The following is a 57,182-nucleotide window of genomic DNA, read 5'->3' as shown; positions in this document are numbered from 1 at the left end:
CAGGGCGGCCAACAAGTTCGGCCTGCTCACCGGGCAGATTGTCTCAGTTGACCAGGTGCAGCTTGCGCTCCTGGCCGGCTGCGCCGTCGTCGTCATGGTTGCGCTGGGGGCCATCTGGCGCCCGCTGACCTTTGCCAGCGTGGATCCTGACCTCGCCGAGGCGCGCGGCGTCCCCGTACGCGGGCTGTCGCTGGCATTCATGTTCCTGCTGGGCGTCTCCGTGGCGCTGTCCATTCAGGTGGTCGGCGCACTGCTGGTGCTCGCGCTACTCATTACGCCCGCTGCGGCAGCGCTCAAGGTCACCTCGTCACCCCGGCTCGTGGTGCTGCTCAGTGTTGCGTTTGCCTGCACCTCGGTGGTCGGCGGGATCCTCCTGGCGCTGGGCGGGCGGATTCCCATCAGCCCGTACGTGACCACCATCTCATTCGTGATCTATCTGGTGTGCAGGATCATCAGCTGGCGCCGCTCGAAGAGGGCGACGGCGTCGGAGTCCCGCGCGGTGCAGCCGGCCTAGCCTTTCGCGGCGCTGCACTCCGGGCACAGCCCGTAAATCTCCACGGTGTGCGCAACCTCGGTATACCCGTGCTCCTCCGCCATCCGGGCAGCCCACTGCTCAACTGCCGGCGCTTCGATTTCCACTGCCCGTCCGCACCGGCGGCACAGCAGGTGGTGGTGGTGGTGTTCGACGGCGCACCGGCGGTAGACAGCCTCTCCCTCGCCGTTCCGCAGCACATCCACCAGGCCGTCATCGGCCATTGATTGAAGGATGCGGTAGGCGGTCGCCAGGGAGACCGATTCGCCTCGTTCGTGCAGTTTGCGGTAGAGCTCCTGCGTGCTGACGAAGTCGTCCAGCTCATCGAGGGTGGCGCTGACCGCCCGGCGCTGCCGCGTAACACGCTGCTCCGATCCTTTGCGGACCGGCTGTCCTGCTTCAGCAGACATGCGTAGCGGTCACCTCCCTCTCGAAATAAGCTGCATTCCCGGAAGGCTTCTCCGGATTGAACTCGCGTCAAGGGTAGCACCGGCGCCTGCGGAGCTCCGCTGTGCGGGTACCGAAGAGAAAGTGAACAGACCGAAGACACGAGCGGAGCGACGGCGATAGTGTGGGCGCATGTTGCTGACGAAGTTCACCCACGCGTGCGTCCGCCTCGAGAAGGACGGGACTGTGATCGTCCTGGATCCCGGAAGTTTCTCCGAGGTTGAGGAGGCAGTCTCAGGTGCGGCCGCCATCCTGATCACCCATGAACATGCCGACCACTTCGACAAGGAACGAATCACGGCCGCTGTCCGCGCAGATCCGGCGCTCGAGGTATTTGCCCCGGAGGGCGTCGCTGCACAGTTGAGCTCGGAAGTGGGGGAGCATGACGGCGGCGCGGACCGTGTGCATGCCGTCGAACCTGAGCAGAGCTACACCATTGCCGGATTTGACGTGCGGACCTTCGGAGGGCAGCACGCCCTGATTCATCCGCATATTCCCGTCGTGAAGAACATTGGATTTCTGATCGAGGGAGCCCTCTACCACCCGGGCGATTCGTTCATTGTCCCGCATGGAGTACACGTACAGACGCTGCTTGTGCCGGTCCACGCGCCGTGGTCGAAGACGGCCGAGGTGATCGATTTCGTGACCTCCGTCAGGGCGCCGCGGGCCCACCAGATCCATGACGCCCTACTGAACGAGACCGGACTCGCCATGGTTGAGGGTCACGTCACCCGGCTGGGGAAGCACTACGGAACGGAATTCAGGCACCTGGATCCCGGACAAAGCGTGGAGATCTAGCGCTTCGCTCGCCTTGGTTCGCTGGTCCTGGTTCATTCGCGCGTGCGGGGAGGAACGGTGTACGTAGCGACTTCTTTCAACCGCGGGGAACGTGCGTCGCCGGCTGTCACACCGGTTGCCCATTGCAGCTTCATCCCGTCCTCGGTGTCTTCGAGGACAGCCAGGTTGTTGTCGAACCAGGGCCCCTTGACGGTCGTCCAGGAGAAGGGCGGCTTGGGCACTTTCACCGAGCGGGCTACCAGTGCGCCGATCGGGCTGGCGACGCCATAGGACATCACCACAGTGGCAAACCGCAGCGCGCGGGGCAGCGGATTGCGAACCGGGGAGCAGACTGCCTGAAGGATGCGGCTGCCGGAGGAACGCTCAACCTCTGCGATGTAGGAAAAGTGCACGTCACCGGAGAGGAACGTCACCGTCTGTGGCGCAGGTCCCCGCTTCCCGTCCGCCACCTCAAGTGCACGGTCGGCAATTGCGCGGAAGCTGCGCTGAAAAGCAGCCCAGTGCTCGAGATCGAGGGCCTGCCGCAGTGTTTCGCCGATCCGTGCTCCCAGCTTCCCCCAGGCTCCCTCCGAGAGGGCTTCGTCCCAGGACTCAATGTGATGGAGCCCGCGCGGGAGGAGGAAAGGGAGTGAGGTCGCGACGAGCAGGTGCCGTACTCCGCCTTGGAAGTGCTCGTCCAGCCACGTAAGTTCTGCGTCATCGAGAAGGGACCGTCGCCCCGGGTCGAGTACGCGTGCGGCTCGTGAGTCGACCGTGATAATCCGTACGCCGCCGATATCCCGGCAGTAGCTCCAGCGGTAGCTGAGCGGGTGGGAATCGGCGCGTTCAGCGAACGCCTCAAGATCGGCAGTGAGGTCCAGTTCCCCGGCACCAGTGTGAGCGGAAACCTGTCGCCACAAGGTGTCTTCGGCGCGGGCTGCCGGGGAGAGGTTCCCGAGGTGCTGGTAAACCCAGTAGGACGCCAGTCCGGCGACAATGCGGCCGTGCCACCACGTGGTCGCGTTCATTTTTTCCCGCCAGGTGAGGGACGCGTTCCAGTCATCGCGGATGTCATGGTCATCGAAGATCATCGCGCTGGGAACGGTGGAAAGCAGCCAGCGGTTCGCTTCGTCAGACCAGGCGAGCTTGTACAGGTGGGCGTACTCCTCGTAGTCCTTCAATTCCTCCCCGGGCGGTTCATCAAGCGATCGGCGGGATGCGATGAAATCCTGCATTTCACTGCTCGTCGAGTCCGCATAAACCTGGTCACCGAGGAGGGCAAGCAGATCGGGCCTGACGGCGTCGTCGTCGTCGTTCCCTGCCTGATCGAGCGCGTAGGCGCGGAGAGCATCCACCCCATGGGTCGCATTACCCATGGCATCGTGCGGGACGCTGGTCCGGCACGATCCGAAGGCAAGTCGAAGCCGCCGGTCCGGGTGCAGTGTTCGGATCGACGGATCGGGGAACGGCGAATCTCGCTCCGGCCAGACGCGCTCGCCGTCTATGCCGAGGGTGTACCTGAGGGTGGCGCCGGCGGGTAGACCCTCCGCTTCCACCAACGCGTAGTGATGATCATGGACGGCGAACGTAGCGGCAGTCCACGAGTGCACCCCCACGCGCAGTTCGACCGTGCAGGCTGCGCTGGTTTCAACCCACAGCGACGCCGAAGTTTCATCGACATACCGGAGCATCGGACCGAGCACCAGTGAAGCTGTCATTGTCCTGTTTTACCCCCTCGTGCAGTGGAGGGCCAGAGGGATGGAAGTCTGCCGCCGCAGGGCTGCCGATCGCCGGCTTGGATGGGAGAGCGGAGCTGTGGTGAACTTGGCTCACACCCGTGACCGGTGTGCCACCGGTCACACTTTCTAAGGAGATCCTCATGGAGACTCTGATGGACGTGCAGGCGCTGCGGAACCGGATGACCTCCGGTCAGCAGACCGTCCTGCTGGATGTTCGCTGGGCGCTGGGCAACCCCCACGGCCACGAGCAGTACCGATCAGCTCATATTCCAGGTGCCGTCTACGTTGACCTTGAAACGCAGTTGTGCTCGCATCCATCCGCAGTGGAGGGACGGCACCCGCTGCCGGAACCGGCGGCGCTCGAGGAGGCGGCCCGACAATGGGGCATCAACGACGGCGATGTAGTCGTTGCCTATGACGACACGGGCAATCTGTCGGCAGCACGCCTCTGGTGGCTGCTTCGCGACGCAGGACTCACCAGCGTCCACCTGCTCGACGGCGGACTGAGTGCGTGGCAGGCAGCCGGCTACGAGACGGAGCGCGGCGAGGAGCAGCACTGCCTGGGCGAAGTAAACCTCAGCTCCGGACACATGCCTGTCCTGACGACGGTCGACGGCGTTCTCACCCTGGCGCGAAACGGCGTCCTGCTCGATGCCCGGGCGGCGGAGCGCTACCGCGGTGACACCGAGCCGATCGACCCGAAGGCCGGACACATACCAGGCGCGGCGAGCGCACCCACCTCGGACAACCTCACACCGGAGGAGACGTTCCTGCCGCCGGCGGAACTGCGCCGGCGCTTCGCTGCACTCGGTATTACAGATACTGCAGACGTCGCCGTGTACTGCGGATCCGGTATCACGGCTGCTCACGAGATTGCTGCTCTTGAGGTTGCCGGCTTTTCGGCGGCCCTGTATCCGGGATCGTGGTCACAGTGGTCCCAGCGTGCGGATCTGCCGGTGGCGACGGGTCCCTGACCTACGCCGGGCGGTGTGGGTTGGCTCAGTTCCGTCATGAGAGAGTAACGGTTATGACCACTGCATTTGCCTATGCCGCCACCTCGGCGTCCAGCGGGTTGGGGCGCGCAACCGTTGAACGTAGGGAACCGGAGCACGACGACGTCGAGATCGCCATCGAATACTGCGGACTGTGCCACTCGGACGTCCATGCGACCCGGAGCGAATGGGGTACTACCCGCTATCCGCTGGTGCCCGGCCATGAGATTGTCGGCCGGGTTACCCGGGTGGGGGAGTCCGTGAACTCCTTCGCTGTCGGAGACAGGGTGGGAGTCGGCTGCATGGTGGACTCCTGCCGGGCGTGCGAAAGCTGCGCGAACGGCCTGGAACAGTACTGCGAGAACGGGATGACCGGCACCTACGGCACACCCGACCGCAGGCACGACGGCGAAGTCACCCAGGGCGGCTACTCAACCTCGATTGTTGTGAATGAAGGATACATTCTCCGGATACCGGAGAGTCTGGATCCGGCGGCGGCCGCGCCGCTGCTGTGCGCCGGCATCACAACGTTCTCCCCGCTCAATCACTTCGGAGTGGAGAAAGGGGACGCGGTCGGGGTCGTCGGACTGGGCGGCCTGGGCCATATGGCTGTGAAGATCGCCAAAGCTATGGGAGCCGAGGTGACGGTGTTCACCACTTCCGCCGGCAAGGTGGACGCCGCGCGCCAGCTGGGCGCAGACCACGTGGTGATTTCCAGGGATGCTGACGCCATGGAAGCCGCCGCGAACACGCTGGACATCGTCATCGACACGGTGGCAGCGCCGCATGACCTCAATCAGCTGATTCGCACCCTCCGGCTCGACGGAGCGTTGTTTCAGCTCGGCTTGCCTGCAGACCCGATGCCGGCCGTTGACCCCGGCCTGCTGATCCGCAAACGGCGCACGTACGCCGGCTCGCTCATCGGTGGCATCGCGGAAACGCAGGAGATGCTCGATTTCTGTGCAGAGCATTCAGTGGTGTCGGATATCGAGTTGGTCACCGCCGACCAGCTCAACTCGGCCTACGACCGCATGGTTGCAGGCGATGTGAAGTACCGGTTCGTTCTCGACGTCAGCTCACTTAAGGAGTACCTATGAGCACGATCTTCACCAGGATCATCGCCGGCGAGATACCCGGCCGCTTCGTCTGGAAGGACGAGGACGTGGTGGCCTTCTTGACCATCGAACCGATTACCGACGGGCACCTGATGGTCGTTCCCCGCCGTGAGGTAGCCCACTGGATTGATCTCGAGCCGGACCTCCTCGGCAAGGTCATGCGGGTGGCACAACAAATTGCCAGGGTTCAGGAGAAGGAGTTCGATGCGAGGCGCATCGGAGTTCTGATGGAGGGCTACGAAGTTCCCCACGTACACGTCCACATCTGGCCGACGCAAAGCCCTGCTGACTTCGATGTCCACAACATCGATTCGAACCCGGATCCGGAGAAGCTCGACGAGAACGCAGAACGGCTTCGGGCTGCCCTGCGCAGTGCAGGGTTCGGCGAGAACGTTCCTGACTGACTCAGGCGGCCAGTGCTTCTCCCAGAGCTGTCCTGATCCGTTTCTCGGAAACCGAGTAGGCGGTTCCGAGCTCCTGTGCAAACAGGCTGATCCGTAGTTCTTCAAGCATCCAGCGGACACGCCGTAACGCTGGCGGCACCGGCCGTCCCTGCGGGGCGACGGCGGCTACGGCGTCGTCGTACTCGTCTTCAAGGCGCTGCACCACTGCAGTGTTCACGCCGTCGCGCTGGACGTTGGTCTCCAGTTTCTCGAGCCGCCTTTCCATGCCGGCAAGGTACCGGGGGAGATGGGCCAGTTGCGCGTATCCGGTCGTTGCAACAAAACCTGGGAAGACGAGCTGCTCAAGCTGGCTCTTTATGTCGTTGAGCGCGGTGATGAGCGCCAGGCTCGTAGCGCCTTTCAGCCGTTTTTCAATCCTGCGGGCGCTGGCCAGGATTTTCTCAACCGTTGCCGTGACGGTGAACACCGTATCGATGAGTTCGGCGCGGACGGTCTCGTACAGCCCGTCGAACTCTTCCGCCGTCCATGGAAGCTGCTCGGGCGTGAGCTTGTCGATCGCCGCGATGGAGCAGTCCTCGATCAACGCAGCGACGCTGCCGTGGGGGTTCTGGCTGAAGGTCAGTTTCTCCGAATTGCTCAGATGCTCAAGGACATACCGCGCCGGGCTGGGTACCCGCAACGCAAGCAGCCGGATGACGCCTGTACGCATGGCGGCGACCTGTTCGGCCGGGTTGGGAAAGACCCGGAGCCCCACGGCGTTCTGTTCGTCCACGAGCGCGGGATAGCCGGTTACCCGGTGACCCCCCACGATCCGGGAAACTTCATGCGGGATAGCGCCGAAGGTCCACGCGGTTGCGCCGCTGACTTCCTTGATGCCGGGAGCGGACTCCGACGACAACGGCGGCGGAGCCGGTTGCTTCCGACCGGCCGCCTTGCTGATCTGCTGTACGGAGCCCGGCGTGGCGCCCAGGGATTCGGCAATCGCGCGCCTGGTCAGCGGGGCGAGCCGATCCTGCAGAGCGGGAAGGTCCTTGTCCTCATCCAGGATCCGACCGTTCGCGTCCACCACCTGATAGGTCATCTGCAGGTGCGGCGGAAGGTTATCCCGGTTCCAGGAACCGGGCGGAATGATATGTCCCTTCAGTCTTCGCAAGGCCAGTTCCAGGGAAGGCTCAAGTTCGTCATGGGCAGGGTCAAAATCCGCGTTCAGGGCATGAACGGCGCTCCGGGCGACGTCCGGTGCGGGAATGAAGTTTTTGCGGATCTGCTTGGGCAGGGACTTGATCAGCGCCGTGACCAACTCCACGCGCAGCCCCGGAATCTGCCATTGGAAGGGCGCCGCTTCCAGCTGATTCAGGAACAGTATCGGGACCTGTACAGTCACGCCGTCCGAGGCGCCGGGGACGTTGGGTGAGAACTCATAGCTCAGGGGCAGTTCGAATCCCTGCTGGCGCCAGATTCTGGGAAACGCGTTTTCGTCCAGCTCGGCGTCCCGGCTGAGCAGTTCCTCCGGCTTGAAGTCAAGCAGTTCGGGGGAGTCCTGCCGGGTCAGCTTCCACCACCTGTCGAAATGGCGTTCAGACACTACGTCCTGGCCCACCCGGGCGTCATAAAAGGAGAACAGCGTCTCGTCGTCGACCATGAGATCCCGGCGGCGCAGCCGGTTTTCCATCTCTTCGATTTCCGCGATCCGCGCCTTGTTGCGATGGAAGAACTTGTGATGGGTGCGCCAGTCGCCCTCCACCAACGCATGCCGGATGAAGATTTCCCGAGCCAGTTCCCTGTCGATGCGGCCATAGTTGATGCGGCGCTGGGGAACAATCGGTACACCGTAGAGGGTGACTTTCTCGTACGCCATCACTGAACCCATCTTGCGGGACCAGTGCGGCTCGCTGTAGCTGCGCTTCACCAGATCCGGAGCTACTTCCTCGGCCCAGAGCGGATCAAATGCGGCGACCACGCGGGCCCACAGCCGGGAGGTTTCCACGAGCTCCGCCGCCATCACCCAGTCAGGGTTCCTTTTGAACAGGGCGCTGCCCGGGAAGATGGCGAACCGGGTGCCGCGCGCACCGGAATATTCACGCTTGCGCTGGTCATACAGGCCAATGTGGCTGAGCAGGCCGGACAGCATGCTGATGTGCACCGCATCGTGCTGGGCCACCGGATCCACTTCGCTGGGAGAAAGAGTGATTCCCAGCGGCTTGGCGAGCTGCCGCAGCTGGGCGAAGAGATCCTGCCATTCGCGCACGCGCAGGTAATTGATGAATTCGTTCCGGCACAGTTTGCGGAACTGGGTGGAGGACAGCTCCTTCTGCTGTTCCTGGAGGTACCGCCACAGATTCAGGTAACCGGTGAAATCCGATTTCTCGTCCGCAAACCTGCGGTGCTTCTCAGTGGCGGTCTGGAGCTTCGCCGCCTGGTCAGGCTGCGGCCGTTCCCTCGGATCCTGAATGGTGAGGGCCGCAGCAAGGACCATGACCTCCTTGGCGCAGCCGCGGCGCCCGGCTTCAACGATCATGCGTCCGAGGCGCGGATCGACGGGCAGTTGGGCCAGCTGGCGGCCTACCGGGGAAATTCCGCCGTCCGCGGTAAGAGCGCCGAGCTCGCGAAGCAGCGTGACGCCGTCGTTGATGGCTTTTGAATCCGGCGGCTCCACGAATGGGAAAGCCGCGACGTCCTTTGGGCCGCGGGTCACCCCCATCGCTGTCATCTGGAGAATGACTGCCGCCAGGTTGGTCCGCAGGATCTCCGGATCAGTGAAGGGTGGTCGGGATTCGAAGTCCTCCTCCGAGTAGAGGCGGATGGCGATGCCGTCAGACACACGGCCGCACCGGCCCGATCGCTGGTTCGCGGATGCCTGCGATACCCGTTCGATCGGAAGACGCTGCACCTTGGTGCGGTGTGAGTAGCGGGAGATGCGTGCCGTTCCGGTGTCGATGACGTACTTGATCCCGGGGACGGTCAACGACGTTTCGGCTACGTTGGTCGCAAGGACTATGCGCTGCCCCGATCCACCCGGTCTGAAGACCCGGTGCTGCTCCTGCAGGGACAAGCGCGCAAAGAGCGGCAGGATCTCCGTTCCGCGCAAGCGCGGATTTCCCTGCACCCGGGCACGAAGTGCATCCGCTGCATCGCGGATCTCGCGCTCGCCGGAGAAAAAGACCAGAATGTCACCGGGAGCTTCCCGAGAAAGCTCATCGACGGCGTCGCACACGGCGTCGACTGGATCGCGGTCCTCCTCGAGTTCGTCGTCTGAATCCGTCGCTGTGTCATCGGCAGGCTGACTGAGCGGCCGGTACCGGATCTCGACAGGGAAGGTGCGCCCGGAAACCTCGATGATGGGCGCCGGCTGCTTCTGGGCAGCAGCCTCATCCGCAGCGAAGTGGTTCGCGAAGCGTTCCGGATCAATGGTGGCCGAGGTGATGATGAGTTTGAGGTCAGGGCGTTTGGGCAGGATGCGCTTGAGGTAGCCCAGGATGAAATCGATGTTGAGGCTGCGCTCGTGTGCCTCGTCGATGATGATCGTGCTGTACTTCTTCAGAAGCTTGTCATGCTGGATCTCGGCGAGCAGGATGCCGTCCGTCATCAGCTTGATGCGCGTGCTCCGGCCTACCTCGCCGGTGAACCGGACCTGATAGCCCACCTCCTCGCCAAGTGTCACCTGCAGCTCCTCGGCGATGCGTTCGGCGACGGTGCGGGCTGCGAGGCGGCGCGGCTGGGTATGGCCGATCATCCCGGACCGGCCGAGGCCGAGCTCCAGGCACATCTTGGGAATCTGCGTGGTTTTTCCCGAGCCCGTTTCGCCGGCGATGATGGTGACCTGGTTAGCCGCGATGGCGGCCATGATGTCCGCCCGCCGTTCCGAGACAGGGAGTTGGGCAGGGTAAGTGATTGTCAGCGACATGATTACTTCAAAGTTTACTCGGCGTTGCCCCGCTCACACGCAGCGCTGATGGTCAACGCGGTGGGGCGAGCCGCTGCACGCTCCGCCGGCCGCCGAGGCTAATGCCCTGCTGCTGCGCGGAATAACCGCTCCGCAGCCCTGACCGCATGTTCCCGGAGTTCCCGGGGCTCGATGATGTCGAATTCGAACCCGAGCGCCACGACGTGCATCAGCGGCCAATCGAACGAGTCGGCACCGAATCGCATGAGGGTGGACCCAGAGTCGTCTTCCAGCTCGGCGATATTCGGTGGGACCATCGGGCTGACCTCGGCAACGGGGGCGTCGATGCGCACAACGATGTCGTGGCGGTACGGCGAGCGCGTGATTGACTTCTGCACGTAGGCGGCGAGGTCTTTGGCGGGAAGCGGACGTGCGGCGAATCTGTCCCGCGGTGAGGGAACGCTCTGGCAGCGATCCACGCGGAACGTCCGCCAGTCTTGCCGGGCGGTGTCCCACGCAACGAGATACCATCGGCGCCCGGTGTCAACCAGCCGCACGGGTTCGACTACCCTGCGGGAGGATTCGCCATCCTGCCGCGCATACCTGAAGACCACCACCCGCCGCTCCGTGATGGCGGACGAAAGCGCTGTGAGTACTTCGGGGTTTACCGGTGTGCTTGCGACGGCCATGCGGGTGACGGCGGTCCGCAGCCCGGCAAATTTTGGTCGCAGCCTGCCCGGAAGGACCTGTTCAAGCTTTGTGAGCGCACGCACCGACGCTTCACCGAGGCCTGAAACCGGGCTCGCGGTGACGGCGCTCAAGCCGATCGCGACGGCGAGGGCTTCATCGTCATCGAGGAGCAGCGGAGGCAGTTGGGCACCTGCGCCCAGCTGGTAACCGCCGGCGATGCCGGGGGAGGCGGAAATTGGATATCCGAGCGTACGCAGCTTGCCGATGTCCCTGCGCACTGTGCGCTCGGTAACGGACATCCGTTCGGCGAGCGCCGATCCGGTCCATTCGCGCCGAAGCTGAAGCAGCGAGAGAAGCTGCAGCAGCCGTGCCGAGGTTTCCAACATGGAACAACGGTACCCATCAACGCGGACAGATGCTGTCCGCAATGGCTCCTACACTTTCCTCATCCTCAGGAGGGAAGGAAGCAAGAATGGACATTGGCAAGGAACTGACGGACCAGTTGCAATGGCACTGGGGTAACCAGGCCCGGCCGCGGCTTGATGGTCTCAGCGATGACGAATACTTCTGGGAGCCCGTCCCCGGTTGCTGGAATATTCGTCCACGCGGCACGGGTACAGCACCGCTGCAGGTCGGGAGCGGGGACTTCACCATCGATTTCGCCATTCCCGAACCGGAGCCTGCTCCGATGACCACCATCGCCTGGCGGCTCGGCCACATCCTGGTCGGCGTCCTGGGCGAGCGGTTGGCATCACATTTCGGGGGCGCGCCGGTCAGTTATGAGACCTACGAATATCCGGGAAATGCACGGGGTGCGCTCGAAGAGCTGGACCACATGCATGCACACTGGTCCAGGTCGGTGTCCGCACTGTCGATGGAGGAGCTGGACCGGCCCGTTGGACCGGCGGAGGGCCCGTTCGCGGACGCTCCGATGGCTGCGCTGATTCAGCACATCAACCGCGAGATGATTCATCATCTTGCCGAAGTGGCGCTGCTGCGGGATCTGTGGGCGCACCGCTATGTTTCCGGCGGAATGCCGTCATGATCGGAGAGCCCGCAGATGACGTTCACGGAAAGAAAAGTGCCCTCGATAGGATTCGAACCTACGACCTTCTGCTCCGGAGGCAGACGCTCTATCCCCTGAGCTACGAGGGCACGGTCCACTGCAGTAAAACCAGTGGCCGAAAGGGACTTATGAAGCTTAGCAGGGAAAAGATGGCACAACGAAACACTGCAGTCGGTGCCCGAGAGATGCGCTAATAGCCAAGGAAGGCGTCGGTCCGCAAGGACCTTACGCCGGCGCCGCGGATAATCGGCTTCGCTCGCGCGAGGGTTGCAGGAGAACCTGACAGGTACACGCGCCGCTTGTCCAGATCCGGAATAAGGGAGCGCAGTTCCTCCACGCGGGGGAATCCGGTTCCGCCGCGCGTCCACGTCCCGGGAAGCGGCCCGGGGTCACCGGGACAGAACAGAATCACCCGCGATTGGGCGAGTTCCTCAACATAGCCGAGTTCGGCCGGCGCGCTCACAAGATAGATAAGGACGACGTCGCGTTCCGTTCCGGCCGGAGACCGCAGCTGGCTGAGGAACGGCGTCACGCCGATTCCGCCGGCGAACAACAGCAGCGGAACGGAAGGATCGGAAGGCAACACGAAGTCGCCGGCAACTGTCGTCGCATCCACTGAGGCACCGGGGCGTAGGTTCAGCAGGGCCGCTTTGAACGTGCTGGACGGATTTGAGAGGCGCAGACCAAAGCGGACCGTGCCGTCGTCGGGCGCTGAACTGATGCTGAAGATGCGGCGGAGCCCCCGCCGGTCCGGCCTTGCATGCGGAAGGGTCAGTTCCATGTACTGGCCGGGCTTGAAGCGCACCGGCGATTCGGGGGTGAAGGAAACCTCTGCGCTGGTTGGGGTCAGCTGCCGCGACCCCGTATAGCGCAGGCGGATGCGTCGCCGCTGGCCCATTCCGAAAGCCACGGCGTTCCCGATCAGCAGCGCGAACTCCGGGCCGAGGAACACCGGCGGGATGCTGATCTGCAACGCAAGAACGACGGCGACGACGGCGGCTACCAGCAGCTGCTGCCAGCGCCGGGGCGGAAGGGTCAGCGGTTCAGTCAGCATGAAGCCGAGCAGGAAGAGTACGGGGTAGGACACGAAGACAAGCTGCAGCGCAGCCGCCGGATCGGTGCCGCCCGCTGCAAGACGCACCACCAGGATGCCCACCGCCAGAAGCACGAACACCGCTCCCATGAGCAACTTCCGGGTCCGGTACAGAATCAGGATGGTGCAGAGCAGCACGACCGGCAGCATGGCCGGATTGGCAGCCCACCAGGCTGCGGCGCCAAGTCCCAGCAGCGTCACCGCAGCGGCGCCGAAGGCAGCCGGATTGAAGATGTGCCGGCCCCGGAACACAAGCAGGTACTTGGAAGCGGCCGCCAGAAGGCCCGCCAGCGCAACTCCGCCTACGCCGGGCGCTTCGGCAGAGGGAAACATCACGAAGAAGAGCAGCAGCCCCGTGATGAGCGATGACTCGGTGTGCGGACGCGTGCGGAACAGCATCGCCATCACCCGTGTGCCGCTCCAGGCGGTGACGACTGCGGTGGCCAGCGTGGCACCAAGCTCTGCCGGCGTGAAAGCCAGGAGGCCGGCGGCGGACAGGACAAACGCGTACGCGGCCAGCACCAGCAGAAGAACAAGAACCAGCCGGTACATGGTGGCGCGGCCCAGGACAGTGTCGAGCCTGGAAAGCCAGCTCCGCAGTGCGACCATCTAGAACAACGCTCCTGCCAGGGATGTAGAGAATTGCGCGCGCCCGTCGGACTGTACTCGGACGTAGTCGAAGTCGAACTCAGCCAGCAGCACTTCGGGTGGGACAAGGAAGAGTGCAGTGGCCAGCGCATCCGCGACCATCGCGTCGGCAGCCAGCACCCAGGTAGCCACCACTGTATCGACGCATTGTCCGGTTGTTGCATCCAGGACGTGGTGGAGGCCATCAGCCCAGCGGCGCCGGTTGGACCCCGACGCGCATAGCGCGCGGTTATCGAGTGTCACAACGCCGATGGCAGACTCCGGGGTGTACGGGTGCTCAAGGGCAATTCGAAGGGGGGAAGAACCCCGATGCGCCATGTCCCCGCCGGCATCGACGGTGTGTTCGGGATAACCGGCCTCGAGCAGCGCCGCGGAGACGAGGTCAACGAGCTGGCCCTTGCCTGCCGCACCGACATCCAGCGTTACCGGCTGCTCCGAGCGGATAGTGGTCCGGATCCACTCGAAAGTGTCGTCCCAGCCTGCCGCCGGCACAGCGGTGCCGAGCGGCACGAAGGAGTAGCCGGCGTCGTACCCCAGCTGTTCCAGGGATCGTCCCACCAGGGGAGACATCGCACCGCCGGTAAGACGGTGGAGAGTCCGGTAAAGGCCCCCGAGGGCCTCTCCGGACGCCGGGAGATCGACGCTGCCGCCGCCGGCGAGCACCGCAATGCGCGAGTCGGGGCGAAAACGGGAGTAGACGGCGTCGTACTCGTCGATCAGATTCAGGACGACGGCGCGAACCTCCGTGGGCAGCTCTGCAGGAGTATCGATGTGCCAGCCCGTGCCGATGGCTTCGAAGCTGAACCTTCCGGCGCCACCCGCCGGGTTCACTGCGCGGCTTCTGACTTGATCTGCTCGATTGCGTTGCTGAACCCTCCGCTGGTGAGGGAGGAGCCGGACACCTTGTCGACGCTCAGCTCGTCGAGGGGAGTGCCGACGATCTGCTCCTTGATTCCGCTGCTGAACTTGCCCTGGTACAGCTCCGTGGTGCCGTTGCTCGGCATCGGCTCAGTCTGCACATCGGCAACGGCGCCGGACTCGAGAGTGACCGTCACCCCGATCGATTCCTCGCCGCCCGGCGTTTGGTAGGAGCCGGTTGCCGAGTAGGTGCCGTTCGCATAGTCGCCGCTTCCGCCACCGGGCACGGCAGTGTCTGCGGCATCCCCGCCGGCGGCCCCTCCGTTGCCGGGTGCCGGCGTCGGGCTGGCGGCGCAACCGGCCGAGCCGAGGAGGGAAAGGGCAGCGATCCCTGTCAGGGCCCAACGCTGGTAAGGCATCTTCACGGTGTGGGTCACGAAATCTCCTGGGTGCGGCGGGGCTGGGTCACGTCCTGTGCTGATACAACGCTAGCTAATCCGGTTCGGTTCAAAACCGTTGGAGGACGGGTGGCGCTACGGATGAACCAAATAAGGGGTCCGTCACAGAACCGGGGGGATTAGACCCGCGCCGTTATGCTGGATAGGTGACTCCCAAAGAACTCTCCTCCGCAATCTCCTCATGCCTGAAAGACGCCGTCGCTGCCGGTGAAATCGACGTGGAGCTGCCCTCAGAGGTCCGGGTGGAGCGGCCGAAGAGCCGCGAGCACGGGGATTGGGCCACCAACATCGCCCTTCAGCTGTCGAAGAAAGCGGGCATGAACCCGCGCCAGTTCGCAGGCATCCTGAAGTCGCGGCTTGAGGCGATCGACGGCGTTGCATCGGTCGAGATCGCCGGTCCGGGCTTCCTCAACATCCGGCTCGATGCTGCCGCTGCCGGCGAACTCGCACGCAACATCGTCGAGGCAGGTAGTGCCTACGGCACCAACGCTGCGCTCGCCGGCCACGTGATCAACATGGAGTTCGTCTCCGCCAATCCCACCGGTCCCCTTCATCTGGCGCATACCCGCTGGGCGGCCCTCGGCGACTCCCTGGCACGCGTGCTGTCCGCAAGCGGTGCGGATGTCACCAAGGAGTACTACATCAACGATGCCGGTACCCAGATGAACAACTTCGCCGCATCGGTGCTGGCCTCCGTCAAGGGCAGGCCGACGCCGGAGGGCGGCTACCCGGGCGAGTACATTGCCGACCTCGGACGGACGGTGCTCGCAGACCGTCCCGAGGTAGCGGACCTGCCCGACGACGAAGCACTGCCGGTGGTGCGTGAAATCGCCTACCGCGCGCAGATGGCTGACATCAAGGAAACCCTGGCAGCCTTCGGCGTCCATTTCGATGTCTACTTCTCCGAAGCGGGCCTGCACGGCACCGGCGCTGTGGAGCAGGCCGTGGACCGGTTGCGCGGGCAGGGACACGTGTACGACGACGGCGGCGCAGTTTGGCTGCGCACCACCGACTTCGGTGATGACAAGGACAGGGTCCTGATCCGCGCCAACGGTGAACCGACCTACTTCGCTTCCGACGCGGCCTACTACCTGTCCAAGAAGGACCGCGGGTTCCGGGAGAAGATCTACCTCCTCGGCGCCGACCACCACGGTTACATCGGCCGCCTGAAGGCGATTGCAGCCTGCGCAGGTGACGACATGGACGCCAACATCGAGGTGCTCATCGGCCAGATGGTTTCCGTCAACGGCGCCCGGCTGTCCAAGCGCGCCGGAAACATCATCGAGCTCCGCGACCTGCTGGACTGGCTGGGAGCGGATGCGCTGCGGTACTCACTCGGCCGTTCTCCCGCCGATTCCGCCATGTCGCTGGACCCCGAGCTGCTGAAGAAGAACACCAACGAGAATCCGGTGTTCTACGTGCAGTACGCGCACGCCCGTACCTGCGCAGTGTCACGCAACGCTGCCGCTGCGGGCGTGGACCGCTCGGTTTTCGACGCCGGTGCACTGGACCAGCCCGCGGATGAAGAGCTGCTTGCCCACCTGGGGTCCTATCCGGCGGTTGTGGCGCAGGCGGCGAAGTTCCGTGAGCCCCACCGGGTCGCGCGCCACCTGGAGGTCATCGCCGGTGCCTATCACCGCTGGTATGACGCCTGCCGTGTCACCCCGCTGGGTGATGAACCGGTCACCGGTATCAACCGCACCAGATTGTGGTTGAACGACGCCGTCACCCAGGTGCTCGCCAACGGGCTGGATCTCCTGGGCGTCTCCGCTCCGGAACGGATGTAACGTGCCTTCTTCACCCCTTGCCCCCGAATGGCTGTCCTACCCTGAGGACGCCAATACGCTCAATCCAGCACTGTGGGCAGCCCCCGTCGCCAGGGGAAAGAACGGTGCGCTCTCCGTTGACGGCGTATCGGTCACCGAACTCGCCGAGCAGTACGGCACGCCGGTCTATGTGGTGTCCGAGAACGACTTCCGTACCCGCGCACGCACTTTCCGGGATGCGTTCAACGAAGCGTTCCGGGATCTGTGCGGGGGAGTGGACGTGTACTACGCGGGCAAGTCGTTCCTGTGCTCGGAGGTGGCCCACTGGGTTGCCGAGGAAGGCCTCCGACTGGACACCGCCTCCGGTGGGGAGCTTGCAGTGGCGATCCGGGCGGGCCTGCAGGGACGCCAGCTCGCCCTGCACGGCAACAACAAGTCCGACGGCGAACTGAACCGTGCGCTCGATCTGGAGGTCGGCCGCATCGTCGTCGACAGCCTCGATGAGCTGCAGCGCGTCGGCGCGCTTGCCCAGGAACGGGGGACGACGGCCAACGTGATGCTCCGGCTCACGCCCGGCGTGCACGCGCACACCCATGAATTCATTGCCACCGCGCATGAGGACCAGAAGTTCGGTCTGTCGCTGGCGCCGGCGTCGTCTGGCGAAGACTCTCCGGCCGCTCAGGCGGTAGCTGCTGCACTGGCACATCCCTGCATCCGGCTGCTGGGCGTGCACAGCCACATCGGATCCCAGATCTTCGAGTCCGCCGGATTCGAACTGGCGGCGCGTCGGCTGCTGGGATTCCTGGCGGAGGTTCGAGACCGCCATAACGTCGAACTGAAGGAACTCGATCTCGGCGGCGGCTACGGCATCGCCTACACCGAGGCCGACACTCCGCGCTCGCCCGCTGCCATCGCGCGGGCGATGGCCGCCGTCGTCGGTAAAGCGTGCGCTGAGCACGGCCTGCGGGCGCCGCGGATCTCGATCGAGCCCGGCCGCGCGATCGTCGGACCGAGTACCTTCACGCTGTATACGGCCGGAACCACCAAGACGGTTCAGGTGGATGCCGACGGCACAGCGCACCCCCGCCGCTACATTTCGGTCGACGGCGGCATGAGCGACAACGCGCGCCCGGTGCTGTACGACGCCGATTACTCCGCTGTGGTTGCATCGCGGACCTCAGCGCTCGAGCCGGTCCTGTCCCGGGTGGTCGGCAAGCACTGTGAAAGCGGTGACATCGTGGTGCGCAGCGTGTACCTGCCCGGAGACACCACAAACGGCGACCTCATCGCGGTGCCGGGAACGGGCGCCTACTGCTGGTCCCTGGCCAGTAACTACAATTACCTCACCCGCCCGCCCGTGGTTGCGGTGAAGGACGGCGAAGCGCGCCTGATCGTGCGCGGGGAAACCGAAGAAGACCTCCTCTCACGCGATGTGCTGCGCGAGGCTGGAAACGACCGAGCAACTCTGGAAGCAGGAGCCTGATCGATTTGATGAATGCCCCCCACACCACCGATTCCGGTGCCACGCTGCGTGTGGCACTGCTGGGCTGCGGAAACGTTGGTTCGCAGGTTGCGCGGATCCTCCTGACGGACGCCGACAACCTCGCCGCACGTATCGGTGCGCGGCTTGAGCTCACCGGTATCGCCGTGCGATCGATCGACGCGCCCCGCGAGGCCGAGTTGCCGCGGGAGCTGTTCACCACCGACGCGGAATCCCTGGTTGAAGGCGCCGACATCGTCATTGAACTCATGGGCGGCATCGAACCGGCCCGCAGTCTGATCCTGCGTGCCATTGACCACGGTGCAACCGTCGTCAGCGGCAACAAGGCTCTGCTTGCCCAGGACGGTCCGACGCTTTATGAGCGGGCCGATGCGGCACACGTCCAGTTGTCCTATGAAGCCGCTGTTGCCGGGGCCATTCCGATCCTCCGTCCGATCCGCGACAGTCTTTCCGGTGATCGCATCACACGCGTCCTCGGCATCGTGAACGGAACAACGAACTACATCCTCGACCAGATGGACTCCACCGGCGCGCAGTTCGCTGACGCGCTGGCCGACGCGCAGCGCCTTGGCTATGCAGAGGCAGACCCAACGGCGGACATCGAAGGGCACGACGCCGCGGCGAAGGCAGCCATTCTCGCTTCCCTGTCCTTCCACACCCGCTTCGCGCTGGAGAACGTTCACTGTCAGGGCATCACCTCGGTCTCGGCGGAAGACATCGCCGCGGCCAGTGACGCCGGTTACGTCATCAAACTCCTCGCGATCGCTGAGCTGCTGGAGGATGCAGCGGGCGACGACGGCGTCAGCGTCCGCGTGCACCCCACCCTCCTGCCGCGGGAGCATCCCCTCGCCGCTGTGCGCGGCGCGTTCAACGCGGTCTTCATCGAAGCGGAAAACGCGGGCGAGCTCATGTTCTACGGACAGGGAGCCGGTGGAACGCCGACTGCCTCCGCGGTGCTGGGTGACGTGGTCAGCGCCGCCCGGCGGATGGTGCTCGGCGGCCCCGGACGCACCGAAACCACCACCGGTCACGTCCCCGCGCTGAGCATCGACATGGTGAACACGAGCTACTACATCGGCCTCGATGTGGCGGACCAGCCCGGCGTGCTTGCCAGGATTGCACACCTCTTCGCTGAGCACGGCGTATCGATCGAAACAATGCGGCAAACCATCCACCCGGCGAAAGACGGCGGAGAGGCCAGCGCTGAGCTTCGCATCGTCACGCACCGGGCCACTGAATCGGCACTGGCCGCAACTGTGAAACATATCCAGGACCTGGACGTCATCAACGCGGTGACCTCTGTCCTCCGAGTAGAGGGACTCTGATGGCCCACCAATGGCGCGGCGTTATCCGCGAATACGCCGACCGGTTGCCGATCACCGAATCCACGCGCGTGATTACGCTCGGCGAGGGCGGGACGCCGCTGGTGCACGCCCCGGCCCTGTCGGACCTCACCGGCTGCAGCGTCTACCTGAAGGTCGAGGGGATGAACCCCACCGGCTCCTTCAAGGACCGAGGCATGACCATGGCGATCACAGCGGCAGTCGAAGCCGGCGCCAAGGCCGTAGTGTGTGCCTCCACGGGCAACACGTCAGCATCCGCCGCAGCGTATGCCACCCAGGCCGGCCTCACCTGCGCTGTGCTGGTTCCGGACGGCAAGATCGCCATGGGCAAGCTCAGCCAGGCCATCGCGCACGGCGCCGAACTGCTCCAGGTTCACGGCAACTTCGACAACTGTCTCGATGTCGCGCGGAAACTGGCGGAGTCCTACCCGGTGTTCCTCGTCAACTCAGTCAATCCGGCCCGCATCGAGGGGCAGAAGACAGCCGCTTTCGAGGTCGTCGACTTTCTCGGTGACGCCCCTGACTACCACCTCCTTCCGGTTGGGAACGCGGGCAACATCACGGCTTACTGGAAGGGCTATAAGGAGTACTCGCAGCCTTACACCTCAGCCACGGCCGGCGAGCTGCCCGCGGTTTCGACCAGGACGCCGACCATGTGGGGCTTCCAGGCCGAGGGCGCATCGCCCCTCGTGAAGGGGTACCCGGTCACTGAGCCCGACACCATCGCAACCGCTATCCGGATCGGCAATCCGGCGTCCTGGGATCAGGCCATTGCTGCGCGGGACGAATCAGGCGGACTGATAGAGGCTGTGACCGACGAGGAAATCCTTGAGGCACACCGCTGGCTTTCGTCCCGCGAGGGCGTCTTCGTGGAGCCGGCGTCGGCCGCGGGTGTTGCCGGGCTGCTGAAAAAGCACGCAGCCGGAGACGTTCCCGAAGGCAAGACCATCGTCATCACCGTGACGGGACACGGACTGAAGGATCCGCAGTGGGCGCTCAAGGCGGCCGACGGATCGGATGTCGAGCCAACCAAGGTGGAGTTCGACGTCGTCAGCGTTGCGGGTGCGCTGGGGCTGGCGGATGCGCACGGAGGCCAGCCGTCAGATGCTTAGCGGAGCGCCGGCCATGCCAGCGGCGGCTGTGGTCGCCTCGGGACAGGAGGTGTTGGTTGAAGTTCCGGCAACCAGCGCCAACCTCGGCCCCGGTTTCGACAGTCTCGGCCTGGCACTGACGCTATATGACTCAGTCCTTGTCCGGACCACCGATTCCGGTACGACGACGGTTACGGTCATCGGTGAGGGTGCAGAAACCCTGCCGCGGGATGGGGCGCACCTCGTCGCAGCAACAATTCTCGGCACGCTCGAGCGTGCAGGCTACAGCAGCCCGGGGCTGGAGATCGAGACGCGGAACATCATTCCGCACGGCCGGGGCCTCGGGTCCTCGGCGGCGGCAATCGTCTCTTCCGTGCTGGCAGCCAACGCGCTCCTTCCCGGCTCCGCCCGCATGGACCCGCGTGCCGTCCTGCAGCTGTGCTCGACGCTCGAAGGGCACCCGGACAATGTGGCTCCGGCGCTGCTGGGTTCACTGGCTGTGTCCTGGGAAACGGGACGTGCTTTCCAGAGCACCAATCTTCCGGTGCACCCGGATGTGGTTCCCGTAGTCGCAATCCCCGCGAGCGAGCTTTCGACAGAGGCGGCGCGTGCGCTCCTGCCCGCCTCTGTTCCGCACAACAGCGCTTCAGCAAACGCAGGCCGCGCTGCCCTTCTGGTGCATGCCATGACGAGCTCGCCGGAGTTTCTTTTCGACGGAACCCGGGACCTGCTGCACCAGGACTACCGCGCCCAGGCCATGCTGCACAGCGCCACGCTGATGCGCGCACTGCGATCGGAGGGCTTCGCCTCGGTGATCTCGGGCGCCGGGCCCACGGTGATGACACTCGCCGTCGGACAGGACCAGGCTGCCTCTGTCATCTCGGCGGTGCAGCGCATCGTCGTCGGCATCGATGAAGGTATTGATTGGCGTGTTCTACGGCTGAACGTTGACACAGAAGGTGCTAAAGTGAAGGTGCACCAACGGTAATCGCCAGCTTGAATCGTTGACGTTAATAACGCACCGGTCTTACGAGGGCAATTCCGTATTCAGATGTGCTTCTGTTGATCTGGCCGTCATCTTCTGTGACCGTCGTGAAACTGCCTGTGTGTCAGCAGTGGCTCAATCTCAGGTGTAACCTCCCGGAACCTGATGCGGCAGCTCGTCACATCGTGACTGCTACGCACCGGGGTTTGAGGTTTCCAGCACGCTCGGCCACGCCGGAGAGCATCCGGTCAGCACCGAACCTTAGCTTCCAACTCTTCTGACTTGGCGGCGGGCAAACCAAACCGCGATCCACATCAGAGATGGATCGCCCGACGAGGGGGAAGGAATCCTTCGTGACTCAAACCACTGACCTGCCGACAGGCGTGGATACCCAAGCCGCCGAAACGAACGGCGCACCAGCTTCCAAGAGTTCCGGACTTGCCGGACTGAAGCTCGCCCAGTTGCAGGCTCTTGCCGGGCAGCTCGGCATTTCCGTGGGCTCCCGCATGCGCAAGGGAGACCTTGTGGCCGCAATTTCGGACCATCAGCGGGGCTCTGCAGTGGCAGATCGCCCGAAGGCTGCGTCCGCCCAGGCCCCGGCACGGGAAGACGCAGCTCCTGCGAAGGCTTCGACAAGCGACGCTGCCGCACAGAACGGTGCCGGCGCTGCAGAGCAGGAGCAGGCATCGGAGCCTGCCGAGAGGCCCTCGCGCACCCGCAACCGCAATCGGCGCGCCGGAAGCGACGGCGTCGTAAAGACGGAGCAGGTTGTCGAGAGCGCTCCGAGCGAATCAGCTGCGGGTTCCGCTGTTGAGTCGGTTGGCAGCGCGGCCCAGGAAAGCTCCGGCGCCGAAGCAGACACTGCTGACCGCAGCCGCCGCAGCCGTCGTGGTGGACGACGCTCAGACTCCGACGCTCAAGGCGCAGCGCAGGCCGCTCCTGAGACCGAGGCTACCGAGCAGGGCGCCCAGCAGGGCGGCGAGAACACCGAAACCGCTGAGACGCAGGGTGAGCGCCGGGGCGATCGTCGTGACCGCAACCGCGACCGCAATGAGCGTCGCTCCAACGACGAGCGACGTTCCAGCGACGACACTCGCGAAAACCAGAATGACCGGAATGACCGCGACAACCGCAATGAACGCGACAATCGGGATAACCGGAATGACCGCGACAGCCGGAACGACCGGAATGACCGCGATAACCGGAATGACCGCGACGAAGGCGGTAGCCGCAACCGGCGCAACCGTAACCGCAACAACCGCGAGGACGACCGCAACAACCGGTTCCGTGACCGCAACGAGCGCCGCCGGGGCCGCGGCCAGAATCCCGATGTCGACGACGTCGAGGTTACCGAAGACGACGTCCTGCTGCCGGTTGCAGGCATCCTTGATGTCCTCGAAAACTACGCGTTCGTGCGTACCTCCGGCTACCTGCCCGGAGCCAACGACGTTTATGTGTCGCTGGCACAGGTCAAGAAGTACGGGCTGCGCAAGGGAGATGCCGTCGTCGGCGCCATCCGTGCACCGCGCGAGGGTGAGAACCAGAGCAGCACCCGCCAGAAGTTCAATGCGCTGGTACGTCTGACCTCCGTCAATGGGAAGAACCCCGAGGAACTGAAGGACCGCGTCGACTTCGCGAAGCTTGTTCCGCTCTACCCTTCGGAGCGCCTGCGCCTGGAGACCGAGCCCAAGAAGATCGGCCCTCGTGTCATCGACCTCGTGGCACCGATCGGCAAGGGCCAGCGCGGACTCATCGTTTCGCCCCCGAAGGCGGGCAAGACCCTGATCCTGCAGGCTATTGCCAATGCGATCACGGTGAACAACCCGGAAGTGCACCTCATGATGGTTCTCGTGGACGAACGTCCCGAGGAAGTCACCGACATGCAGCGCACCGTCAAGGGCGAGGTTATCGCCTCTACGTTCGACCGGCCTGCCGATGACCACACCACCGTTGCTGAACTCTCGATCGAGCGCGCCAAGCGCCTCGTCGAGATGGGAATGGACGTCGTGGTACTCCTGGACTCGATGACCCGTCTCGGACGCGCCTACAACCTGGCAGCGCCGGCTTCTGGCCGCATCCTCTCCGGTGGCGTCGACTCGGCGGCGCTGTACCCGCCGAAGCGCTTCTTCGGAGCAGCCCGCAACATCGAGAACGGCGGCTCGCTGACCATTCTCGCCACCGCGCTGGTTGAGACCGGTTCGAAGATGGATGAAGTGATCTTCGAAGAGTTCAAGGGCACCGGCAACATGGAACTGCGCCTGTCCCGCAACCTCGCGGACAAGCGCATCTTCCCGGCTGTCGACGTCAACGCATCGGGCACCCGCCGGGAGGAGAACCTTCTCTCCCCGGATGAGGTCAAGATCATGTGGAAGCTTCGCCGCGTGCTGTCCGGACTGGAGCAGCAGCAGGCACTCGAGCTGCTTACCAACAAGATCCGGGAGACGCAGTCGAACGTCGAGTTCCTCATGCAGGTCCAGAAGACCACACTGGGATCGAAGAGCGACAACGATTAGCTAAGGTCCTCCGCCGCTTATATTGCCGGCCCCGCCCCTCCGCTGAACGGTTTACGACTCACGTCGTAAACCGTTCAGCTCCAGTGGGCGCTAAGAGAGACGACGAGGGCCCCGACCTGAGCTTGCGAAGGTCGGGAGTCGTCGAACGCTCCCTGGCCGGCAATATAAGCGGCTCCTCAGTTAAGTCGCCTACCCGCATGCGGGGTGCGCCGAAAGTAATGTCCTAATCTAAACTGGCTCGAAAGAGCCGAAAGAGGTTGTTGTGTCTGCCATGTTTGAGTCCATTCAGGGCCTGCTCGACGAGCACGCTGATCTGCAGGTCCGGCTGTCTGATCCGGCCGTGCATGCTGACCAGTCACTGGCACGCAAGCTTGGCCGGCGGTATGCGGAACTCAGCGGCATCGTTGAAGCGCACACACGGTGGCGGGCCCTTGAGGATGACCTGGAAGCCGCCCGTGAGATGGCCGAGGACCCGGAATTCGCCGCGGAGATTCCTGACCTTGAAGAGCAGCTGGCCGTAGCACAGGAACGGTTGCGCCGGCTGCTCATCCCGCGTGATCCCAATGATGCCCGCAACGTCATCATCGAGGTCAAGGGCGGTGAAGGCGGTGACGAAGCTGCTCTCTTCGCCGGTGACCTCCTGCGGATGTACACCCGGTATGCAGAATCACGCGGCTGGAAGACAGAGCTCATTTCCGCCAACGAGTCAGATCTCGGCGGATACAAGGACGTGCAGATGGCAATCAAGGGGTCCTCGAATGACCCGGCCGAGGGTGTCTACGCGCGGCTCAAGTTCGAGGGCGGCGTCCACCGCGTCCAGCGCGTTCCGGTTACCGAGTCGCAGGGGCGTATCCATACGTCCGCCGCGGGCGTACTGGTGCTCCCCGAGGTGGATGAACCCGAAGAAGTCGATATCAACCAGAATGATCTCAAGATCGATGTCTACCGGTCGTCCGGGCCGGGCGGGCAGTCAGTGAACACCACCGACTCGGCCGTCCGCATCACCCACCTTCCGACCGGCATCGTGGTCGCCATGCAGAACGAGAAGTCGCAGCTGCAGAACCGCGAGGCAGCCATGCGCGTGCTGCGCTCGCGCATCCTCGCTGCGAAGCAGGAAGAGATCGACGCCGCCAACTCGGACATCCGCAAGTCCCAGGTGCGCACCATGGACCGTTCAGAGCGCATCCGCACGTACAACTTCCCGGAGAACCGGATCGCCGATCACCGGACCGGGTACAAAGCCTACAACCTCGACGCCGTGATGAACGGCGAGCTGGAGCCGGTCGTCCAGTCCGCGATCGAGTTGGACGAACAGACCCGCCTCGACGCCATCGGCGACGACGCATAGGTACGCGAAATACTATGGAATCGCTGGCCGATGCTCTGCGTAAGGCCGCGGCGGTGCTGGCGGAGGCAGGGGTACCGAGCCCCAGGACGGATGCGGAGCTTCTTGCTGCGCACCTGCTGCGGGAAAGCGTCGGCCGGGTGCGGGCGCTTGCGCTGATCGGCGCCGCCGCGCCGGAGGGGTACAACGAGCTGATTGCGGAACGGTCTCAGCGGGTACCGCTTCAGCACATCACGGGAGTCGCGTATTTCCGAAGACTGGAGCTTGCGGTGGGGCCCGGGGTTTTCATTCCCCGCCCCGAAACCGAAACCGTGGCCCAACTGGCCATCGACGCAGCACGGCTGACGCAGCGCGCGCTCGTGGCGGACCTGGGCACAGGGTCCGGCGCCATCGCGGGGTCGGTTGCGCAGGAAGTGCCCGAGGCGTGCGTCTACGCAGTGGAACTGAGCGACCTGGCTCACGCCTGGGCGGAACGCAATCTCGCGCCGCTCGGTGTCACCCTCGTTCAGGGGGACTATGCGGAAGCGCTGGCAGAGCGCAACGGAACGTTCGACGTCGTCGCCTCCAATCCGCCCTATATCCCCACGAGCGCCGTTCCACGCGAGCCCGAAGTCGCTGAGCACGATCCGGAACTTGCACTCTACGGAGGAAGCGCCGACGGGCTTCGCCTACCGCTCGCCGCCGCAGCTGCCGCGGCCCGGCTCCTGAAGCCGGGCGGCTACTTCGTGATGGAACACGCGGAGGTGCAGGCAGGGACACTGGCCAGGATTCTGGGGACACATCCGTGCTGGACAACCGTGCGAACCCATCAGGACCTCTCCGGCCGGGACCGATCAACATCGGCCGTCCGGACGGATGTGCCATGGGGGACCAGTAAATGAAAGGATGGCAGGCGTGAGTGCCACCTTCAATTGTTCCGACCCCACCGAGCGCAGTGAGGGCATCGCCCGCGCCCAGCGTGCGCTGGCGGCAAAGCAGTGCGTGGTGATTCCCACCGACACGGTGTACGGGATCGCAGCCGACGCCTTCGCACCGCAGGCCGTTGCCACACTGCTTGCTTCCAAGGGCAGGGGACGCAGCATGCCGCCGCCCGTCCTCATTCCCCGCCGGCAGACCATGGACGGGCTGGCAACGGACATCAGCATTGAAGCCCGCAGGCTCGCCGAGGAGTTCTGGCCCGGCGGCCTGACGCTCATCTGCCATGCCCAGCCCTCGCTCACGTGGGACCTCGGAGACACTCTCGGCACGGTGGCGCTGCGCATGCCGAACGACCGCGTTGCGCTGGACCTCCTCGTCCTGACCGGTCCGCTCGCCGTTTCTTCGGCAAACCGGACCGGACAGCCGGCTGCCGCGACCGGAGCCGAGGCGTACGCACAGCTCGGAGACGCCGTCGAGGTTTACCTTGAGGATGGTCCTCGCTCCGCTGACGCCGGTGCGTCAACCATCGTGGATACCACGGGAGACTTGCCTGTGGTGGTCCGCGAAGGCGTCATCTCCCTTGAGGAACTGCGCGCGGTGGTGCCTTCCGTCGTCCTCGGAAGCAGCAATGATGACGACAATGACGACAGCAGCAACGACGACGCCGGTGCAACCGGTGAGAGCGTCGAAGGAGAATCGGGCGGGCCGGCTGCCGCAGCTCGTGATGCGAACCCGGAGACTAGCGCGGACGGCGCCGGCGAGCCCCGGCCTCCTCAAGGATCGGACTGACCCTGAACGGCAGGGAAACACTCTGTTCGGTGGTCCAGCCCGCAACCTGGTCCTGACCGAACCACATGAGTTCGACCCGCCGGATTGACCCGTGCAGGCGCTCTTTCAGCAGCGCTGACACGGCGTACCCGCTGCGCAGCACCAGCCTGCAGAGAGTTGCAGGAAGAACAAGGGGAGTGCCGCCGGAGGCTTCGAGCACCGTGCGCACGGTCATCCCCTCCCAGGGCTGCAGCACAATAGGCGGCACCGGACCATCATGCAGCCCTAGCGTCAGAACCAGTTCCGCCAGCGCATCGATCGACGAAACCGGACTCTGCGCGGTGCCGGGCGAGGCGACCGACGCCAGCGGTGAGGCTGCGAGCCGGGCCAGCGCCGCCGTCGTCGGCCGTTCAAGGCCCTGAACGGAGGTGGCTCGCACTGAAACGACCTCGGGGGTGCCCGAAGCAACAAGTCCCAGTGCGTGCTCGCCGAGCGCTTTGCTGCGTGAGTAGGGGGAGAAGGGTGCGGTGTCCGGCGACTCGTCGAGGACCGGACGGTGCCCCTGCACGGCCGCGCTGCTCAGGTGCACCAGCCGCTGCACGCCCGCCGAAGCGCATGCCCGGGCAATCAGTACAGGAAGCAGGGCATTGGCGCCGGTCAGCTCCGGTGAGTCGGGACTGCGAGGGGCGGCAGCGCCCGCCGCGTTGACCACCACAGTGCAACCGGTGAGTTCAGTCGCCAGGCGGTCGACGACGGCCTGCTGGCGGTCAGCCTCGGCGGCCACCTCGGCGGGGGTGCGTGCAGAGGCGGTTACGCGGGGCGCCCGAACGGATAGGGCATCTTCACCGGCGTCGGAGAGCGCCTTCAGGACGGCGCTGCCCACGAAGCCGCTGCCTCCGAGAACGGCCCAGGTCATGAGGTTGCGTCCGTCGTCCGGGAATCCAGCGCCGGCATCGGCTGCCAGTCGGGATCACCCAGGACAAAGCGGGACTCGCGCCACCCGTGCCAGAGCGGACCGAGACCGGACAGGGTGCGCTCGACTGCCACCAGCCGCACCAGTTCCTTGGCGGCGGTCAGGGCGGTCCCCAGAGCGAACCCGACCCGGCTGAACTGTCCGTGTTCCATCAGGTACCTCGCAAGATGACCGCGGTTTCGCATGCCGCAGTAGCGTCCCAGGTTGCTCGAATCATTGAGGTGGCGCACCCCGAGGTCGATCTGCTTCTGCGGGCGGGCCTTTCGCAGCACGAACTCGTTGATGTAGACCACGGGCTCCCGCTGCGAGACGAGCCAGCCGTACGTGGTGTCATCGCCGTTGATGAAAAACCGCGGATCAGGCAGGCCGACGGCCCGGACGGCATCGGCATGCAGGAGAACACCCTCGAAGCACGCCACATTGGTCCGGAAAACCGGAGAAGAGGCGAAGACGTTGCCAGGAACCGGGAAGTGCACGCCAAGGAATGGGTTGAAGCGGTGCTGCCAGAAGAAAGGTTCTCCGGTGGAGTCCAGACGCCGGCCATGCAGGCACCGGTACTGCTGCAGCCACGGACCGAAGGCGGCCAGCGCGCCCGGGAGGACCTCGACGTCGTCGTCCATCAGCCACAGCCAGGTAGCGCCTTCGGCCAGCGCGCGCTCAACACCGGCGGAGAAGCCGCCGGAACCACCGGCATTGGTCGCCAACCGGTGGACGGTCAGCGGGACCGGAAACGACGCGGCCGCCGCTTCGAGTACCTCACTGGTGGAGTCGGTGCTGGCGTTATCGACGACGACGACGGCGGCGGGCGCTGGCTGGAGCCGCTCCAGCGAATCCAGCAGCCGGCTCAGATACCCGGCGCGATTGAAGGTGGTCACCACCACGGTGACGGCCGGTTGGGCGGTCATCAATCAGAATCCGAAGTCGGAGGGAGGACCGAAGCGGCGGCCGCGTACGCCCGCCGAATAGGCGCGTACCCAGGAAGCGAGTCCGCGAACGTCGCCGCGGCGCAGGTAGTACAGCGGATACCCCACGACGTCAGCGACTAGCGAACGACCCCGAAGGTACCGGCGGGTGAGGTGGCCGCGGTTGCGGAAGAAGTAAAAGCGTTTGAACGGGGTTTCCGGCACCAGGACGTGGAGCCGGTCGCCGAGCACCTGCTGGACTTCCGCCCATCCCGGCGGGTGGCTGAACGCGACGGTGGTGACCGTGCCAAATGGAATCCCGGCACGGCGGAGACGAAGCATGAAATCAGTCTCGTCGCCGCGGATGAACAGGCGCAGATCCGGCAGTCCGACCCGGAAAAAGACGTCGGCACGGATCAGGGCGCCGTTGAAGAATTGCGCGATGTCCGGGATGAAGCCGAGCTTCTCCACCTGACCGCGGTCATGGGTGGTGCGGCCCTGGAGCCGGAAGGGGAAGGAGAGGCGGGTCGAGTCGGTCGGCGCGACGATCAGGGGTACTACGACGTCGAGCTTCCGCGAGCGGGCGGCCTCGAGCAGGCTGTCCAGGACGCCGGTGTCCTCTGGGTGGGCATCGTCGTCCATGATCCAGATCCACTCGGCTCCGCTTGCCATGGCGGAGAGGATGGCAAGGGAGAAACCGCCGGCCCCGCCGAGGTTGGTGGCGGACCGGATGTAGTTGACGGGAGCGCTGGAGCGCTCAGCCAGGGCAGCAACGTCCTGGGTGCCTGAGTCGACCAGGGCCACCGAGGCAATGGGATGATCCTGCCGTGAAAGGGCTTCAAGGAGTGTCTGTACGTCATCCGGCCTGTCGAAAGTCACTGCCGCTACAGCCACGGTTTCCTGCAAAACAGTCCTTTCGGCCAGCTCGCGCAACGCTGCGCTCGCGGTGATTGGTCACCGGGAGCGCGCATCAGTCGGGCTAGTATTCTCGGGTAGGGAAAGTCTATTACACGGCCGGGACGGCCATTTCGCGCCGGACCGAAGGTGGCGGGACGTTACGCCAACTGCCCATCCAAAGGAATCATGACACAGACGGACAACCAGAATTCCGCGGCTCGCGTGAATCGGGACGACTCCGCCGGCAGGACCGACAAGCCGGCCCTTTGGCTCTGGTCCCAGTACGCCTTCGACTCGTTCGCCTGGATTGTTGCGGTCTTTCTGGCTCTGATTCTTCGTCTGGAACTGCTCGTCATCCAGATCAACGTTCCTGGCGCAGTGGCTTTCTGCGCGGTCGCCGTAATTTCCCAACTGGTCATCGGTATGAGCTTTGCGCTGTATCGCGGCCGCTATGCGTTCGGCAGTTTCCACGAAGCGAGACTTCTCGTCATCGTGACGGTGATCGTCTCAGTCATTCTGCTGCTCGTGAGCATCGCCTTCATCAGCGTTATCCAGATTCCGCGCAGCGTAGCGATCATTGCGTTCCCGTTTGCCTGCATCTTCATGGCGTCAACCCGATACCTGAAGCGCATGTATGTGGAGAGTAAAGCCAAACCGGGCGACGACGCGCAGCGCACCCTGATCTACGGTGCCGGTTTCCTCGGCAAGTCACTAGTGACCCGGATGATGCAAGACCGGGAGTCTCCCTACTTCCCGGTGGGCCTGATCGATGATGATCCCGCCAAGAAACATCTGCGGCTTGCCACCGTTCCGGTGCTGGGCAGGCTCGAAGATCTGCCGGAGATTGTGCGGCGCACACGTGCAACGGCCCTCGTAATTGCGTTTTCCGACGTCGAAGCGGCCCAGGTGCGGCGTGTTTCCGACCTGGTTGTCGGGCTGAATATGCGGGTTCTGGTTCTGCCCCCGCTGCGCGAGATGCTCGCCGGCGGCGGCGAGAAGGGACTTACCGATTTCCGGGAGGTTGCGGTCGAGGACCTGATCGGCCGGCGTCCCGTTGATATCCACGCCGATGAGGTAGCGGGCTATATTGCCGGCCGGCGGGTGCTCGTGACCGGTGCGGGCGGGTCCATCGGCTCCGAACTATGCCGTCAGCTCGCCGAGTTCAGTCCGGCGGAGCTCATCATGCTCGATCGTGATGAGACTGGCCTGCAGACAACCCAGATTTCCCTGACCGGGCGGGGTTTGCTGACCGGCAGAGACACGGTCCTGGCCGATATCCGGGAGGCGGAGACCCTGCGCGCGATCTTCGTGGACCGTAAGCCCGAAGTGGTGTTCCACGCCGCCGCGCTCAAGCACGTCTCATTGCTTGAGCAGTACCCCGAGGAAGCGTGGAAGACCAACGTTCTTGGCACGCTCAACGTGCTGCGCGCGGCCGAAGCGGCCGGGGTCAGCAACTTCGTGAATATCTCCACTGACAAGGCAGCCAATCCCACCAGTGTGCTTGGACATTCGAAGCGCGTCGCTGAAAAGCTGACCGCCTGGACCGCCGGGGCGGCCGGCAAGAAGTACGTGTCCGTCCGGTTCGGAAACGTCATCGGCAGCCGCGGCTCGATGTTGCCGCTCTTCACCGAGCAGATCCGGGTGGGTGGACCCATCACCGTGACCGACCCTGAAGTGACCCGCTTCTTCATGACCATCCCGGAAGCCTGCCAATTGGTCATCCAGGCGGGAGCGATCGGCAGGGGAGGCGAAGTTCTCATCCTTGACATGGGGGAACCGGTGAAAATTCTTGATGTCGCCCAACGCATGATCGCGATGTCCGGAAAAGACATCGAGATCGTCTTCACCGGCCTGCGCAAAGGCGAGAAACTGCACGAGGACCTCGTGGGAATCGACGAGGACGACTCCCGGCCCCTCCATCCCAAGATTTCGCACACGCAGGTCGCTGCTCTCGATCCGGCAATGCTCGATCTGCGCGACTGGAAGGCCAAGGGCGGTATCGAGGCGTACTCGGAGGGCATAGCGCCCCCGGCCGAAAAAGGGGCCTGACGATGCTGCTGTGGGTTGTTGTCGGATCAGCTCTACTGCTCAGCCTGGTTCTGCCGTTCGTCCTCAAGCCGGTCCTGCAGAAACTCGGCGTGCTCGACATCCCCAACGAACGGTCCTCCCACACCTCGGTGGTCATTCGGGGAGTGGGGATCACCGTGGCGGTGGGCATCGTCGTCGGGCTTGCGCTGTCGGTGCTGACCGGACTGGTTCCCGTGGACCGTTCAATCGTGCTCATCGTGCTGGCCATGCTCTCAGCCGCTGCTGTCCTCGGGTGGGTTGAAGACTATCGGGGACTCTCCATCCGGATCCGGGCTCTGACCCAACTCGGAATCGGAGCCGTTGGAACTGCTGCGCTCGCCTGGACTACCGAGCAGCCCTACTGGTGGGTTCCGGTTGGGGCCCTCGCCGTCGCGGCCTACGTGAATGCAGCCAATTTCATGGACGGGATCAACGGGATCTCCGGCTTCCATGGAGTCCTCGTTGGTGTCTTCTACTCCATCGCCGGCTCATTGGTCGGCCAATTCTGGCTGACGGTTGCCGGTCTGGTGGTGGCAGCAGCCTTTGCCGGCTTCCTCCCGTGGAACCTTGGAAGGGGTTTTGTTTTCCTGGGTGACGTCGGCAGCTACCTGCTCGGGGCGTCCATTGCTGCGATGGCGGTCGCCGGTCTTCTGGCGGGCGTTTACCTTGAGTACCTTTTCTCCCCGGTGCTGATCTACCTCGCAGACACTTTCATTACCTTCCTCCGGCGGGTGAGGGCGGGTGAACGCTGGTACGCCTCGCACCGGGAGCACGTCTATCAGCGGCTGACTGACGCCGGGCTCACGCATGTCCAGTCGGCGCTCGTGGTGACCGTCTGTTCCGCGCTGGTCGGTGCGGCAGGCTTTGTTCTCGCAACCGCACCTGCGCCGCTGGCAATCATCTGCTCGTTGTTTGCGGCCGCCGTCGTTGTTCTGTACATCTACTCGCCCAGGATACTTGCCAGGCGGCGACTGGCTCCGGCTGGATAGTTGAGCGAAGCAAGTGAAATTCGAGTCGATTTCTATCTGCTGTAGAATTACCGGGTACGGTCAGGCGGATCCCGCCACCCGAGCCCGACAATCGATGGACGGAACCCCATGAGCACACCCGACGCCTCGCGCGCCCGTGTGTCCCGTGCCTCCGTCTCTGGTCCCACTGATTCCCTGTGGCTGCGGATCCTGCTACGCTGCCTCGCGGTCACGGGGGCGGTGCTGACCATCACCACGGCCATCGCGTTCGCGGTGAACGGGGGGAGCGGGGCCGCGAGCGTACTGTTCGGCTACGCGGTGGTGGCGATCTTCTTCGGGCTGAGCCTGCTCATCGGCCATTTCGTCGGCCGGTCGAATCCAAGCGGTGCCCTCGGTATCTTCATGGTCACCTATGCCATCAAGGTCGTAGGCTTTGCCGCCGTCCTGTTTTTCATCGGCGTCCCCTCCTGGCTGGATCGCAATTGGTTCTTCGGCGCAGCCGTGGGAGCAGTGGTTCTCTGGCAGATAGTGGAGGTCACTGTCTTTGCCAGGGCGCGCCACCAGCTGTACAACGACTATGACTCGACCGGGTCGTCCGGAGCGCAGGCAGCTGATGGACATGCGTAAAGGCGCCTCCAGCACCGGCTCGGGCTCCGGCGATGAGCGCCCAGAGACTGACGCGCGCGGTCGTTACGGCGAAGCCGGGTACAACGATGGAATAGCTGTTTTCAGCTACATCATTGGCGGGATCATAGTCTGGAGTTTGATAGGCTGGGGGCTGGACAATCTCCTGGGGACGCGTTGGATCGTGCTCGCAGGAGGCCTTTTGGGCGCAGTGGGCGGTTTCTACCTCTCCCACAAGCACAACCTCACCCGTTCCAACTCCTCCGGTCCTGATTCAATGCCGGAACGCAGGCGCGGTCCGGAGGAAGGTTCCCCTGAGTAATGTCCCATAACTTCATGCGTCGGAGCAGTAACGCTGTGCCCGATCCAACCACGCCCAACGATGGACACTGCAGAGAGGAAACGCGTTGATCGCGCTTGCGCTCCCCGCTCAAACCACCACTGAAGAGGGCTTTGTCCCACCCACGATCGAAGAAGCGCACCCGCCGAACATACTTCCCTGGAATACCGAGTATGGCGTTTGGTTCGCACCCGGGTTCGGCAAGCAGATGCTACTGGTCATCCTGTCGGTTATCCTCATCGGCGCATTTTTCTATATAGCGTCCCGCAAGGGTCAGCTTGTTCCCGGCAAGGTGCAGTTCCTTGGAGAGGCCGCATACGGTTTCGTACGCAACTCCATCGGCAAGGACATCATCGGCGGACGCGAGTACATGAAGTACGTCCCCTGGCTGTTCACCGCGTTCTTCTTCATCCTGGTGAACAATATCTTCGGCGCTGTCCCGCTGCTTCAGATCCCGAGTTTCTCCCACCCCGGCAGTGCGTATGCGATTGCGGCCATCTTCTACATCCTCTGGATCGCCGTTGGCGTCAAGAAACATGGCCTTCGCTACTTCAAACTCGCCGTGGTTCCGTCCGGGGTGCCGTGGTACATCATGCCGCTGGTCGTTCCGATTGAGATCATCTCGAACTTCCTGGTTCGTCCGGTTACGCACTCCCTCCGTTTGTTCGCAACCATGCTGGCAGGTCACCTCATCGTGATGCTCGCCGGCAGCGCGATCGAATTCATGACGCTGTCGGGCAACATCCTCCTTCAGGGAACCGGAGTTCTGGTCCTCGGCGGCGCGGTTGCCATGTACATGCTCGAAGCTTTGATCATGGTCCTGCAGGCCTACGTTTTCACCCTGCTGGCCGCGATCTACATCGAGGGCGCCCTCCATGCGGACGCCCACTAACAAGTAACAAAGTCTTCCCCGCAGGGGATGATCCCAACCAACCTGCCGGCATAGCGCGGCATCTTGAAAGGAAAAAAATGGAAGGCAATCTGAACCTCGTAGGTTACGGTCTCTCCGCAATCGGCGGTGGTATCGGTGTGGGCCTCGTGTTCGCCGCGTACATCAACGGTGTCGCTCGTCAGCCGGAAGCACAGCGCGTACTGCAGCCAATCGCATTCCTTGGTCTGGCACTGACCGAAGCCCTCGCCATCCTCGGTCTGGTCTTCGCCTTCGTTCTCTAGAAGAGTCGCTGGTCGACCAAACGGACTAGTTGTAGAAAGACGGGTGAAACAACATGGATAGCGCAGTCATACTTGCAGCTGAAAGTCCCCTCGCACCGAACCTATGGGAATTACTGGTTACGGTCGCAGGGTTCGCTGTACTGATGTACATCGTTATCAAGTTCGTCATGCCGGCGTTTGAGAAGACGTTTGCAGAGCGGACTGAAGCCATCGAGGGCGGAATCGCCAAGGCGGAGGCCGCTCAGGCCGAGGCCAACGCGGCACGCGAGGAGTACAAGCAGCAGCTGGTCGACGCTCGCACCGAGGCCAATCGCATCCGCGAGGAAGCACGTGCTGAGGGAGCCCAGATCCTGGCCGAACTGAAGGAGAAGGCTGTCGCCGAGGCGAACCGCATCTCTGCACAGGCCGAGGCGCAGATCGAGGCCGATCGTCAGGCAGCTGTAGTGTCGCTTCGCGCCGAGGTGGGAACCCTTGCCACTGATCTGGCCAGCCGAATCGTTGGTGAGTCCCTGGCCGACGATGCGCGTTCTGCACGCGTTGTCGACCGTTTCCTCGCTGACCTGGAGGCGCAGTCAGCTACCCAGAGCGCAGGTGCAGCCAAATAATGGCAGGCGTATCAAGCCAGTCCCTTACGGCGGCACGGCAGGAACTCGAACCGCGCCTCGGCACAGCATCGCTGACGCTGGCTGAGGAGCTTTTCGGTGTGCTGGACACACTCGATTCGAATGCCGGTCTCCGCCGTGCCCTCACCGATCCCAATCGCGAGGGCGAGCAGAAGGTTGCTCTCTCGACGAGGCTTTTCGCCGGACGCATTTCGCCGGAAGCCGCGGAGATTGTTCGGGACCTCGTTGCCCGTCGCTGGGCCAAGCCCCGCGACGTCGGTGATGCGCTGGAGGCACTGGCCGCAACTGTGGCTATAGCCGTCGCTGAAAACAGGGGGCAGGGAATTCGCGGACTCGAGGGTCTTGAGAATGACCTCTTCGCTTTCCTGAGCGTCGTCGAATCGAACCATGACCTGCAGCGCGCACTGTCTGAACCCCAGGCAGAAGGGTCCGCCAAAGTGGCTCTTGCGCTGAAGCTGGTTCCCTCAGCTGGAGATGAAGCAAGGCTCCTGATTCGCCAGGCGGTTCTTTCGCCGCGGGGACTGAAGCCCTCGGCTTTGGTGCAGCGCTTCATCGAGCTTGTCGCACTGCGCCAGGAGCGTTGGATTGCTACCGTCAGCGTCACCCGTCCGCTGTCGGATGAGCAGCTGGCCCGGCTTCAGGCAGGGCTGAATGCGCTCTACGGGCGAGACCTCAAGGTCATTGTCAGCGTGGACCCCTCCCTCGTGGGCGGCGTACGCGTAAAGGTGGGAGACGAAGTGGTTGATGCCACGGCAGTGACCCGCCTGTCCGAACTCCGTCGAAAGATGGCCGTTTAGCCAGGGACAAGGCAACGCTGAAGCTCCTTAGGCTTCGACGACAGACGTAAACAACACCGGTCACCGCTCACCTGCGGTGGTCACAACACAGGAGAGCAGGGACTGCAGATGGCCGAATTGACCATCAACGCCGACGACGTCCGTAATGCGTTGAACGAGTTCGCGGCGTCCTACGAACCCGGAAACGCGGAGCGGGTCGAAGTTGGCCGCGTAACATCCGCAAGCGACGGCATTGCCAGGGTAGAGGGACTCCCCTCCGTCATGGCAAATGAGCTGCTGCGCTTCGAAGACGGCACGCTGGGCCTTGCCCAGAACCTCGACACTCGTGAAATCGGCGTCGTAGTCCTCGGTGACTACGCCGGGATCGAGGAGGGCCAGGAAGTACACCGTACCGGCGAGATCCTTTCGGTACCGGTCGGTGACGCATTCCTCGGACGCGTCGTCGACCCGCTGGGCCAGCCCATCGATGACCTGGGCGAGATCAAGGCCGAGGCTCGTCGCGCACTTGAGCTTCAGGCTCCGGGCGTAACGCAGCGCAAGTCGGTGCATGAGCCGATGCAGACCGGGCTCAAGGCCATCGACGCGATGATCCCGATCGGCCGCGGACAGCGTCAGCTCATCATTGGTGACCGCCAGACCGGCAAAACCGCCATCGCTGTGGACACCATCATCAACCAGAAGGCCAACTGGGAGTCCGGCGACGTGCAGAAGCAGGTTCGCTGCATCTACGTTGCCATCGGTCAGAAGGCGTCCACTATCGCCGCCGTCCGGCAGACCCTGGAAGATAAGGGTGCGCTGGAGTACACCACCATTGTGGCCTCGCCTGCGTCGGATCCCGCCGGCTTCAAATACCTCGCTCCCTACGCCGGTTCGGCCATCGGCCAGCACTGGATGTACGGCGGCAAGCACGTTCTGATCATCTTTGATGACCTCTCCAAGCAGGCTGAAGCCTACCGCGCGGTATCGTTGCTGCTCCGCCGTCCGCCGGGACGCGAAGCCTACCCGGGCGACGTGTTCTACCTGCACTCCCGTCTCCTTGAGCGTTGTGCCAAGCTTTCCGATGACCTGGGTGCAGGCTCGATGACAGGTCTGCCGCTGATCGAGACCAAGGCGAACGATGTGTCTGCCTACATTCCGACCAACGTCATCTCCATCACTGACGGACAGATCTTCCTCCAGTCGGACCTGTTCAACGCGAACCAGCGGCCTGCCGTTGACGTCGGTGTGTCAGTGTCCCGCGTGGGCGGTGCCGCACAGGTGAAGGCGATGAAGAAGGTCTCGGGTACCTTGAAACTCGATCTCGCACAGTACCGTGACATGCAGGCATTTGCCATGTTCGCTTCAGACCTGGACGCTGCATCGCGCCAGCAGCTCACGCGCGGTGCACGCCTCATGGAACTGCTCAAGCAGGGCCAGTACGCGCCCTTCCCGGTAGAGGAGCAGGTCATATCGATCTGGGCAGGTACCAACGGTTACCTTGACGACGTCCCTGTCGAGGACATCCGCAAGTTCGAGTCCCAGTTCCTGGAGCACCTGCGCCACAAGTCTTCGGTGCTGACAACGCTGGCTCAGACCAACCAGCTCGAAGACTCCACCGTGGACGAGCTCAAGTCCCACATCACGGACTTCAAGCAGGGGTTCTTCGGTGAAGGTCATGACGGTCTCGTCGCAGGCCACGAGGAACACAGCCCCCTTGATGAGGGTTCTGTGGACCAGGAAAAGATCGTCAAGCAGAAGCGCTAACGGTGGGGACGTCCGCGCGCACCGCGCGCGGACGTCCGATGCCTGAACCGTAGTACCTCCAGGGGACTACGAAGGAAAGGACAAGTATGGGAGCCCAGATCCGGGTCTACCGCCAGAAGATCGTGTCGACGACGTCGATGCGGAAGATCTTCAAGGCGATGGAACTGATCGCCACCTCTCGCATTGGCAAGGCGCGCGCCCGCGTGTCGTCGTCACTGCCCTATGCCAACGCAATCACCCGTGCGGTTTCCGCTGTGGCGTCGCAGTCCGAGATTGATCATCCACTGACCACCGAGCCGGAGCAGATCCGGCGTGCGGCAGTGCTTATCATGACTTCGGACAGAGGCCTGGCGGGCTCCTACTCGGCCACCGTGCTGAAGCAGGCGGAATCTCTTCTTGAGCTCCTCCGTGAGGAGGGCAAGGAAGTCAAGACCTACCTGGTCGGACGGAAAGCACAGGCGTACTTCGATTTCCGTGGGCGCCCATATGAGCAGGTGTGGACAGGTGGAACGGACGCGCCTGAATTCGATACAGCCCGCGAAGTCGGCCGTGTGCTCCTGGAGCAGTTCGGAATCGACTTCGAGGACGGTGGCGTCGACGAGATCCACGTCGTCTACACCCGTTTCCGTTCGATGGTCATCCAGGAACCGACAGTCATCCGACTCCTGCCACTTGAGGTTGTTGAAGAAGAAGCAGCCAGCGAGTCGGACCTGCTTCCGCTGTACGAGTACGAGCCTGAACCTGAGAGGGTTCTTGATGCACTGCTTCCGCGGTACATCGAGTCTCGGATCTTCGCAGCATTGCTTCAGGCAGCCGCGAGCGAGCTTGCAGCACGCCAGCGCGCCATGAAGTCGGCGGGCGACAACGCTACCGAACTGATCAAAAAGTACACGCGCCTCCGCAACACCGCCCGCCAGGCGGAAATCACGCAGGAGCTTTCGGAGATCGTGGCGGGTGCGGACGCACTGAACGCGTCCTGACCGCAGGCCTCCGCGGATCCTTCACCGGGTCCCAACCGCACTACTATTAGCACCACGCCATCTACCGAATGAAGTGAGAGAGATGACTGCCCAGACTGTTGAGAACAGTACGGACTCAGTTGCCCCCGGCGCGACCGGCCGCATTGCCCGTGTCATCGGCCCGGTTGTCGACGTTGAGTTCCCGGCTGACGCCATTCCCGCCATTTACAATGCGCTGACCACTGAGGTAACCCTCAACGGCCAGACGCACACCATCACGTTCGAGACCTCGCAGCACCTTGGCGACAACCTGGTGCGTGCGATCTCCCTGCAGGCAACCGACGGCCTTGTCCGCGGCACCATTGTGCAGGATACCGGTTCTGCAATCTCTGTCCCCGTGGGTGACGGCGTCAAGGGCCACATCTTCAACGTCCTGGGAAAGCCCCTCGACGTTGAGGAGTCGCAGCTCGAAATCACCGAGCGCTGGCCGATCCACCGCAAAGCTCCTTCCTTTGCTTCTCTCGAAGGCTCAACCGAGATGCTCGAGACCGGCATCAAGAGCATCGACCTTCTGACCCCTTACATCAAGGGTGGAAAGATTGGGCTCTTCGGCGGCGCCGGTGTGGGTAAGACGGTTCTTATCCAGGAAATGATCACCCGCGTTGCCCGCAACTTCGGTGGTACCTCGGTATTCGCCGGCGTTGGCGAACGTACCCGTGAAGGAAACGACCTTTGGGTCGAAATGGAAGAGGCCGGCGTTCTCAAGGACACCGCGCTAGTCTTCGGCCAGATGGATGAGCCGCCGGGCACGCGCTTGCGCGTCGCGCTGTCGGCACTGACCATGGCGGAATACTTCCGCGATGTCCAGAAGCAGGACGTGCTGCTCTTCATCGACAACATCTTCCGTTTCACCCAGGCGGGCTCCGAGGTATCCACCCTGCTGGGCCGCATGCCCTCTGCTGTGGGCTACCAGCCCAACCTGGCTGATGAGATGGGCCTACTCCAGGAGCGCATTACGTCCACCAAGGGCCACTCCATCACCTCGATGCAGGCCATCTACGTGCCGGCGGACGACTACACCGACCCTGCTCCGGCCACCACCTTCGCGCACCTCGATGCAACCACGGAGCTGTCGCGTGAGATCGCCTCGCGTGGTCTGTACCCGGCGATCGATCCGTTGACTTCCACGTCGCGTATCCTCGATCCGCAGTACATCGGTCATGATCACTACAACACCGCTGTCCGTGTGAAGCAGATCCTCCAGAAGAACAAGGAACTCCAGGACATCATCGCCATCCTCGGCGTTGACGAACTGTCCGAAGAAGACAAGATCGTTGTTTCGCGCGCACGCCGCATCCAGCAGTTCCTGTCGCAGAACACCTACACGGCAAAGCAGTTCACCGGTGTCGAGGGCTCGACCGTGAGCATCAAGGACACCATCGAGGGCTTCAACGCCATCGCCAACGGCGATCTCGATCACATTGCCGAGCAGGCGTTCTTCAACATCGGCGGTCTTGACGACGTTGAGCGTCAGTGGGCACGGATTCAAGAGCAGAGCGGAAAGTAAGCTCCATGGCTGAACTTGAAGTCGAGATCGTCGCGGCGGACCACTTCGTGTGGTCCGGCGCGGCGACCATGGTCAAGGGGCGCACTGCTGACGGCGAGATCGGGATCCTTCCCGGACACTCCCCGGTGCTTGCGATCCTCGCAGAAGGAGAACTCGCTATTCAGCCGGTCTCCGGCGAACGACTCATCGTGGGCGTTGATGGCGGCTTCTTCTCCGTGGACAGCAACCGCGTGGTGATTGTTGCCGACAATGCCAGGATCGGCGGTTCAGTGACCGCAGACGCGAAGTAGCGTAAAGCCTGATGGACGGCATCGGTATCACGTTCATCACGCTCGCGGTGCTCTTCGCCCTGCTGGTGTTCATGATCGGCGCTTTCTGTCTTCGCCGTTTCCAGCTGCGCACAGCGCTTGGTACGTTCGACGCCTCCATTCGCCTTCCCACAAGGGGTTGGCGAATGGGGGTTTGTCGTTATACGGACAAGCATCTGGAGTGGTTGCGGCTGGTTTCCCTCAGTCCGAGGCCCAGGCACAGATACCTGCGCAGTTCGCTTGAGCTTAAGGGCTGGCGTCAGCCCACGGAGACCGAAAAGGCCCGCATCCAGCCGGGCGCAATCATCGTCACGCTGAGCTATGAGGGAACCGAGGTTCTCCTGGCAATGAAGTTTGACGTCTACGCCGGGCTGTCTTCCTGGCTCGAAGCCGGTCCTGTCATAGGGATCGGAACCTGGCGCTAGCGGCAGCGATAAACGGTCACAAGGCACTTTAAATAGTTTGGGCCCCCGCAGAAGTAGGGGCCCAAACTATTTGGTGAGTCGCTGATTACAGCGCGGTGACGCCGGTCGCCTGCGGGCCCTTGGCGCCCTGGCCAATTTCGAACTGGACGCGCTGGTTCTCATCGAGAGTGCGGAACCCGCCGGTCTGGATCTCAGAGTAGTGAACAAAAACGTCGCCCTCGGAGTCGTCCGGCGTGATGAAGCCGAAGCCCTTTTCAGCGTTGAACCACTTGACGGTTCCCTGTGCCATCTATATTTCTCCTCATAATGGAACATCCTTCAAATCAGCACACTGTGTGCCGACCGCGAGTTACTTCGCGTGAATTCCATCGAGGCCAGGAATGCCCTGGAACCTAACGACAAGCTTCACGCTCGCAACCTGTCTTGCGAGCATGAAAACCACGTACACAAAGACTGAAATAAGCATCACATAGCAGTATCGGCTGGTCAACGGACATTCCGACGATTAAACCGATTGTTAAGCGAGAATTCGAAGATCTGCACGCTTGGGGTTCCAGTAACCGGTTCAAACCGATCGGTTGTCAGTTCTGATCGCCCGGAAGCACTATCAGAAGAGGCGTGAATCGACGTCGTCAACGCCCCGCATGGCGTCGTAATCGAGGGTCAGGCAATCAATACCCCGGTCCTGTGCCAGCACGCGCGCCTGAGGCTTGATCTGCTGGGCTGCAAAGACCCCCTTGACCGGGGCCATGAGTGGATCGCGGTTGAGCAGTTCGAGATAGCGGGTCAGTTGTTCAACGCCGTCAATGTCGCCGCGGCGTTTGAGCTCAATGGCTATAGTCCTGCCCTGGCCGTCCCTCGCGAGGATGTCCACCGGACCGATGGCGGTCATATATTCCCGCCGGATGAGTGAGTAGCCGTCGCCCAGAAGGGTGATCTGCTCGGCGAGCAAGCGCTGCAGATCGGCTTCCACGCCGTCCTTGACCAGCCCCGGGTCGAAACCCAGGTCGTGGGCACTTTCGTGTAGCAGTTCGTGGATGCTGATGACCAGCCGATCGTCGCTTTTGGCGTGCTGCACGTTCCAGGTTTCAACGACGCCCAGTTCGGCGTCCTCAGGGGCCGGATCAACAACCCGTAGGCTGGCCGGCGGGCTCATCCAGTTCAGCGGTTTGTAGGATCCGCCGTCCGAATGGACCAGGACGGAGCCGTCCGCCTTGACCATGAGCAGACGGGTGGCCAGCGGAAGATGGGCACGAAGGCGACCGATGTAATCGACGGAGCAGCGGGCAATGACTAAACGCACCCTCCGCACAATACCTGCCCCGCAGCGGTTTCCGGTTCACAGCCCGCTCAGTGCAGACTGGATTCATGCCCCGATCCAATCAGCCGCGCAAGGCGCGCGGCCAGCCGCGCCGGAAGTGGTCGGAGGCACCGGAACTGGATCTGGAGCGCGCCCGCGCCGGCATTCCGACCCGGGAATCGGGCCGCGACGGCACCTGGTCGGTCCGGCGGATCACTGAACAGAACGCTGCCAAGCACTACCTGTGCCCAGGGTGCCACCGTGACATTCCCCCCGGCGTTGCTCACCTGGTTGCGTGGCAGGAGGACTCACTGCTCGGCGCAGAGACGGCGCTTGCTGACCGGCGGCACTGGCACCTGTCGTGCTGGCGGACCCGCCGCTCCGCATAGCCTGCAGCGTCTACGGCCGGACGCGAAGCATCCGGCTCCTTCAGTAGACTGAATCAGATGACCAGCTCAGAGCCCGCGTACCAGTTCTCCGAAAGCTCCGACCCCACCGAGATCCGGGCGGGTACGGTCTTGCCTGCTGACCGCCGAAATATCGAACTCACGACGGCGGACGGCAAGACTCTGGTCGGCGAGTTCGCCGCCCCGGAGGGCAAGGTCCCTGCAGCGACGCTTGTAACCCTGCACCCGCTGCCCACTGCGGGGGGTTTCATGGACTCGCACGTCTACCGCAAGGCCTCTTTCCGGCTGCCTGCGCTGGCTGACATTGCCGTCCTGCGGTTCAACACCCGCGGAACTTGCTCTCCGCGCGGATGCAGCGGAGGAGAGTTCGACGGCGGCGGGTTGGAACGCCACGACCTCGAGGCCGCCGTGCAGTGGGTAGTCAACGAAGGGCTGACCAACGTATGGCTGGTCGGCTGGAGTTTCGGCACGGAGCTCTGCCTGAAGTACGGGGCGCGGGAGCCGGTCGCCGAGTACATCGAGGGCGCCATCCTGCTCTCCCCGCCGCTGCACCGTGCTACCGATGCTGACCTCGACTCCTGGGCGGAGGCGGAGCTGCCGCTGCACGTCCTCGTGCCCGAGCACGATGACTACCTTCAGCCGCCAGTTGCGGCCAGCCGCTTCGCCCGTGTACCGCAGGCGCAGGTTGTCGGGGTCGACGGCGCCAAGCACCTCTGGGTGGGGGAGAAGTACGTGAGCCGCGTCCTAGAGGAGGTTGCCGGCGTCGTACTGGGAAAGCCCGTAGCGCTGGCCTCCGAATGGAACGGACCGGCGGCACGCGCTGACTAGCGTTTTGGGCTGCCGGAACGGCCGCTACTGATTGTCCTGGCGGGCGATGAACACTTCCTTCAGTAGCAGCATCACGCCCGCGGCCAGCGGGATGGCGATGAGCGCGCCAAGGACGCCGAGCAGGCTGCCGCCGGCAATTACCGCAATGACGGCGATCGCACCCGGCACCGCCACTGCCTTCTGCATGATTCGCGGTGAGATGAAGTAGGCCTCCACCTGGAGGTACGCCACGTACATCACCGCGAACAGCGCTGCTGTCTGCCATCCGACGGTAAGTGCCACCAGACTTACGACGACGGCGGCAATCACCGCGCCGACCAGCGGTATGAATGCCAGCATCGCCACGATGAACGCGAGCAGGACCGAAAACGGAACGTCGGCAATGGTCATGAAGATGAAGGCGAAGGTCGCGTTCAGCAGAGCTACACAGGCCTGGCCGATGACGTAGTTACCGACGCTGCGGGTGATTTCCTCGGCAAGCCGCTCGACACGCGGGCGACGGGACCGGGGTGCCAGACGGTAGGCCCACTTCTTCATGGCCGGCAGGGAAGCAAGGAAATACAGCGTGAGCACCAGGATCACGAGAACGCCGAACAGGCTGTTGAGGATGACGGTACCCACCCCGAGAACGCCGCCGAAGATACCGCCGACTGCCTCGGAGTTGGCAAAGAATCTGTTGACCTCCTCGGTGACGCGTTCGCGCACCTCGAACTGTTGGTCAACCGTCTGGAAGAAGTCGGACGCCAGGAACTCCCGCGCGTAGCCCGGTGCCCGTTCAACCAACTGGGTCGTCTGGGAGACTATGGTCGGGATCAGAACCGCGAAGAAGCCCACAATGATGCCCACCAGCATCACCAGCGCGAGTGTTATCCCTGCCGGGCGGGGCACATTCCGGTTTTCAAGCCAACGCACAATCGGGTCCAGCCCAAGCGCTATGAAGAGCGCCGCGCCGATCCAGACAAGCAGTTGGCCGACGTTGGTGATCATGAAGTAAGCCAGCAGAGCCAGCCCGGCACCCACACTGGCCATGAAGCCGAAGTGGATGGGATGTTGGCGCATGGACCGGGGCTGTGGGCCCCCGAACTTCAGCCGGTCGTCGCTGATGCTCACCGTCTCGTCGACCGGCACTTCTTCGCTACGCTCCGGTGGGAATTCGAAGCGCGGTCGGGGCTGCGCTACCGGCACCATGTGGCGCAATCGAACCATGGCGAGTCCCAGTCCACGGCGGCGCGACTGAACGCGCGGCTGAGGCTCTGCCGCACCGGAAGCCTCCGGCGTCTCGTGCACCGAGGACGCCGGGCGAGGCAGGGGCTCGCCGATTGGCACGTCTTCGCGTTCACTCACGTATAGTCCGCTTTCGTTTGCGTATCAGCGCAGGCAGCACCGGTTGCATGACTAGCGAAACAGTAACAGGAGCCACAGGGTCTCCGCGGGAACCACTCGCGCTGCCGGGGACGTTGTACTGGGGCCCGGTGCTGGCGTCAGCGGCGGACAGGATCTGCCGAAACTTCTTCGTTACCATGGGGCTAGTCCGATTCGCTCAGGTCAGTTCGGGCTTGACCATCCCAACGTTAGGTTCTCGAGTGCGCTTTCCTCTTGCTGCTCCGGTCATGGCGATCGGCGCGCTGCTGGTATTGCTAGGTATCGGCCAGCTTACGTGGTGGGCTCCGCCCGAGACCGTGACAGTCGCCGTTCCGGCGGATGCGCCCAACGGTCCTGTCACCGTGATTGATGCAGGCGCTCGGGAGACCGACGCTGAGGACGTCGACATCACGGTCCAGTCCGAAGGCACGTTCACCCTCGCCGTCGGGCGGGCGTCCGACGTCGATGCCTGGGTGGCAGACGCAGCTCACCTGACGGTCACCGGTGTGGGCGAAGACGAGTTGATCACTGACTTCACCGAGGGCGAGCAGACAGTTCCCAACCCGAGCGGTGCAGACCTCTGGACGAGCGAGGAGACTGCTGAAGGAACGCTGACCCACCGCTGGATGGACCCGGGCGAGGGGGAGTGGTCGATCCTTATCGCCGCCGACGGCGAGACTCCCGCGCCGACCGCCGTATCAATCACCAGCCCCAACGACACCGCCACCCCGTGGGCGGTTCCGCTGATCATCCTTGGCGCCCTGGTGCTTGTCCTCGGAATTGCGCTTGCTTTCATCAAGCCGCGCAAGACCCGGCGGGAGCCGGCAGCCGTCGGTTCCCGTGCCTACGCACGGCAACAGCACCGCGGACGGAACTCCGGAAGCGCCTTCGCGGCGCATCGGGTCCGCCCGCTGGCGGCACTCGGATTGGCCACCGCGCTCGGACTGACCGGGACGGCGGTGGGCAATGCAACAGAAACCGGTTCAGCGACGCCCAGTGACTCGACGACGCCGACAGAGTCAGCGACGCCCGCAGATTCAGCATCGCCGGCCGAGTCAGCGACGCCCTCTGCCTCACCATCGCCGGCCGGCGGCGATGCCGCGCAATATCCCGTCATCCTGGAGAGCCAGCTGGACAGGATTCTTGCCTCAGTGGCCACCACGGTGACAGAGGCCGACGCCGCTGCTGACGCAACACTTCTCGAGCCGCGGGTGGCGGGCGCGGCCGCCACGCTGCGCAGCGCCAACTACTCCGTCCGCTCGCAGGCAGACGACGTACCGGCGCCTACTCCCGTCGCCGCGGATCCGGTGCTTACGAGCATGATCCCGACCGGAAACGAGTGGCCGCGCACCGTCGTCGCGCTGACACAGGGTGAGTCCAATCCGGTGCCGCAGGCGCTGGTGCTCGTGCAGGAAAATCCCCGGTCAAACTACCGGCTCGTGTCCTCTATCCAGATGCTGCCGGGCACAACGTTTCCCACCGCCGGAACGCCGGAGGGACTGCAGGAGATACCGGCCGACGGCGGGGAGGACCTTGCTGCCTCGCCACAGGACGCAATGTCCGCCATCGCGGATTACCTGACCACACCTGACGGCGGTAATGCTGAAACATTCGAACCGAACTCATTTGCGGACGCGATCACCTCGTTCCAATCCGACGTGGTCGCCGATGCTGGAAATGACTCGGCCGAGATAACGTTCACCCATGAATCGATTGCCGAGTACACGAGGGCGGTTTCCACCGGTGACGGCGGCGCCATGGTATTCGGGTACCTCGACCACACCTACAGCAGCGTGCCGGAAGGACCAGGGGACTCGATCGCTCTCGAGGGAACAGTCTATGAGGCGCTCACCGGCGAAGAATCCACGGAGGACGGCATCGACGTCCGCTACGGCGAAGCTGTGATGATGTATGTTCCAGCGGCGGAAAGTGACGAGTTGATCACCGTGATCGGTGCGGCCCAGCAGCTGTTGTCCGCCGAACTACGATGACAAAGGAAGACCCTCGCCGGGTCACTGTGTTGCCCAATGGATATTGCCCCAGTAATAAGGTGAAAACATGACCACTCCGAATACTCCGGGCGGCGCTGCGCCGTCGTCGATGAACCTGCGCGGCGCCGTCGATCTGTCCGCGCTCAAGGCCAGGGCCCAGGCCCGGAACGCGCCGGCGGGTAACACCGGTGCAGCGCCCGGCGGCGTGCCCACCGGCGGTCCGGCTGGGGCCGGCAGCCCTTATATTGTCGACGTCACCGAGCAGGTCTTCCCGCAGTTGGTGCAGTTGTCCGCGCAAGTGCCGGTGATCATCGCCCTCGGCGCCGCCTGGAGCGATCAATCGTCACAGGTCCTCGCAGTCCTCGAGACGATCGCGGTGGAGCAGGCCGGTCGGGTTCTGCTTGCCCGCGTGGACTTCGACTCGCAGCCCGGGATTGCCCAGGCCTTCCAGGCACAGGGCGTCCCGACCGTCGTCGGTGTGCTCAAGGGACAGCCCGTGCCCCTGTTCGAGGGTCTGCTGGGCGAACCGCAAATCCGGACCTATGTGGAGGAACTCCTCAAGGTCGCGCAGGCCAACGGTGTCAACGGCTCGCTGAATGATGCCCCGGCGGATGACGAGGCGGTCGCCGGCGAACCGGTTGAGGAATCCTTGCCGCCGCTGCACCAGGAGGCTTTCGACGCTATCGAAGCAGGCGACTATGCAACAGCTGCCGCCGCGTACCGTAGGGCGCTTGCCGAACAGCCCGCCGACGCGGATGCGAAAGCGGGCCTCGCCCAGGTGCAGCTCATGCAGCGGCTTCAGGATACCGACGCGGCTGCCGTGCGTGCGGCGGCCGCCGATTCCCCCGATTCTCTTGATGCCCAGCTTGCGGTGGCCGACCTTGATCTTTCGGGCGGACATGTAGAAGATGCATTCGCACGGCTGACCACCTTCATCGCCCGTAGCTCCGGTGAGAACCGGGAAGCAGCACGGGTTCGACTCCTGGAGCTGTTCGATATTGTCGGTCCCACCGACCCACGGGTGAACAAGGCACGCAGCGCGCTGGCAAGGGCCCTGTTTTAAGCGCTGCCGAACCGCGTTCTAGGAGCTGCCGCGCCGCCGCTTTTAGTCCTTTCGGATGAGGTACGGGAGCCAGGGCCGTTGTTAGCGTTGACTCATGACTTCCCGCCCCTCTTCTTCACCTCCGCCTGCCCCGGAATCGCGGAACCCCCAACCTCCGGGCAACCGTCCGGCCTTGGTGCTGCGCGGCCTGGCAAAGCGCTTCGGTGAGAAAATTGCCGTCAATGGCATAGACCTCGACGTTCCGGCCGGGTCCTTCTACGGGCTGGTGGGTCCGAACGGTGCAGGCAAGACCACGACGCTCTCCATGGCCACTGGGCTGCTGCGCCCCGACTACGGCCAGGCCTGGGTGCACGGTGTCGATGTCTGGCAGGACCCGCTTGAGGCCAAGCGGCTGATGGGAATCCTGCCCGACGGCGTCCGGCTTTTCGACCGGCTGACCGGTGAGCAACTGGTTACCTACGCGGGTCTCCTGCGCGGAATGGACCGGGACGAGGTTGCGGGAAGGGTAACTGACCTCCTGCGGGCGCTTGACCTGGGGAATGACGCGGGAACCCTCGTGGTGGACTACTCGGCCGGCATGACGAAGAAGATCGCGCTTGCATCCGCCCTCGTCCATGCGCCGAGGCTGCTTGTGCTGGATGAGCCGTTCGAATCCGTCGATCCCGTCTCAGCCGCCAACATTCGTGACATTCTCGCCACCTACGTACGCTCCGGCGGAACGGTGATCGTGTCCAGCCACGTGATGGATCTGGTTCAGCGTATGTGTGACCATGTCGCGGTCATCGCGGCAGGAACGGTGCTCGCAGCGGGAACGGTCGACACGGTGCGCGGTGATGCGAGCCTTGAAGACCGGTTCGTGGAGCTCGTCGGCGGCAGGAACACCGCGGAGGGGTTGTCGTGGTTGCGCACCTCCTGAGACTCAAGCTCCTGCTCCTGCGCAATTCCCTGCGCCGCAGCACCTGGCAGCTTGTGGGCGTCATCCTCGGCGGCCTGTACGGCCTGGGCCTGCTCGGATTGATCGTGGCGGGCCTGATTGTCCTGGGCACTGTGGACCTCGAGCTGGTGCGGACCATTGTGGTGCTCGGCGGAGCGGCCGCTGTGCTCGGTTGGCTGGTCATCCCCCTCGTGGCGTCAGGGGTGGATATGACTCTGGACCCGGCCCGCTTCGTCACCTTTGCGGTGCCGATGCGCCAGCTCATGACCGGTCTTGCCCTGAGCGGTGTCATCGGCATCCCCGGAATCGTCACCCTGATCGCGTTCCTTACCCTCACGCTGACCTGGATCCGCTATCCGCTAGCAGCAGTTGCAGCGTTGATCTGCGCGGTTTGCGCAGTCCTGTTGTGCGTTGTGGGCTCCCGCCTGATTACGACGGCGGGAACCGCCCTTGCCTCTTCCCGGCGGTTCAAGGACCTCAGCTCGACAATCGCTATCATCCCGCTCGTCCTGCTGGGTCCGATTTTCGCGGGTATCACAGCCGGCTTCCAGAGCTCGCCGGAATTCGCCGGCGACCTGGCAGACATCCTGGGGTGGACGCCTTTGGGCGTCTTCGTGGCGGTTCCGGCGGATCTGGCCGCCGGCGCATGGTTGACTGCGCTTGCCCGTTTCGCCATCGGTGTGGGCACCATCGCCGTGCTCGCTTACCTGTGGCACAGGAGCCTCAGCCATGCCCTCGTCACGCCGCCGTACAACGCCGTGACGCGAAAGGGGGCAGGCAACCTCGGCCTGTTTTCACGCTTCCCGGCCACCCCGACGGGCGCTGTAGCCGCACGCGCCCTCACCTACTGGATCCGTGACCCGCGGTACGCGGCCTCGATCGTTGTGGTTCCGCTGCTGCCGATCCTGCTCTGGTTCATCAGCGGCGACTCCGGAGACCTCTTCCTGTTGAACTACCTCGGCCCTATCACGGCGTTCCTGCTCGCATGGTCGATCTCGGCGGATATCTCCTATGACAACACCTCGTTCTGGCTGCACCTCTCGGCCGGGGTCAGCGGCCGGAACGACCGGGCGGGCAGGGCGATAGCCCTGCTGGTCTTCGCAGTGCCCGTGGTCCTCGCCTTCACAGTAGTTCCGCTCTGGCTGAGCGGATCACTCGCCGACCTCCCCATGATGCTCGGGCTCAGCCTGGGTGCGTTGCTGACCGGAACCGGCTTTTCGAGCGTTCTCTCCGCGCGCTATACCTACAACGTCCCGCTGCCCGGTGAAAGTCCGTTCAAGACGCCTCCGGGAACGGGGTTCTCCATGCTTGCCATCCAGGTTCTCGGGTGGGTAGGCCTGCTGGTGCTCCTCGCGCCGGAAATCGGACTGGCAATCGCCTACCTGCTGACCGGGAGCGCAGTGCTCGGCTGGCTGACGCTTCTCGCCGGTCTTGCCCTCGGTTCCGCTGTACTCGTCGGCGGTATCCGATTGGGCGGCGCCTGGTATGACAGGCGCGGCCCGGAGCTTCTGCAGGCGGTGAGCGTCAACAAATGAGTACCGTGGGAGCCGGACCTACAACCGATCGGGACCACATCACGGGCAGTAGGATGGAGCAATGAGTACGCCAGCAGATCCTTTTGATGACACCCCCCACGGCGCACCCGGGGAATCCGGCACGTCCACGGCCACGATCGAGCGCGAAGAACTGCGTGAAGAGGTTGAGCCCGGAGACCGGGAGCGGTTCGCCCACTACGTCCGCAAAGAAAAAATCATGGAGTCGGCGCTGTCCGGAGAACCTGTGATCGCTCTCTGCGGCAAGGTCTGGACACCCGGAAGGGATCCTGAGAAGTTCCCGGTGTGCCCGGAGTGCAAGGAAATCTACAATTCAATGCGGCCCGGGGACAAGTCCTAGCCAAACCCTTTCCGCGTCCGCCGGGCCCCGCCCGGCGGACGTTGCCATGCTCGTGAGGAAGCCATGTCAGAACCCGAGGCAAAGCTCCGCGACGGGGCAATGTCCTCATCGCTACGGCCCCTGACCATCGGGGTCATTGCGATCATCACCTGCGCCGCGTTCGAAGCCATGGCGGTGGTGACGGCCATGCCGTCAGTAGCCGCAGAACTGGACGGCGTATCCAGCTACGGGTTGGCATTCTCGATGTATCTCACCGCTTCGCTGCTCGGCAGCGTTCTGGGCGGGATCTGGTGTGACCGGCAGGGGCCGAGACCGGCACTTGCCGCGGGCCTGGCGCTCATGGTCGTCGGCCTTGCGATATCCGGCAGTGCTCCGGCCTTCTGGATCATGACGCTCGGGCGGGCAGTATCGGGGCTCGGGGGCGGGTTCATGATTGTGGCCGTCTACGTCATTATTGCGAGGGCCTACCCCCAGCGGATGCAGCCGGTGGTGTTCGGATGGCTTGCTGCAGCGTGGGTGGTGCCCTCCCTGATCGGGCCGTACGTTTCCGGTGTTCTGGCCGAGCAGGCCAGCTGGCGGTGGGTCTTCCTTGGCGTGGCGCCGGTGGTCATTGCAGCGTTCCTGTTGGTGTGGCCGCGTACGGAGGGTCTGAAAGTCACCCGAGCGCGCGAGCCGCTCGATTCTGCCGCGCGCAGGAACGCCGCGACCGGTGTTTTGCTCGCAGGAGGGGTTTTCGCTGCACAGTTTGCCCTCACGAAGATTGCCGCCGATGGTTTCGCTGACCCCGTTCAGGCCTGGCTCCTGGTGGTCTTGGGCGTGGCGGGACTTGTGGCCGCTGCGGTTGCGTTTCCGAGGCTTCTGCCTGTCGGGACTGTCCGCCTGGCACCCGGGCTTCCAAGCGTTATCGCCACCCGCGGGCTTCTGACGGTTGCCTTCTTCGGCGCAGAAGCGTTTGTTCCGCTCATGCTGGTCTCGGCCCGCGGATTGAGTGCCTCAACAGCGGGTCTTGCGCTGAGCGCTGCCGCCATCGGGTGGAGTGCAGGTTCCTTCGTCCAGGCTCGGGTGAGCTTCCGCCGTCAGTGGCTGCTCGTGATCGGTGCCTCCCTGCTGTCCGTGTGCATCGGCGGCCTCGCCCTGGCCGCAGCTGCGGAGGTCCCCTTCTGGGTTCTTGTACTCGTGTGGAGCGCTGCAGGTTTTGCCATGGGACTTACCTTGTCCAGCACATCGGTGCTCGTTCTGAAGCTGTCGGCACCACACGAGCAGGGCCGCAATTCGGCGGCTCTGCAGCTCTCGGACCAGCTGGGCGGAGTCGTCGGAACGGCCGGCGCCGGCGGCCTCTTCGCGCTTTTGAGGGATCCGGAGGTGCCGGGCCAAACACCCGTGTTTGTTGCAATCTGGCTGGCTCTGTGCCTGTTCGCGGTAGTCGGTATAGTGGCCGGGTTGAGGGCTGCCCGAGGCGATCGTGAACCCCTTGCATCAACACATGACACACGAAAGGTGCCGTCCCAAGAGTGAGCAACAATGCACTGTTCGGCGCCGGTCCGGCACTTCCTCCCGCGTACCCGGAACGGGCCGCCTGGGGCACGGCACCGAAACTTCGGCAGTGGCAGGAAGAGGCGCTTGCAAAGTACTTCGCCGGCTCTCCACAGGATTTCCTAGCTGTCGCCACGCCAGGTGCCGGTAAAACCACCTTCGCGCTGCGCGTAGCTACGGAGCTCGTGGACCGGCGGATCGTCAACCGGATCGTCGTCGTTGCTCCCACCGACCACCTCAAGCGGCAATGGTCGGACGCCGCCGCCAAGGTCGGTCTGTCCATTGACCCGAACTTCCGTAACGCCGACGGGCGGCATGGCGAGGGTTTCATCGGTGTCGCCGTGACCTACGCGCAGGTTGCCAGCAAGCCCATGCTGCACCGGGCCAAAACCGAGGCGGCGAAGACGCTGGTCATCCTCGATGAGATCCACCACGGCGGCGACGCCCTGTCGTGGGGCGACGGCATCCGCGAGGCGTTCGAACCGGCAACACGGCGCCTCGCCCTCACCGGGACACCGTTCCGTTCGGATACGGCAGCCATACCGTTTGTTGAGTATGCGGAAGACGCCGACGGCATCCGCCGCTCGCGGTCCGACTACACCTATGGGTACGGCGACGCGCTGAGGGACCACGTGGTCCGTCCGGTCATGTTCATGGCATACTCCGGCCAGATGCGCTGGCGCACGAGCGCGGGGGAGGAGATGGCCGCTTCCCTGGGCGAGGCAGCCGTCACCAAGGACATCACTGCCCAGGCCTGGCGTACGGCCCTGAATCCGAACGGTGAATGGATTCCTGCGGTGCTGGCGGCGGCCGACCGGCGCCTCACGGAGGTCCGCCGCGCCGTCCCTGACGCGGGCGGCTTGGTGATCGCCACGGATCACGACGACGCACGCGCCTACGCGGGGCAGCTCAAGAAGATCACCGGAGAGTCACCCACCGTCATCCTGTCCGATGATGCGAAGGCGTCCGGAAAGATCGAGGACTTCTCCGCGGGTGAGACGCGCTGGATGGTCGCCGTCCGGATGGTGTCCGAAGGCGTTGACGTGCCGCGCCTGGCGGTCGGTGTGTATGCCACCTCCACAGCAACGCCGCTGTTCTTCGCCCAGGCGGTGGGACGGTTTGTCCGTGCACGACGCCGGGGGGAAACCGCATCGGTCTTCCTGCCGTCAGTGCCGAACCTCATGGCGCTGGCAAACCAGCTCGAAGTGGAGCGGGATCACGCACTTGACCGTCCGGAGAACAACGAGGACGGTTTCGCGCCCGAAGAGGCCCTTATGGAGGCCGCGAACCGCGAGGAAAAGGCCTCGGACGAGCTGACCAAGCAGAAGTTCGAGGCGCTCGAGTCCCAGGCGTCGTTTGACCGCGTACTCTTCGACGGCGGTGAGTTCGGCACCGGCGGTGAGATGGGCAGCGAGGAGGAACTCGACTTCCTCGGCATCCCGGGCTTGCTTGATGCAGACCAGGTGGGTGTCCTGCTGCGGCAGCGCCAGCAGGAGCAGCAATCACGACGACGACGCCCCGTTGCCGCGCACGAGCCTGTAGTCACCGAGGTGGTGGATCACCGTCAGCTCACAGAGCTGCGCGGACAGCTCGCCAAGAATGTCTCGGCGTGGTCTGCCCGCTCAGGTATGCCGCACGGTGTGGTGCACTCGGAACTTCGCAAGGCGTGCGGAGGCCCTGCCGTGGCGCAGGCAAACGAGGAACAACTTCAGCGACGGTTGAAAAAGCTCCAGGACTGGTTCATCGGCCGCACCTGACCTGCGCACTGAGCGGCAGTGCTGCCTGACCGATTGGGTCAGTCGAGGAGCTCGACTCCGGCATCCTCAAGTTCCGCAAGAACTTCGCTGAGCCGCTCGGGGTGTACGGGGCGGGTGTAGTCCACCAGCAGACGAGTGGTGTACCCGGCGCTGACAGCATCGAGCGCTGTGGCCCGTACACAGTAGTCGGCGGCCAGGCCGGCGACCGCCACCTCGTCCACCTCGTTTTCGCGCAGCCAGTCGTCCAGGGAAACTGCGTCATCTCCCGCGGCGGGAACGGCTGCAATCAGTTTCTGTTCACCGGTGGGCACCTGGTCCTCAGGGGCGAGTACGCCCTCGAAGCCGGAGTAGGCAGCCTCGTACTGCCCTTTCCGGAAGACGGCGTCGAGGCTTTCAACGTCCAGGTTGGGGTGGAACTGGGCGCCGGGCTGGTCCGCAACGCAGTGCACCGGCCACGAATCGACAAAATCGGGTTCGTCGGAAAAGTGCGAGCCCGGATCGATATGCCAGTCCTGGGTCGCGACGACGTAGTCGTAGTGGTGACCCTGTGCGTCGATGTAATCGCTGAGCGCCTGGGCCACGCCCGCACCCCCTTCGACGGCAAGTGAGCCGTCCTCGCAGAAGTCGTTCTGCACGTCGACGATAATCAGGGCGCGGGTCATGCGGACTCCTCGTATTCGGTGGGGATTGCCGGTTCTCCGCGCTGCAGCCGCATCACAGAGCCGGGCAGCTCAGCCATGGACTCACGGTGGCGCTCGACGGCGCGCTGCACACCCTCCGGGCCCGTCCATCCGGGTAGCACCTCGCCGTCCGCCACAAACTGGTGCAGCAGCGTGCGGTCATTGCCGTCGTCGTGCGGGTGGTTGCCGATTCCGATCACTTCGGCGACTGCCGTACCGGAGTCGTTGAGGCGGCGCAGCGCGTACTTGCGCCCGCCAACGGAGGCCTTGTTCTTGGCGGCCTTGGCAACGGAGACGAACGTGCCGTCGTCGTCGGTCCGGCTTACCAGCTTGTAGACCATCCCGGCGGTGGGCGCACCCGACCCGGTGACGAGCGAGGTGCCCACTCCGTAGGAGTCCACCGGCGCTGAGGCGAGCAGGCCGATCGCATACTCATCGAGGTCCGAAGTGACCACGATGCGGGTCTGGTGGTTGCCCAGATCATCGAGCAGTTGCCGCACCCAGCGGGCTTGCTCGACGAGATCACCGGAGTCCAGGCGTACGGCTCCGAGGTCCGGTCCTCCGGCGGCGACGGCGTTGCGGACGCCCTGCTCGACGTCGTAGGTGTCGACCAGGAGCGATGTGCCCTTTCCCAGCGCGGCCACCTGGGCGGCGAAGGCCTCGGGCTCGGAGTCGTGCAGCAGGGTGAAGGAGTGTGCTGCCGTACCGACGGTGCGCAGCCCGTAGCGGCGTCCCGCTTCAAGGTTCGAGGTGGTTGCGAAACCGCCGATTATGGCTGCTCGTGCGGCCGCGACGGCTGACTCTTCCTGCGTGCGGCGTGAGCCCATCTCGATGCACGGGCGGGATCCGGCTGCCCCCGTCATACGGGATGCGGCGGCGGCAATAGCGCTGTCATGGTTGAGCACAGAGAGCAGATACGTTTCGAGGATGCATGCCTCCGCGAACGAACCTTCGACAATGAGGATGGGGGAGGAGGGGAAATACGCCTCGCCCTCGGCGTACCCCCAGATGTTCCCGGTGAAGCGGAAATCCGCGAGCCAGGCCAGGGTGGTGTCATCGACGACTCCGGCGGCGGAGAGCGCGTCCAGTTGCGCCTGTTCGAAGCGGAAGTGCTTCAGGCCCTCAAGGAGCCGTCCGGTTCCCGCCACGATGCCGTAGCGACGCCCCTCGGGCAGGCGCCGCGTGAAGACCTCGAAGACCGACTCGCGGTGCGCGGCTCCCGAGTGGAGGGAGGCCTGCAGCATGGTCAGCTCGTAGTGGTCCGTATAGAGCGCGGAATTGGGATGCCGCCAGGTTGTATGTGGGCTCACAGGAAAACTCTAGCCCCGATCTGCATCTGGGCACCCGACATCCCGGCGCAGTCAGGACCGCGCGCCAACCTACAATGGGGACCATGAGTGTTGGCGTAGTTCCTGAAACCCGTCAGGTTGAGGAAACGGAAGAAGGCCTGGCGACCAGCCTCGATGTTCCGTGGGTTGTCATCGTGTGGAATGACCCGGTCAACCTGATGAGTTACGTGACGTACGTTTTTCAGACCTACTTTGGTTACAGCGAGGCGAAGGCGCGCATCCTCATGCTCGAAGTGCACGAGCAGGGCAGGTCGGTTGTCTCGACCGGTTCGCGGGAACAGGCAGAGCGTGACACGGTGGCCATGCATTCATACGGCCTGTGGGCTACTTTCCAGACAGCGGACGCGTAGGGAGCGGCAGTGGCCAGGGCATTTCGTAAGACGCGGCGTGGTATCGCCGGCGAGTTCGAGCCGGGCGAGGTACGGCTGCTGCGGCGGTTGTTCGCGGACGTCGTTCAGCTGCTCGAGACCGAGAAGCGGGAAGACGAGGATCCGTTGGCGGCGATGGTCGGTCTCGATCTCGAGGCAGTGAAGCCCGAGGACAGCGCGGTGATCCGCCTGCTACCGGACGCAGTGAGAAATGACGACGACGGCGCGCTGGAATTCCGCCGCCTCACCGAACGCTCACTGCGGGAGGAGAAGGTCAGCGCCCTGCGGGGAGCGGCGCTGCTGCTCGAGAACACGCAGGTGGTGCTGAACCCAGATCAGGCGCAGGTGCTGGCTCGTGCCCTCAACGATGTCCGGCTGGTCCTGGCTGACCGCCTGGAGATCAAAACGGACGAGGATGC

The 57,182-nt window shown here is 64.0% G+C and carries 54 protein-coding genes and 1 tRNA gene (2 of these 55 cut by a window edge); 39 read left to right on the top strand and 16 right to left on the bottom strand.

Annotation, left to right across the window (positions count from 1 at the left end):
• On the top strand, nt 1-514 hold the 3' portion of the coding sequence (locus tag Q0877_RS07290) for a metal ABC transporter permease (RefSeq protein ID WP_299166727.1). The gene continues 368 nt to the left of window position 1, outside the view; 514 of the gene's 882 nt are visible here — the last part of the coding sequence; its start codon lies beyond the left edge, outside the window; the stop codon is at nt 512-514.
• On the opposite strand, the gene Q0877_RS07285 is transcribed toward Q0877_RS07290, so the two are convergent.
• Complete coding sequence (locus Q0877_RS07285) at nt 511-942, bottom strand: Fur family transcriptional regulator (RefSeq protein ID WP_299166726.1); 432 nt, start codon at nt 940-942, stop codon at nt 511-513. The genes Q0877_RS07290 and Q0877_RS07285 overlap by 4 nt on opposite strands.
• 169 nt (nt 943-1,111) lie before the next feature.
• Between Q0877_RS07285 and Q0877_RS07280 the strand changes: the two genes are divergently transcribed.
• Nucleotides 1,112-1,777 carry an MBL fold metallo-hydrolase gene (locus Q0877_RS07280; RefSeq protein WP_299166725.1) on the top strand — a complete coding sequence of 222 codons (666 nt, stop codon included), beginning with the start codon at nt 1,112-1,114 and terminating at the stop codon, nt 1,775-1,777.
• A 32-nt stretch (nt 1,778-1,809) separates the two neighbouring features.
• Here Q0877_RS07280 and Q0877_RS07275 read toward each other — a convergent pair whose 3' ends face one another.
• Nucleotides 1,810-3,474: an alkaline phosphatase D family protein gene (locus tag Q0877_RS07275; protein ID WP_299166724.1), complete on the bottom strand. Its 1,665-nt coding sequence runs from the start codon at nt 3,472-3,474 to the stop codon at nt 1,810-1,812.
• Nucleotides 3,475-3,635: 161 nt separating this feature from the next.
• Between Q0877_RS07275 and Q0877_RS07270 the strand changes: the two genes are divergently transcribed.
• From Q0877_RS07270 to Q0877_RS07260, 3 genes are read left to right on the top strand one after another with little or no spacing between them, the layout of a single operon-like run.
• Nucleotides 3,636-4,469 (top strand): sulfurtransferase, encoded by an 834-nt coding sequence (locus Q0877_RS07270; RefSeq protein WP_299166723.1) that lies wholly within the window; start codon nt 3,636-3,638, stop codon nt 4,467-4,469.
• Nucleotides 4,470-4,522: 53 nt separating this feature from the next.
• Nucleotides 4,523-5,584 (top strand): NAD(P)-dependent alcohol dehydrogenase, encoded by a 1,062-nt coding sequence (locus tag Q0877_RS07265; RefSeq protein WP_299166722.1) that lies wholly within the window; start codon nt 4,523-4,525, stop codon nt 5,582-5,584.
• Nucleotides 5,581-6,006, top strand: a complete 426-nt coding sequence (locus Q0877_RS07260) for an HIT family protein (RefSeq protein ID WP_299166721.1) — start codon at nt 5,581-5,583, stop codon at nt 6,004-6,006. The genes Q0877_RS07265 and Q0877_RS07260 overlap by 4 nt, the downstream gene beginning before the upstream one ends.
• 1 nt (nt 6,007) lies before the next feature.
• Here the strand turns inward: Q0877_RS07260 and hrpA are convergent, their stop codons facing one another.
• Entirely contained in the window at nt 6,008-9,910 is a 3,903-nt protein-coding gene (gene hrpA, locus Q0877_RS07255; RefSeq protein ID WP_299166720.1) for an ATP-dependent RNA helicase HrpA, read from the bottom strand.
• A gap of 98 nt (nt 9,911-10,008) precedes the next feature.
• A complete protein-coding gene (locus Q0877_RS07250) occupies nt 10,009-10,965 on the bottom strand; it encodes a YafY family protein (RefSeq protein WP_299166719.1) in 957 nt (318 codons plus the stop codon).
• Nucleotides 10,966-11,051: 86 nt separating this feature from the next.
• Here Q0877_RS07250 and Q0877_RS07245 point away from each other — a divergent pair, with 86 nt between their 5' ends.
• Entirely contained in the window at nt 11,052-11,624 is a 573-nt protein-coding gene (locus tag Q0877_RS07245) for a DinB family protein (protein WP_299166718.1), read from the top strand.
• Nucleotides 11,625-11,661: 37 nt separating this feature from the next.
• Here Q0877_RS07245 and Q0877_RS07240 read toward each other — a convergent pair.
• The 4 genes from Q0877_RS07240 to Q0877_RS07225 form a co-directional block, all read right to left on the bottom strand.
• Nucleotides 11,662-11,734: transfer RNA gene (locus tag Q0877_RS07240), tRNA-Arg, on the bottom strand.
• A 101-nt stretch (nt 11,735-11,835) separates the two neighbouring features.
• Nucleotides 11,836-13,347, bottom strand: a complete 1,512-nt coding sequence (locus tag Q0877_RS07235) for an FAD-dependent oxidoreductase (RefSeq protein ID WP_299166717.1) — start codon at nt 13,345-13,347, stop codon at nt 11,836-11,838.
• A complete protein-coding gene (locus tag Q0877_RS07230) occupies nt 13,348-14,217 on the bottom strand; it encodes an FAD:protein FMN transferase (protein WP_299166716.1) in 870 nt (289 codons plus the stop codon).
• Nucleotides 14,214-14,681 carry an FMN-binding protein gene (locus tag Q0877_RS07225; RefSeq protein WP_299166715.1) on the bottom strand — a complete coding sequence of 156 codons (468 nt, stop codon included), beginning with the start codon at nt 14,679-14,681 and terminating at the stop codon, nt 14,214-14,216. The genes Q0877_RS07230 and Q0877_RS07225 overlap by 4 nt, the downstream gene beginning before the upstream one ends.
• A 167-nt stretch (nt 14,682-14,848) precedes the next feature.
• Between Q0877_RS07225 and argS the strand changes: the two genes are divergently transcribed.
• From argS to Q0877_RS07180, 9 genes are all read left to right on the top strand, one after another.
• A complete protein-coding gene (gene argS, locus Q0877_RS07220) occupies nt 14,849-16,489 on the top strand; it encodes an arginine--tRNA ligase (RefSeq protein ID WP_299166714.1) in 1,641 nt (546 codons plus the stop codon).
• A 1-nt stretch (nt 16,490) separates the two neighbouring features.
• Nucleotides 16,491-17,951 (top strand): diaminopimelate decarboxylase, encoded by a 1,461-nt coding sequence (gene lysA / locus Q0877_RS07215; protein WP_299166713.1) that lies wholly within the window; start codon nt 16,491-16,493, stop codon nt 17,949-17,951.
• Between the two features lie 8 nt (nt 17,952-17,959).
• Entirely contained in the window at nt 17,960-19,294 is a 1,335-nt protein-coding gene (locus tag Q0877_RS07210) for a homoserine dehydrogenase (protein WP_299166712.1), read from the top strand.
• Nucleotides 19,294-20,424: a threonine synthase gene (thrC, locus tag Q0877_RS07205; protein ID WP_299166711.1), complete on the top strand. Its 1,131-nt coding sequence runs from the start codon at nt 19,294-19,296 to the stop codon at nt 20,422-20,424. The genes Q0877_RS07210 and thrC overlap by 1 nt, the downstream gene beginning before the upstream one ends.
• 13 nt (nt 20,425-20,437) lie before the next feature.
• The gene (gene thrB, locus Q0877_RS07200) at nt 20,438-21,391 is read left to right on the top strand and encodes a homoserine kinase (protein ID WP_299166710.1); all 954 of its coding nucleotides are present in this window, start codon (nt 20,438-20,440) and stop codon (nt 21,389-21,391) included.
• Nucleotides 21,392-21,741: 350 nt separating this feature from the next.
• A complete protein-coding gene (gene rho, locus Q0877_RS07195) occupies nt 21,742-23,901 on the top strand; it encodes a transcription termination factor Rho (protein WP_299166709.1) in 2,160 nt (719 codons plus the stop codon).
• Between the two features lie 271 nt (nt 23,902-24,172).
• Nucleotides 24,173-25,249 (top strand): peptide chain release factor 1, encoded by a 1,077-nt coding sequence (gene prfA, locus Q0877_RS07190; RefSeq protein WP_299166791.1) that lies wholly within the window; start codon nt 24,173-24,175, stop codon nt 25,247-25,249.
• A 14-nt stretch (nt 25,250-25,263) separates the two neighbouring features.
• On the top strand, nt 25,264-26,127 hold the full coding sequence (gene prmC / locus Q0877_RS07185) for a peptide chain release factor N(5)-glutamine methyltransferase (protein WP_299166708.1): 864 nt from the start codon (nt 25,264-25,266) through the stop codon (nt 26,125-26,127).
• A gap of 13 nt (nt 26,128-26,140) precedes the next feature.
• Nucleotides 26,141-26,953 carry an L-threonylcarbamoyladenylate synthase gene (locus tag Q0877_RS07180; protein ID WP_299166707.1) on the top strand — a complete coding sequence of 271 codons (813 nt, stop codon included), beginning with the start codon at nt 26,141-26,143 and terminating at the stop codon, nt 26,951-26,953.
• Here the strand turns inward: Q0877_RS07180 and Q0877_RS07175 are convergent.
• From Q0877_RS07175 to Q0877_RS07165, 3 genes are read right to left on the bottom strand one after another with little or no spacing between them, the layout of a single operon-like run.
• Nucleotides 26,904-27,848, bottom strand: coding sequence for an NAD(P)-dependent oxidoreductase (locus tag Q0877_RS07175; protein ID WP_299166706.1), 945 nt, complete (start codon nt 27,846-27,848; stop codon nt 26,904-26,906). The two genes, Q0877_RS07180 and Q0877_RS07175, sit on opposite strands and share 50 nt — an antisense overlap.
• On the bottom strand, nt 27,845-28,810 hold the full coding sequence (locus Q0877_RS07170) for a glycosyltransferase (protein WP_299166705.1): 966 nt from the start codon (nt 28,808-28,810) through the stop codon (nt 27,845-27,847). The genes Q0877_RS07175 and Q0877_RS07170 overlap by 4 nt, the downstream gene beginning before the upstream one ends.
• 3 nt (nt 28,811-28,813) lie before the next feature.
• A complete protein-coding gene (locus Q0877_RS07165) occupies nt 28,814-29,713 on the bottom strand; it encodes a glycosyltransferase (RefSeq protein ID WP_299166704.1) in 900 nt (299 codons plus the stop codon).
• Between the two features lie 177 nt (nt 29,714-29,890).
• Between Q0877_RS07165 and Q0877_RS07160 the strand changes: the two genes are divergently transcribed.
• The 13 genes from Q0877_RS07160 to Q0877_RS07100 all read left to right on the top strand — a co-directional run bounded on the left by Q0877_RS07160 (nt 29,891) and on the right by Q0877_RS07100 (nt 41,298).
• Nucleotides 29,891-31,753 carry a nucleoside-diphosphate sugar epimerase/dehydratase gene (locus Q0877_RS07160; protein ID WP_299166703.1) on the top strand — a complete coding sequence of 621 codons (1,863 nt, stop codon included), beginning with the start codon at nt 29,891-29,893 and terminating at the stop codon, nt 31,751-31,753.
• Nucleotides 31,754-31,755: 2 nt separating this feature from the next.
• Nucleotides 31,756-32,760, top strand: coding sequence for a glycosyltransferase family 4 protein (locus Q0877_RS07155; RefSeq protein ID WP_299166702.1), 1,005 nt, complete (start codon nt 31,756-31,758; stop codon nt 32,758-32,760).
• 108 nt (nt 32,761-32,868) lie between these two features.
• Entirely contained in the window at nt 32,869-33,366 is a 498-nt protein-coding gene (locus Q0877_RS07150; protein ID WP_299166701.1) for a hypothetical protein, read from the top strand.
• On the top strand, nt 33,350-33,685 hold the full coding sequence (locus tag Q0877_RS07145) for a hypothetical protein (protein ID WP_299166790.1): 336 nt from the start codon (nt 33,350-33,352) through the stop codon (nt 33,683-33,685). The genes Q0877_RS07150 and Q0877_RS07145 overlap by 17 nt, the downstream gene beginning before the upstream one ends.
• Nucleotides 33,686-33,770: 85 nt before the next feature.
• Nucleotides 33,771-34,595: a F0F1 ATP synthase subunit A gene (gene atpB, locus Q0877_RS07140; protein ID WP_299166700.1), complete on the top strand. Its 825-nt coding sequence runs from the start codon at nt 33,771-33,773 to the stop codon at nt 34,593-34,595.
• A gap of 77 nt (nt 34,596-34,672) precedes the next feature.
• Nucleotides 34,673-34,876, top strand: a complete 204-nt coding sequence (gene atpE / locus Q0877_RS07135; protein WP_009356484.1) for an ATP synthase F0 subunit C — start codon at nt 34,673-34,675, stop codon at nt 34,874-34,876.
• 53 nt (nt 34,877-34,929) lie between these two features.
• The gene (locus Q0877_RS07130) at nt 34,930-35,481 is read left to right on the top strand and encodes a F0F1 ATP synthase subunit B (RefSeq protein ID WP_299166699.1); all 552 of its coding nucleotides are present in this window, start codon (nt 34,930-34,932) and stop codon (nt 35,479-35,481) included.
• The gene (locus tag Q0877_RS07125) at nt 35,481-36,296 is read left to right on the top strand and encodes a F0F1 ATP synthase subunit delta (protein ID WP_299166698.1); all 816 of its coding nucleotides are present in this window, start codon (nt 35,481-35,483) and stop codon (nt 36,294-36,296) included. Before Q0877_RS07130 ends, Q0877_RS07125 begins: the two co-directional genes overlap by 1 nt.
• A gap of 108 nt (nt 36,297-36,404) precedes the next feature.
• Nucleotides 36,405-38,039, top strand: a complete 1,635-nt coding sequence (gene atpA / locus Q0877_RS07120; protein ID WP_299166697.1) for a F0F1 ATP synthase subunit alpha — start codon at nt 36,405-36,407, stop codon at nt 38,037-38,039.
• Nucleotides 38,040-38,125: 86 nt separating this feature from the next.
• On the top strand, nt 38,126-39,019 hold the full coding sequence (locus tag Q0877_RS07115) for a F0F1 ATP synthase subunit gamma (protein WP_299166696.1): 894 nt from the start codon (nt 38,126-38,128) through the stop codon (nt 39,017-39,019).
• A gap of 82 nt (nt 39,020-39,101) precedes the next feature.
• Nucleotides 39,102-40,565, top strand: a complete 1,464-nt coding sequence (atpD, locus tag Q0877_RS07110) for a F0F1 ATP synthase subunit beta (RefSeq protein ID WP_299166695.1) — start codon at nt 39,102-39,104, stop codon at nt 40,563-40,565.
• A 5-nt stretch (nt 40,566-40,570) separates the two neighbouring features.
• Nucleotides 40,571-40,855: a F0F1 ATP synthase subunit epsilon gene (locus Q0877_RS07105; RefSeq protein ID WP_056548103.1), complete on the top strand. Its 285-nt coding sequence runs from the start codon at nt 40,571-40,573 to the stop codon at nt 40,853-40,855.
• Nucleotides 40,856-40,866: 11 nt separating this feature from the next.
• On the top strand, nt 40,867-41,298 hold the full coding sequence (locus tag Q0877_RS07100; protein WP_299166693.1) for a DUF2550 domain-containing protein: 432 nt from the start codon (nt 40,867-40,869) through the stop codon (nt 41,296-41,298).
• 85 nt (nt 41,299-41,383) lie between these two features.
• Here Q0877_RS07100 and Q0877_RS07095 read toward each other — a convergent pair whose 3' ends face one another.
• Nucleotides 41,384-41,587 (bottom strand): cold-shock protein, encoded by a 204-nt coding sequence (locus Q0877_RS07095; RefSeq protein ID WP_026545871.1) that lies wholly within the window; start codon nt 41,585-41,587, stop codon nt 41,384-41,386.
• Nucleotides 41,588-41,905: 318 nt separating this feature from the next.
• Nucleotides 41,906-42,601, bottom strand: coding sequence for an endonuclease NucS (gene nucS, locus Q0877_RS07090; RefSeq protein WP_299166692.1), 696 nt, complete (start codon nt 42,599-42,601; stop codon nt 41,906-41,908).
• A gap of 65 nt (nt 42,602-42,666) precedes the next feature.
• On the opposite strand from nucS, the gene Q0877_RS07085 reads away from it, so the two are divergent.
• Together Q0877_RS07085 and Q0877_RS07080 are read left to right on the top strand one after the other, a co-directional pair.
• The gene (locus Q0877_RS07085) at nt 42,667-42,987 is read left to right on the top strand and encodes a hypothetical protein (RefSeq protein ID WP_299166691.1); all 321 of its coding nucleotides are present in this window, start codon (nt 42,667-42,669) and stop codon (nt 42,985-42,987) included.
• 57 nt (nt 42,988-43,044) lie between these two features.
• Nucleotides 43,045-43,833, top strand: coding sequence for an alpha/beta hydrolase (locus Q0877_RS07080; RefSeq protein ID WP_299166690.1), 789 nt, complete (start codon nt 43,045-43,047; stop codon nt 43,831-43,833).
• Nucleotides 43,834-43,857: 24 nt separating this feature from the next.
• Here Q0877_RS07080 and Q0877_RS07075 read toward each other — a convergent pair whose 3' ends face one another.
• A complete protein-coding gene (locus tag Q0877_RS07075) occupies nt 43,858-45,039 on the bottom strand; it encodes an AI-2E family transporter (RefSeq protein WP_299166789.1) in 1,182 nt (393 codons plus the stop codon).
• Between the two features lie 377 nt (nt 45,040-45,416).
• Between Q0877_RS07075 and Q0877_RS07070 the strand changes: the two genes are divergently transcribed.
• The 7 genes from Q0877_RS07070 (at nt 45,417) to Q0877_RS07040 (ending at nt 54,366) form a co-directional block, all read left to right on the top strand.
• On the top strand, nt 45,417-47,186 hold the full coding sequence (locus tag Q0877_RS07070) for a hypothetical protein (RefSeq protein ID WP_299166689.1): 1,770 nt from the start codon (nt 45,417-45,419) through the stop codon (nt 47,184-47,186).
• Between the two features lie 67 nt (nt 47,187-47,253).
• A complete protein-coding gene (locus Q0877_RS07065; RefSeq protein WP_299166688.1) occupies nt 47,254-48,249 on the top strand; it encodes a tetratricopeptide repeat protein in 996 nt (331 codons plus the stop codon).
• A 94-nt stretch (nt 48,250-48,343) separates the two neighbouring features.
• The gene (locus Q0877_RS07060) at nt 48,344-49,165 is read left to right on the top strand and encodes an ABC transporter ATP-binding protein (protein WP_299166687.1); all 822 of its coding nucleotides are present in this window, start codon (nt 48,344-48,346) and stop codon (nt 49,163-49,165) included.
• Nucleotides 49,147-50,718: a transporter gene (locus tag Q0877_RS07055; protein ID WP_299166686.1), complete on the top strand. Its 1,572-nt coding sequence runs from the start codon at nt 49,147-49,149 to the stop codon at nt 50,716-50,718. The genes Q0877_RS07060 and Q0877_RS07055 overlap by 19 nt, the downstream gene beginning before the upstream one ends.
• A gap of 61 nt (nt 50,719-50,779) precedes the next feature.
• Nucleotides 50,780-51,076, top strand: coding sequence for a DUF3039 domain-containing protein (locus tag Q0877_RS07050; protein WP_299166685.1), 297 nt, complete (start codon nt 50,780-50,782; stop codon nt 51,074-51,076).
• 63 nt (nt 51,077-51,139) lie between these two features.
• Nucleotides 51,140-52,591, top strand: coding sequence for an MFS transporter (locus Q0877_RS07045; protein WP_299166684.1), 1,452 nt, complete (start codon nt 51,140-51,142; stop codon nt 52,589-52,591).
• The gene (locus tag Q0877_RS07040; RefSeq protein WP_299166682.1) at nt 52,588-54,366 is read left to right on the top strand and encodes a DEAD/DEAH box helicase; all 1,779 of its coding nucleotides are present in this window, start codon (nt 52,588-52,590) and stop codon (nt 54,364-54,366) included. The genes Q0877_RS07045 and Q0877_RS07040 overlap by 4 nt, the downstream gene beginning before the upstream one ends.
• Before the next feature lie 38 nt (nt 54,367-54,404).
• On the opposite strand, the gene Q0877_RS07035 is transcribed toward Q0877_RS07040, so the two are convergent.
• Together Q0877_RS07035 and Q0877_RS07030 are read right to left on the bottom strand one after the other, a co-directional pair.
• On the bottom strand, nt 54,405-55,028 hold the full coding sequence (locus Q0877_RS07035) for an isochorismatase family protein (protein WP_299166681.1): 624 nt from the start codon (nt 55,026-55,028) through the stop codon (nt 54,405-54,407).
• Nucleotides 55,025-56,356, bottom strand: coding sequence for a nicotinate phosphoribosyltransferase (locus tag Q0877_RS07030; RefSeq protein WP_299166680.1), 1,332 nt, complete (start codon nt 56,354-56,356; stop codon nt 55,025-55,027). Before Q0877_RS07030 ends, Q0877_RS07035 begins: the two co-directional genes overlap by 4 nt.
• Nucleotides 56,357-56,439: 83 nt before the next feature.
• On the opposite strand from Q0877_RS07030, the gene clpS reads away from it, so the two are divergent.
• Together clpS and Q0877_RS07020 are read left to right on the top strand one after the other, a co-directional pair.
• Nucleotides 56,440-56,745, top strand: coding sequence for an ATP-dependent Clp protease adapter ClpS (clpS, locus tag Q0877_RS07025; RefSeq protein ID WP_299166679.1), 306 nt, complete (start codon nt 56,440-56,442; stop codon nt 56,743-56,745).
• A gap of 9 nt (nt 56,746-56,754) precedes the next feature.
• On the top strand, nt 56,755-57,182 hold the 5' portion of the coding sequence (locus Q0877_RS07020; protein WP_299166678.1) for a DUF2017 domain-containing protein. 139 nt of this gene lie beyond the right edge of the window; only the first 428 of its 567 coding nucleotides appear in the window; the start codon lies at nt 56,755-56,757; its stop codon lies beyond the right edge, outside the window.

The sequence above is a fragment of the uncultured Arthrobacter sp. genome, assembly GCF_947495145.1.
Taxonomy (GTDB): domain Bacteria; phylum Actinomycetota; class Actinomycetes; order Actinomycetales; family Micrococcaceae; genus Arthrobacter_D.
Note: the sequence above shows the minus strand (reverse complement) of the source record. Positions and strands in the feature narration are given on the sequence as shown.

Excerpts from the sequence above, each read along its gene's own strand:
- prfA (WP_299166791.1), top strand. The coding sequence starts at position 24,173 with ATGTTTGAGTCCATTCAGGGCCTGCTCGACGAGCACGCTGATCTGCAG.
- Q0877_RS07100 (WP_299166693.1), top strand. The coding sequence starts at position 40,867 with ATGGACGGCATCGGTATCACGTTCATCACGCTCGCGGTGCTCTTCGCC.
- Q0877_RS07130 (WP_299166699.1), top strand. The coding sequence starts at position 34,930 with ATGGATAGCGCAGTCATACTTGCAGCTGAAAGTCCCCTCGCACCGAAC.
- Q0877_RS07250 (WP_299166719.1), bottom strand. The coding sequence starts at position 10,965 with ATGTTGGAAACCTCGGCACGGCTGCTGCAGCTTCTCTCGCTGCTTCAG.
- Q0877_RS07265 (WP_299166722.1), top strand. The coding sequence starts at position 4,523 with ATGACCACTGCATTTGCCTATGCCGCCACCTCGGCGTCCAGCGGGTTG.
- Q0877_RS07270 (WP_299166723.1), top strand. The coding sequence starts at position 3,636 with ATGGAGACTCTGATGGACGTGCAGGCGCTGCGGAACCGGATGACCTCC.
- Q0877_RS07085 (WP_299166691.1), top strand. The coding sequence starts at position 42,667 with ATGCCCCGATCCAATCAGCCGCGCAAGGCGCGCGGCCAGCCGCGCCGG.
- thrC (WP_299166711.1), top strand. The coding sequence starts at position 19,294 with ATGGCCCACCAATGGCGCGGCGTTATCCGCGAATACGCCGACCGGTTG.
- Q0877_RS07105 (WP_056548103.1), top strand. The coding sequence starts at position 40,571 with ATGGCTGAACTTGAAGTCGAGATCGTCGCGGCGGACCACTTCGTGTGG.
- atpA (WP_299166697.1), top strand. The coding sequence starts at position 36,405 with ATGGCCGAATTGACCATCAACGCCGACGACGTCCGTAATGCGTTGAAC.
- Q0877_RS07075 (WP_299166789.1), bottom strand. The coding sequence starts at position 45,039 with ATGGTTCGATTGCGCCACATGGTGCCGGTAGCGCAGCCCCGACCGCGC.
- Q0877_RS07060 (WP_299166687.1), top strand. The coding sequence starts at position 48,344 with ATGACTTCCCGCCCCTCTTCTTCACCTCCGCCTGCCCCGGAATCGCGG.
- Q0877_RS07275 (WP_299166724.1), bottom strand. The coding sequence starts at position 3,474 with ATGACAGCTTCACTGGTGCTCGGTCCGATGCTCCGGTATGTCGATGAA.
- Q0877_RS07095 (WP_026545871.1), bottom strand. The coding sequence starts at position 41,587 with ATGGCACAGGGAACCGTCAAGTGGTTCAACGCTGAAAAGGGCTTCGGC.
- Q0877_RS07175 (WP_299166706.1), bottom strand. The coding sequence starts at position 27,848 with ATGACCTGGGCCGTTCTCGGAGGCAGCGGCTTCGTGGGCAGCGCCGTC.
- Q0877_RS07245 (WP_299166718.1), top strand. The coding sequence starts at position 11,052 with ATGGACATTGGCAAGGAACTGACGGACCAGTTGCAATGGCACTGGGGT.
- thrB (WP_299166710.1), top strand. The coding sequence starts at position 20,438 with ATGCCAGCGGCGGCTGTGGTCGCCTCGGGACAGGAGGTGTTGGTTGAA.
- Q0877_RS07160 (WP_299166703.1), top strand. The coding sequence starts at position 29,891 with ATGACACAGACGGACAACCAGAATTCCGCGGCTCGCGTGAATCGGGAC.
- Q0877_RS07115 (WP_299166696.1), top strand. The coding sequence starts at position 38,126 with ATGGGAGCCCAGATCCGGGTCTACCGCCAGAAGATCGTGTCGACGACG.
- clpS (WP_299166679.1), top strand. The coding sequence starts at position 56,440 with ATGAGTGTTGGCGTAGTTCCTGAAACCCGTCAGGTTGAGGAAACGGAA.
- Q0877_RS07235 (WP_299166717.1), bottom strand. The coding sequence starts at position 13,347 with ATGGTCGCACTGCGGAGCTGGCTTTCCAGGCTCGACACTGTCCTGGGC.
- Q0877_RS07035 (WP_299166681.1), bottom strand. The coding sequence starts at position 55,028 with ATGACCCGCGCCCTGATTATCGTCGACGTGCAGAACGACTTCTGCGAG.
- prmC (WP_299166708.1), top strand. The coding sequence starts at position 25,264 with ATGGAATCGCTGGCCGATGCTCTGCGTAAGGCCGCGGCGGTGCTGGCG.
- Q0877_RS07050 (WP_299166685.1), top strand. The coding sequence starts at position 50,780 with ATGAGTACGCCAGCAGATCCTTTTGATGACACCCCCCACGGCGCACCC.
- hrpA (WP_299166720.1), bottom strand. The coding sequence starts at position 9,910 with ATGTCGCTGACAATCACTTACCCTGCCCAACTCCCTGTCTCGGAACGG.
- Q0877_RS07210 (WP_299166712.1), top strand. The coding sequence starts at position 17,960 with ATGAATGCCCCCCACACCACCGATTCCGGTGCCACGCTGCGTGTGGCA.
- Q0877_RS07280 (WP_299166725.1), top strand. The coding sequence starts at position 1,112 with ATGTTGCTGACGAAGTTCACCCACGCGTGCGTCCGCCTCGAGAAGGAC.
- Q0877_RS07125 (WP_299166698.1), top strand. The coding sequence starts at position 35,481 with ATGGCAGGCGTATCAAGCCAGTCCCTTACGGCGGCACGGCAGGAACTC.
- atpE (WP_009356484.1), top strand. The coding sequence starts at position 34,673 with ATGGAAGGCAATCTGAACCTCGTAGGTTACGGTCTCTCCGCAATCGGC.
- Q0877_RS07170 (WP_299166705.1), bottom strand. The coding sequence starts at position 28,810 with ATGACCGCCCAACCGGCCGTCACCGTGGTGGTGACCACCTTCAATCGC.
- Q0877_RS07260 (WP_299166721.1), top strand. The coding sequence starts at position 5,581 with ATGAGCACGATCTTCACCAGGATCATCGCCGGCGAGATACCCGGCCGC.
- Q0877_RS07045 (WP_299166684.1), top strand. The coding sequence starts at position 51,140 with ATGTCAGAACCCGAGGCAAAGCTCCGCGACGGGGCAATGTCCTCATCG.
- Q0877_RS07080 (WP_299166690.1), top strand. The coding sequence starts at position 43,045 with ATGACCAGCTCAGAGCCCGCGTACCAGTTCTCCGAAAGCTCCGACCCC.
- atpD (WP_299166695.1), top strand. The coding sequence starts at position 39,102 with ATGACTGCCCAGACTGTTGAGAACAGTACGGACTCAGTTGCCCCCGGC.
- Q0877_RS07150 (WP_299166701.1), top strand. The coding sequence starts at position 32,869 with ATGAGCACACCCGACGCCTCGCGCGCCCGTGTGTCCCGTGCCTCCGTC.
- Q0877_RS07065 (WP_299166688.1), top strand. The coding sequence starts at position 47,254 with ATGACCACTCCGAATACTCCGGGCGGCGCTGCGCCGTCGTCGATGAAC.
- Q0877_RS07155 (WP_299166702.1), top strand. The coding sequence starts at position 31,756 with ATGCTGCTGTGGGTTGTTGTCGGATCAGCTCTACTGCTCAGCCTGGTT.
- Q0877_RS07285 (WP_299166726.1), bottom strand. The coding sequence starts at position 942 with ATGTCTGCTGAAGCAGGACAGCCGGTCCGCAAAGGATCGGAGCAGCGT.